This window comes from Bradyrhizobium erythrophlei, assembly GCF_042430365.1.
GTDB classification, from domain to species: domain Bacteria; phylum Pseudomonadota; class Alphaproteobacteria; order Rhizobiales; family Xanthobacteraceae; genus Bradyrhizobium; species Bradyrhizobium erythrophlei.
Genome location: NZ_JBHMET010000039.1, coordinates 112,755 through 159,032, shown reverse-complemented (window position 1 = coordinate 159,032; position 46,278 = coordinate 112,755). Strand labels below are relative to the sequence as shown.

47 protein-coding genes, 1 other RNA gene and 1 pseudogene (1 of these 49 cut by a window edge) are annotated in these 46,278 nt (G+C 65.5%); 19 read left to right on the top strand and 30 right to left on the bottom strand.

Annotated features, from left to right (window positions below; genetic code table 11):
* Positions 1 to 211: 211 nt before the first annotated feature.
* The gene (locus tag ACFFWD_RS06885) at positions 212 to 1,456 is read left to right on the top strand and encodes an MFS transporter (RefSeq protein ID WP_376962765.1); all 1,245 of its coding nucleotides are present in this window, start codon (positions 212 to 214) and stop codon (positions 1,454 to 1,456) included.
* Positions 1,457 to 1,628: 172 nt separating this feature from the next.
* Positions 1,629 to 2,885, top strand: a complete 1,257-nt coding sequence (locus ACFFWD_RS06880) for an MFS transporter (protein WP_376962763.1) — start codon at positions 1,629 to 1,631, stop codon at positions 2,883 to 2,885.
* A 36-nt stretch (positions 2,886 to 2,921) separates the two neighbouring features.
* Here ACFFWD_RS06880 and ACFFWD_RS06875 read toward each other — a convergent pair whose 3' ends face one another.
* Positions 2,922 to 3,356: a helix-turn-helix domain-containing protein gene (locus tag ACFFWD_RS06875; protein ID WP_376962761.1), complete on the bottom strand. Its 435-nt coding sequence runs from the start codon at positions 3,354 to 3,356 to the stop codon at positions 2,922 to 2,924.
* Between the two features lie 101 nt (positions 3,357 to 3,457).
* On the opposite strand from ACFFWD_RS06875, the gene ACFFWD_RS06870 reads away from it, so the two are divergent.
* The gene (locus ACFFWD_RS06870; RefSeq protein WP_376962759.1) at positions 3,458 to 4,321 is read left to right on the top strand and encodes a methyltransferase domain-containing protein; all 864 of its coding nucleotides are present in this window, start codon (positions 3,458 to 3,460) and stop codon (positions 4,319 to 4,321) included.
* Entirely contained in the window at positions 4,314 to 4,814 is a 501-nt protein-coding gene (locus tag ACFFWD_RS06865; RefSeq protein WP_376962757.1) for a DUF2938 domain-containing protein, read from the top strand. Before ACFFWD_RS06870 ends, ACFFWD_RS06865 begins: the two co-directional genes overlap by 8 nt.
* 85 nt (positions 4,815 to 4,899) lie before the next feature.
* Here ACFFWD_RS06865 and ACFFWD_RS06860 read toward each other — a convergent pair whose 3' ends face one another.
* Together ACFFWD_RS06860 and ACFFWD_RS06855 are read right to left on the bottom strand one after the other, a co-directional pair.
* Entirely contained in the window at positions 4,900 to 5,394 is a 495-nt protein-coding gene (locus ACFFWD_RS06860; RefSeq protein WP_376962755.1) for a VOC family protein, read from the bottom strand.
* A 142-nt stretch (positions 5,395 to 5,536) separates the two neighbouring features.
* Positions 5,537 to 6,071: pseudogene (locus tag ACFFWD_RS06855) on the bottom strand (carboxymuconolactone decarboxylase family protein).
* 168 nt (positions 6,072 to 6,239) lie between these two features.
* On the opposite strand from ACFFWD_RS06855, the gene ACFFWD_RS06850 reads away from it, so the two are divergent.
* Positions 6,240 to 7,424 (top strand): acyl-CoA dehydrogenase family protein, encoded by a 1,185-nt coding sequence (locus ACFFWD_RS06850; protein WP_376962753.1) that lies wholly within the window; start codon positions 6,240 to 6,242, stop codon positions 7,422 to 7,424.
* A gap of 146 nt (positions 7,425 to 7,570) precedes the next feature.
* A complete protein-coding gene (locus ACFFWD_RS06845) occupies positions 7,571 to 8,710 on the top strand; it encodes an acyl-CoA dehydrogenase family protein (protein WP_376962751.1) in 1,140 nt (379 codons plus the stop codon).
* A gap of 253 nt (positions 8,711 to 8,963) precedes the next feature.
* Here ACFFWD_RS06845 and ACFFWD_RS06840 read toward each other — a convergent pair whose 3' ends face one another.
* From ACFFWD_RS06840 to ACFFWD_RS06795, 10 genes are all read right to left on the bottom strand, one after another.
* Positions 8,964 to 10,001 (bottom strand): amino acid ABC transporter substrate-binding protein, encoded by a 1,038-nt coding sequence (locus ACFFWD_RS06840; RefSeq protein ID WP_376962749.1) that lies wholly within the window; start codon positions 9,999 to 10,001, stop codon positions 8,964 to 8,966.
* Positions 10,002 to 10,052: 51 nt separating this feature from the next.
* Positions 10,053 to 10,646 (bottom strand): L,D-transpeptidase, encoded by a 594-nt coding sequence (locus ACFFWD_RS06835; RefSeq protein ID WP_376962747.1) that lies wholly within the window; start codon positions 10,644 to 10,646, stop codon positions 10,053 to 10,055.
* Positions 10,647 to 10,814: 168 nt separating this feature from the next.
* The gene (locus ACFFWD_RS06830) at positions 10,815 to 10,943 is read right to left on the bottom strand and encodes a DUF2474 domain-containing protein (protein ID WP_376962746.1); all 129 of its coding nucleotides are present in this window, start codon (positions 10,941 to 10,943) and stop codon (positions 10,815 to 10,817) included.
* Positions 10,943 to 11,956: a cytochrome d ubiquinol oxidase subunit II gene (gene cydB / locus ACFFWD_RS06825; RefSeq protein WP_376962744.1), complete on the bottom strand. Its 1,014-nt coding sequence runs from the start codon at positions 11,954 to 11,956 to the stop codon at positions 10,943 to 10,945. Before cydB ends, ACFFWD_RS06830 begins: the two co-directional genes overlap by 1 nt.
* Positions 11,953 to 13,359, bottom strand: coding sequence for a cytochrome ubiquinol oxidase subunit I (locus ACFFWD_RS06820; RefSeq protein WP_376962742.1), 1,407 nt, complete (start codon positions 13,357 to 13,359; stop codon positions 11,953 to 11,955). The genes cydB and ACFFWD_RS06820 overlap by 4 nt, the downstream gene beginning before the upstream one ends.
* Positions 13,360 to 13,532: 173 nt before the next feature.
* Positions 13,533 to 14,117 carry a thioredoxin family protein gene (locus tag ACFFWD_RS06815; RefSeq protein WP_376962740.1) on the bottom strand — a complete coding sequence of 195 codons (585 nt, stop codon included), beginning with the start codon at positions 14,115 to 14,117 and terminating at the stop codon, positions 13,533 to 13,535.
* Positions 14,118 to 14,135: 18 nt separating this feature from the next.
* Positions 14,136 to 14,831, bottom strand: coding sequence for a cytochrome c biogenesis CcdA family protein (locus tag ACFFWD_RS06810; protein WP_376962738.1), 696 nt, complete (start codon positions 14,829 to 14,831; stop codon positions 14,136 to 14,138).
* A gap of 270 nt (positions 14,832 to 15,101) precedes the next feature.
* Positions 15,102 to 15,305 carry a hypothetical protein gene (locus tag ACFFWD_RS06805; RefSeq protein ID WP_376962736.1) on the bottom strand — a complete coding sequence of 68 codons (204 nt, stop codon included), beginning with the start codon at positions 15,303 to 15,305 and terminating at the stop codon, positions 15,102 to 15,104.
* A 170-nt stretch (positions 15,306 to 15,475) separates the two neighbouring features.
* Positions 15,476 to 16,087: a sigma-70 family RNA polymerase sigma factor gene (locus tag ACFFWD_RS06800; RefSeq protein WP_376962734.1), complete on the bottom strand. Its 612-nt coding sequence runs from the start codon at positions 16,085 to 16,087 to the stop codon at positions 15,476 to 15,478.
* A gap of 244 nt (positions 16,088 to 16,331) precedes the next feature.
* On the bottom strand, positions 16,332 to 17,399 hold the full coding sequence (locus ACFFWD_RS06795) for an acyltransferase family protein (RefSeq protein WP_376962732.1): 1,068 nt from the start codon (positions 17,397 to 17,399) through the stop codon (positions 16,332 to 16,334).
* A 176-nt stretch (positions 17,400 to 17,575) separates the two neighbouring features.
* Here ACFFWD_RS06795 and ACFFWD_RS06790 point away from each other — a divergent pair, with 176 nt between their 5' ends.
* From ACFFWD_RS06790 to ACFFWD_RS06770, 5 genes are all read left to right on the top strand, one after another.
* A complete protein-coding gene (locus ACFFWD_RS06790; protein WP_376962730.1) occupies positions 17,576 to 18,892 on the top strand; it encodes a UDP-glucose dehydrogenase family protein in 1,317 nt (438 codons plus the stop codon).
* Positions 18,893 to 19,006: 114 nt separating this feature from the next.
* On the top strand, positions 19,007 to 21,478 hold the full coding sequence (gene hrpB, locus ACFFWD_RS06785; RefSeq protein ID WP_376962728.1) for an ATP-dependent helicase HrpB: 2,472 nt from the start codon (positions 19,007 to 19,009) through the stop codon (positions 21,476 to 21,478).
* A gap of 81 nt (positions 21,479 to 21,559) precedes the next feature.
* On the top strand, positions 21,560 to 23,011 hold the full coding sequence (locus ACFFWD_RS06780; RefSeq protein WP_376962726.1) for an NCS1 family nucleobase:cation symporter-1: 1,452 nt from the start codon (positions 21,560 to 21,562) through the stop codon (positions 23,009 to 23,011).
* 186 nt (positions 23,012 to 23,197) lie between these two features.
* A complete protein-coding gene (locus ACFFWD_RS06775) occupies positions 23,198 to 23,710 on the top strand; it encodes a TIGR02281 family clan AA aspartic protease (protein WP_376962724.1) in 513 nt (170 codons plus the stop codon).
* Positions 23,711 to 23,864: 154 nt separating this feature from the next.
* On the top strand, positions 23,865 to 25,364 hold the full coding sequence (locus ACFFWD_RS06770) for a phosphomannomutase/phosphoglucomutase (RefSeq protein ID WP_376962722.1): 1,500 nt from the start codon (positions 23,865 to 23,867) through the stop codon (positions 25,362 to 25,364).
* A 139-nt stretch (positions 25,365 to 25,503) separates the two neighbouring features.
* On the opposite strand, the gene ACFFWD_RS06765 is transcribed toward ACFFWD_RS06770, so the two are convergent.
* The 6 genes from ACFFWD_RS06765 to ACFFWD_RS06740 all read right to left on the bottom strand — a co-directional run bounded on the left by ACFFWD_RS06765 (position 25,504) and on the right by ACFFWD_RS06740 (position 30,389).
* A complete protein-coding gene (locus tag ACFFWD_RS06765; RefSeq protein WP_376962720.1) occupies positions 25,504 to 26,970 on the bottom strand; it encodes a methyl-accepting chemotaxis protein in 1,467 nt (488 codons plus the stop codon).
* A 23-nt stretch (positions 26,971 to 26,993) separates the two neighbouring features.
* The gene (locus ACFFWD_RS06760) at positions 26,994 to 27,344 is read right to left on the bottom strand and encodes a hypothetical protein (RefSeq protein WP_376962718.1); all 351 of its coding nucleotides are present in this window, start codon (positions 27,342 to 27,344) and stop codon (positions 26,994 to 26,996) included.
* A gap of 75 nt (positions 27,345 to 27,419) precedes the next feature.
* On the bottom strand, positions 27,420 to 27,917 hold the full coding sequence (locus tag ACFFWD_RS06755) for an Lrp/AsnC family transcriptional regulator (protein ID WP_376962717.1): 498 nt from the start codon (positions 27,915 to 27,917) through the stop codon (positions 27,420 to 27,422).
* Positions 27,918 to 27,985: 68 nt separating this feature from the next.
* A complete protein-coding gene (locus ACFFWD_RS06750) occupies positions 27,986 to 28,942 on the bottom strand; it encodes a sugar kinase (protein ID WP_376962715.1) in 957 nt (318 codons plus the stop codon).
* A gap of 70 nt (positions 28,943 to 29,012) precedes the next feature.
* Complete coding sequence (gene nudC, locus ACFFWD_RS06745) at positions 29,013 to 29,963, bottom strand: NAD(+) diphosphatase (protein ID WP_376962713.1); 951 nt, start codon at positions 29,961 to 29,963, stop codon at positions 29,013 to 29,015.
* Positions 29,964 to 29,969: 6 nt separating this feature from the next.
* Entirely contained in the window at positions 29,970 to 30,389 is a 420-nt protein-coding gene (locus tag ACFFWD_RS06740) for an HIT domain-containing protein (RefSeq protein WP_376962775.1), read from the bottom strand.
* Between the two features lie 98 nt (positions 30,390 to 30,487).
* Between ACFFWD_RS06740 and ffs the strand changes: the two genes are divergently transcribed.
* From ffs to ACFFWD_RS06715, 5 genes are all read left to right on the top strand, one after another.
* Positions 30,488 to 30,584: signal recognition particle sRNA small type (gene ffs, locus ACFFWD_RS06735), an RNA gene on the top strand.
* A 110-nt stretch (positions 30,585 to 30,694) separates the two neighbouring features.
* Positions 30,695 to 32,536: a DNA polymerase III subunit gamma/tau gene (locus tag ACFFWD_RS06730; RefSeq protein WP_376962711.1), complete on the top strand. Its 1,842-nt coding sequence runs from the start codon at positions 30,695 to 30,697 to the stop codon at positions 32,534 to 32,536.
* 21 nt (positions 32,537 to 32,557) lie between these two features.
* Positions 32,558 to 32,878 carry a YbaB/EbfC family nucleoid-associated protein gene (locus ACFFWD_RS06725; RefSeq protein ID WP_376962709.1) on the top strand — a complete coding sequence of 107 codons (321 nt, stop codon included), beginning with the start codon at positions 32,558 to 32,560 and terminating at the stop codon, positions 32,876 to 32,878.
* On the top strand, positions 32,879 to 33,484 hold the full coding sequence (gene recR / locus ACFFWD_RS06720; RefSeq protein WP_376962707.1) for a recombination mediator RecR: 606 nt from the start codon (positions 32,879 to 32,881) through the stop codon (positions 33,482 to 33,484).
* A 146-nt stretch (positions 33,485 to 33,630) separates the two neighbouring features.
* Positions 33,631 to 34,056 (top strand): hypothetical protein, encoded by a 426-nt coding sequence (locus ACFFWD_RS06715; protein WP_376962705.1) that lies wholly within the window; start codon positions 33,631 to 33,633, stop codon positions 34,054 to 34,056.
* Positions 34,057 to 34,165: 109 nt separating this feature from the next.
* On the opposite strand, the gene ACFFWD_RS06710 is transcribed toward ACFFWD_RS06715, so the two are convergent.
* Together ACFFWD_RS06710 and ACFFWD_RS06705 are read right to left on the bottom strand one after the other, a co-directional pair.
* A complete protein-coding gene (locus ACFFWD_RS06710; RefSeq protein ID WP_376962703.1) occupies positions 34,166 to 35,542 on the bottom strand; it encodes an AmpG family muropeptide MFS transporter in 1,377 nt (458 codons plus the stop codon).
* A gap of 99 nt (positions 35,543 to 35,641) precedes the next feature.
* The gene (locus tag ACFFWD_RS06705) at positions 35,642 to 36,850 is read right to left on the bottom strand and encodes a DNA recombination protein RmuC (protein ID WP_376962701.1); all 1,209 of its coding nucleotides are present in this window, start codon (positions 36,848 to 36,850) and stop codon (positions 35,642 to 35,644) included.
* Between the two features lie 170 nt (positions 36,851 to 37,020).
* Between ACFFWD_RS06705 and def the strand changes: the two genes are divergently transcribed.
* The 3 genes from def (at position 37,021) to truA (ending at position 39,360) form a co-directional block, all read left to right on the top strand.
* Positions 37,021 to 37,548, top strand: a complete 528-nt coding sequence (def, locus tag ACFFWD_RS06700; RefSeq protein WP_376962699.1) for a peptide deformylase — start codon at positions 37,021 to 37,023, stop codon at positions 37,546 to 37,548.
* Between the two features lie 139 nt (positions 37,549 to 37,687).
* Positions 37,688 to 38,623: a methionyl-tRNA formyltransferase gene (gene fmt / locus ACFFWD_RS06695; protein ID WP_376962697.1), complete on the top strand. Its 936-nt coding sequence runs from the start codon at positions 37,688 to 37,690 to the stop codon at positions 38,621 to 38,623.
* Positions 38,623 to 39,360 (top strand): tRNA pseudouridine(38-40) synthase TruA, encoded by a 738-nt coding sequence (truA, locus tag ACFFWD_RS06690; RefSeq protein ID WP_376962695.1) that lies wholly within the window; start codon positions 38,623 to 38,625, stop codon positions 39,358 to 39,360. The genes fmt and truA overlap by 1 nt, the downstream gene beginning before the upstream one ends.
* 51 nt (positions 39,361 to 39,411) lie before the next feature.
* Here truA and dapE read toward each other — a convergent pair whose 3' ends face one another.
* From dapE to argB, 9 genes are all read right to left on the bottom strand, one after another.
* Positions 39,412 to 40,578: a succinyl-diaminopimelate desuccinylase gene (gene dapE, locus ACFFWD_RS06685; RefSeq protein ID WP_376962693.1), complete on the bottom strand. Its 1,167-nt coding sequence runs from the start codon at positions 40,576 to 40,578 to the stop codon at positions 39,412 to 39,414.
* Positions 40,575 to 41,231, bottom strand: a complete 657-nt coding sequence (locus ACFFWD_RS06680; RefSeq protein ID WP_376962691.1) for a DUF805 domain-containing protein — start codon at positions 41,229 to 41,231, stop codon at positions 40,575 to 40,577. Before ACFFWD_RS06680 ends, dapE begins: the two co-directional genes overlap by 4 nt.
* A gap of 234 nt (positions 41,232 to 41,465) precedes the next feature.
* The gene (dapD, locus tag ACFFWD_RS06675) at positions 41,466 to 42,311 is read right to left on the bottom strand and encodes a 2,3,4,5-tetrahydropyridine-2,6-dicarboxylate N-succinyltransferase (RefSeq protein WP_376962689.1); all 846 of its coding nucleotides are present in this window, start codon (positions 42,309 to 42,311) and stop codon (positions 41,466 to 41,468) included.
* Between the two features lie 126 nt (positions 42,312 to 42,437).
* Positions 42,438 to 42,893, bottom strand: a complete 456-nt coding sequence (locus ACFFWD_RS06670) for a DUF302 domain-containing protein (protein WP_376962687.1) — start codon at positions 42,891 to 42,893, stop codon at positions 42,438 to 42,440.
* A gap of 4 nt (positions 42,894 to 42,897) precedes the next feature.
* Positions 42,898 to 43,254, bottom strand: a complete 357-nt coding sequence (locus tag ACFFWD_RS06665) for a carboxymuconolactone decarboxylase family protein (RefSeq protein ID WP_376962773.1) — start codon at positions 43,252 to 43,254, stop codon at positions 42,898 to 42,900.
* A 110-nt stretch (positions 43,255 to 43,364) separates the two neighbouring features.
* The gene (locus ACFFWD_RS06660) at positions 43,365 to 44,270 is read right to left on the bottom strand and encodes a LysR family transcriptional regulator (RefSeq protein ID WP_376962686.1); all 906 of its coding nucleotides are present in this window, start codon (positions 44,268 to 44,270) and stop codon (positions 43,365 to 43,367) included.
* A 26-nt stretch (positions 44,271 to 44,296) separates the two neighbouring features.
* Positions 44,297 to 44,989 (bottom strand): pyrimidine 5'-nucleotidase, encoded by a 693-nt coding sequence (locus ACFFWD_RS06655; protein WP_376962684.1) that lies wholly within the window; start codon positions 44,987 to 44,989, stop codon positions 44,297 to 44,299.
* 190 nt (positions 44,990 to 45,179) lie between these two features.
* Positions 45,180 to 46,166, bottom strand: a complete 987-nt coding sequence (locus tag ACFFWD_RS06650) for a DUF1036 domain-containing protein (protein ID WP_376962771.1) — start codon at positions 46,164 to 46,166, stop codon at positions 45,180 to 45,182.
* Between the two features lie 86 nt (positions 46,167 to 46,252).
* Positions 46,253 to 46,278 carry the 3' portion of an acetylglutamate kinase gene (gene argB / locus ACFFWD_RS06645; RefSeq protein ID WP_376962682.1) on the bottom strand. It continues 868 nt past the right edge of the window, so only the last 26 of its 894 coding nucleotides appear in the window; its start codon lies beyond the right edge, outside the window; the stop codon is at positions 46,253 to 46,255.

Genomic DNA, 46,278 nt, shown 5'->3' with positions numbered 1-46,278 from the left:
TGATCTCAGCTCCAGCCGCCGCGCCAGCGTTTCTACACGGCCTGTTTCGCCAGGACGACGATCGGAAAGTGAGCAGCAAACCAAACCCAGCCCACCGTGCGCCGCTCGCATAGCCTTCGTCCGTTTGCGCTAGTTGATCGACCCACCCAGCCTCTCCATAGTGCGGCCGCAACAGGGGGCTCCCGCCGGGGCCTTGCGGGCGGGAGTGCCGATGACTGAGGTGACAGCATCCGAAGAGATCGCCGACGACGCGCGGGCGCGCGGCAATGTGCTGCGGCTTGCCGCGGCTCAGGCGCTGACGGGCGCCAATTCGGCGGTGATCTTTGCGACCGGCTCGATCGTCGGTGCGACGCTGGCGCCCGATATCTCGCTCGCCACCGTGCCGCTGTCGATGTATGTGCTCGGCCTTGCCGCCGGCACGCTGCCGACCGGCGCGATCTCGCGCGCCTATGGCCGGCGGGTCGCCTTCATCATCGGCACCTTCTGCGGCACGCTGACCGGCGCGCTCGGCGCATGGGCGATCCTGCATTCATCGTTCTGGCTGTTCTGCGGCGCGACCTTCCTCGGCGGCCTCTATGGCGCGGTGGCGCAGTCCTACCGCTTCGCCGCCGCCGACGGCGCCAGCGCCGTGTTCCGGCCCAAGGCGGTGTCGTGGGTGATGGCGGGTGGCGTGTTCGCCGGCGTGCTCGGACCGCAGCTCGTGCAATGGACCATGGACGTGTGGTCGCCCTATCTGTTCGCCTTCTCCTTCGTGGTGCAGGCGCTGGTTGCGCTGGTCGCGATGGCCGTGCTGTCCGGCGTCGATGCGCCGAAGCCCGCGGCGGCCGACCTGCATGGCGGACGTCCCTTGCTCGAGATCGCGAAGCAGCCCCGCTTCATCGCCGCGGCGCTGTGCGGGGTCATCGCCTATCCGATGATGAACCTGGTGATGACCTCGGCGCCGCTCGCCATGAAGATGTGCGGCCTTTCGGTCAGCGATTCCAATTTCGGAATTCAGTGGCACATCGTGGCGATGTACGGGCCGAGCTTCTTCACGGGCTCGCTGATCGCGCGTTTCGGCGCGCCCGTCATCGTCGCGCTCGGGCTCGCGCTCGAGGCGGTGGCTGCGATGATCGGACTGTCCGGCCTATCAGCGCCGCACTTCTGGGCGACGCTGATCGTGCTCGGCGTGGGCTGGAATTTCGGCTTCGTCGGCGCCTCCGCGTTGGTCTTGGAAACGCACCGGCCGCAGGAGCGCAACAAGGTGCAGGCCTTCAACGATTTCCTTGTGTTCGGCATGATGGCGATCGGCTCGTTCTCCTCGGGCCAGTTGCTCGCCAATTACGGCTGGAACGCCGTCAACATGGTGGTGTTCCCGCCGGTGCTGCTCGGCCTTGTCGTGCTGGCGCTCGCCTCATTTGCGAAACGGCGGGCGAAGCTGCGGGAGGTCGACGAGTTTCCGGAGCCGAGCATCTAGCCATGATCCGAAAAAGTGCGCCGCGGTTTTTCGACAAGATCATGCCCATAAGGGTCACTTGCTGCCAACTGCTGACACTTCGATCGGCGTCGAAATGATCGCCTTGCACGGCAATTTACATCGTCAGGACAGACGATTCCTGTCATGACGATGTGAAGAGCAAGAGCAACGAATGGACGCATCCTCATACCCCACGCGCGACGAGAGCTCGCTCCGTTACGACGGCTGGCGCATCGTCGTCGTCTGCTTCCTGCTCGCGACCTTCGGCTGGGGGCTCGGCTTCTACGGGCAAAGCGTCTATGTCGCCGAGCTGCAACGGCTGCGCGGCTGGCCGGCGTCGCTGATCTCGTCGGGCACCACCTTCTTCTATCTGTTCGGCGCCGCGCTTGTCGCTTTCGTCAGCGAGGCGATCCGGGCGTTCGGTCCGCGCAACTGCCTGATCGCGGGCACTCTCGCGATGGCTGCGGCTGCGGTTGCGATCGGCGAGGTGCGCGAGCCCTGGCAGCTCTATCTTGCCAATGCGGTGCTCGCGTTCGGCTGGGCCGGCACCAGCCTCAGCATCATCACCAACACGCTCGGGCTGTGGTTCGACAAGAAGCGCGGCATGGCGATCAGCCTGGCACTGAACGGCGCCAGCTTCGGCGGCATCGCCGGCGTGCCGCTGCTGGTGGCGGGTATCGGCTATTTCGGCTTTTCGGGCGCGATGATCGCCGCCGCCGTGCTGACGGTCGTGGTGATGCTCCCGGTGATCCTGATCTTCGTCGGCCGGCCGCCGGCCCATCTGCATCACGTGACCGCGGCGGCCGCGGATGCACCGTCGGCGACACAAACCCGCGCGCGGGCGCTGCGCGACATAGGCTTTCTCTCGATCTCGATCGCGTTCGCGCTGGTGCTGTTCGCCCAGGTCGGCTTCATCGTCCATCTGATTGCGTTCCTGGATCAGGTGATCGGCCGCGAGCGCGCGACGGCGGCGATGGCGGCCTTGACGGCGATGGCCGTGATCGGCCGCGTCCTGTTCTCGTTCGTGATCGACCGGTTCAACCAGCGACTGGCGTCGGCGCTGTCCTTTGTCAGCCAGGCGATCGCGCTGGTCGTCATCATCAATCTGCGGAGCGACGTCGCGCTGATCGCGGCCTGCGCGCTGTTCGGCTTCTCGGTCGGCAATGTGATCACGCTGCCGTCGCTGATCGTGCAGCGCGAGTTCGCTCCCACCGCATTCGGCGTCTTGATCAGCCTGATCACGGCGATCAACCAGATCACCTATGCCTTCGGCCCCGGCGTGATCGGACTATTGCGCGACGCCTCCGGCAGCTACACGCTGCCGTTCTATGGCTGCATCGGCCTCGAGCTGATTGCCGCGGTGACGATCATGATGAGGGGAAGTAGCCCGGATGGAGCGAAGCGCAATCCGGGGACCTTGCCCGGATGACCCGGATTTCGCTGCGCTCCATCCGGGCTACGATCGCTACTTGCGCCGCGACAGCCGCACCGGCTTCGTCGCGCCGACCTTGCCTGATGCGGCTGCGCGCAGCAGGCGGCGGAAGGTGGGGCATTCCATGTGGCTCGGCGCGGGGCAGGCGGCGGCGTGGCGCAGGCCGTCGCGCATGGCGTTGAGCTTGCGGATCGTCCGGTCGAGCTCGTCGGCCTTGGCCGCCAGCATGTGGCGATCGATCCGCGGTCGGCCGTCGGGCGCGAACATGCGCGCGATCTCGTCGAGCGAGAAACCGGCGGCGCGCCCGAGCGCGATCAGCGCCAGCCGCTCCAGCACGGCCGGATCGAACAGGCGGCGCAGGCCGCGCCTTCCGTGCGAGGCGATCAGCCCCTTCTCCTCATAGAAGCGCAACGTCGAGGCGCGAACGCCAGACAGTTGTGCCACCTCCGCGATGTCGATGTCCTTCACGGGCCTTAACCTCAAGTTGATTTGAACTGGCAGAGTGTCGCCATCGACGTCGCCAAGGCAAGTAGCAAGACGGTCGGCGACGCAAGCAAAAGGATAGGATGATGGGCATCACGTCGACGGCAGATGACGAGCAGGCCAGACTCTGGAACGGCCCCGCTGGACGCGGCTGGGTCGAGGCACGGGACGTGCTCGAAGAGATCTTCAGGCCGTTCGAGGATCGGCTCGTCCGGGCCGTCTCGGGTGCTTCGGCGTGCCACGTGCTCGATGTCGGCTGCGGCACCGGCGGGACGACGTTTGCCGTCGCACAAGCATTGGGTCCGAGCGGGCACTGCACCGGCATCGACATTTCCGAGCCGATGATCGCGACTGCGCGCGCCCGCGCGGCGCGGAACGACGTTCCGGCGAGCTTCATCTGCGCCGATGCACAGACTTATGTCTTCGCGCCCGCGAGCTTCGACATGATCATCTCGCGCCTTGGCGTGATGTTCTTTGCCGATCCGGTGCGCGCCTTCGCGAACCTGCGCCACGCGGCTCGGCCGGGCGGCGCGCTCCGCTTCATCGCGTGGCGAGGTGTTGCGGAGAACCCGTTCATGACAACGGCGGAGCGCGCGGCGGCGCCGCTGCTGCCGAACCTTCCCGCACGTCGCCCCGACGGTCCGGGGCAGTTCGCCTTCGCGGATCGGCAGCGGGTTGCGGCGCTCCTCGAGGCGAGCGGCTGGAGCGCAATCGAGATCCAGCCGATCGACTTCGCCTGCAGCTTTCCGAAAGCCGAACTGGTCCGTTACCTGAGCTGGCTCGGGCCGGTCGGCGTGATCCTGCAGGGGATGGACGAGCCGGCGCGTCTGCGGGTGGTCGAGACCATCAGCGCCGCCTTCGCCCCCTATCTGCACGGCGAGGAGGTTCGTTTCACCGCGGCCTGCTGGATGGTCGCTGCACAAGCGCCGATGGAGGCTGCGTATGGTTGACGTAACGGACTATCTGACGTCGGCGGTCCTGGTCGGGACGGTGGCAACGGTCGTGATGGACGTCTGGGCGATGATCCGGTTGCGCCTGCTTGGCGTCCCGGCGCTGGACTACGCATTCGTCGGCCGCTGGCTCGGCCACCTCCCGCGGGGGCGCCTGCGCCACGATCGCATCGCCGCCTCGCCGCCGGTTCCTGGCGAGCGGCTGATCGGCTGGACCGCGCACTACCTGATCGGCATCGGCTTCGCCGGCCTGTTGATCGCGATGTTCGGCCTCGACTGGGTACATAATCCGACGATTGGTCCGGCGCTGCTGGTCGGGATCGGCAGCGTCGCCGCGCCGTTTCTGGTGATGCAGCCCGCAATGGGCGCAGGCCTCGCCGCGAGCCGCACGCCCAATCCCGCGGCCGCGCGGCTCCATAGCCTCGTGACGCATGCTGTGTTTGGCTTCGGGCTCTATGCCGGGGGCATAGCCATCAGTCTGCTAAGACTGTAGCCCGGATGGAGCGAAGCGAAATCCGGGGACCGTCTCAACGGATGCGGGGTCCCGGATTGCGCTTCGCTCCATCCGGGCTACGGATCTATGTCGCCCGCTGCTTCAGCAGATCCTCGAGATCGAGCCGGCGCGTGAACATCGCGAGCTTGCCGTCCGCGCTGCGCGGCCATTCGGCTTCGGGGCGGTCCCAGTAGAGCTCGACGCCGTTCTCGTCGGGATCGCGCAGATACAGCGCCTGGCTGACGCCGTGGTCGCTGGCGCCGTCGAGCGGGATGCCGGCCGACAGCACGCGGTGTAGCGCGTCGGCGAGCGCTGGGCGGGTCGGATAGAGGATCGCGGTGTGGTACAGGCCGGTGGTGCCGGGCGGCGGCGGATGGCCGCCCTTGCTCTCCCAGGTGTTGAGGCCGATGTGGTGGTGATAGCCGCCGGCCGAGATGAAGGCCGCGTCCGCGCCCAGGCGTTGCTGCAGCTCGAAGCCGAGCACGCCGCAATAGAATCCGAGCGCGCGTTCGAGATCGGCGACTTTGAGATGGACATGCCCGATCCGCGTGCCAGCGATGATGGGAGGATTTTGCGACATGTCATGGCTCCGTTTGCGTCAGCGCCTCGCCGGTTGGCGGCGAGGTCTCCCATCATATAGGCGCGAATGCGCCGACAGCGGAGCGGCCGATCCTGAAATCCAGGGTTTCCGGAACTGCCCTCCGCCGGCAGCAGGGGCAGGCCTATGCCAGCTCCGACAACTCGCCGCCGGGCAGTTCGAACTCAAACGTGTTCAGCGTCATCGACACCATCGTATAGTAGCCGCACAGGCCGATGATCTCGACGACGCCGCGCAGGGTCAAAAGTTCGACCGCCTCGTCATACAGTGCCTTGGCGAGGCCGTGGCCCTTATGCAGCGACTTGGCGACCTCGTAGATCATCTTGGCCTTGGGATCGTCGAAGGTCGGAATGCGGCGCACGCGGATGTCCTCGATGATCCTGGGATCGAGGCCGCCCTTCAGCGCGAGGCGCTTGTGCGCATACCATTCGTAATGCGCGGTCCAGTGCCGCGCCGTGACGAGGATCGCGATCTCCGAGAGCTTGGGTGGAAAGATGGTGTCGAAGCGCAGCACCTCGCCGAGCCGCGTGGCATGCCGCGCCATCTCCGGGCTGTTCAGCCAGGCCATCATCGGCGCCGCGCTTGCCGGCGATCGACTCGTCGTAGGTTTGTTTTTGGGCAGGGTTCATTTCGCCAGGCGAAAGCAGCTTCAGCCGCATGTCCGTTTCCTCTTGTTTTTCAAGCGTTACCCCGAACCGCGCATACACCCGATCGCGCGAGGTGACCACCGACGCCAGAGCATGGCGCGGTCGCAAGACATATTGAATTCCACTGGAGCGGAGAGCTAAGGTCGTTTTCAATTCGTCGATTTTGACCGGAAACGCACAATGGCTGACCTCGAAAAATTCCGCAATGAAACCCGCGCCTGGCTGGAGCAGAATTGCCCGCCCGAGATGCGCAAGCCGATGACATCAGAGAGCGACACGTTCTGGGGCGGCCGCAACGCGAAGTTCTCTTCCGACGCGCAGCGCGTCTGGTTCGAGCGGATGCGCGACAAGGGCTGGACCGTGCCGCATTGGCCGAAGGAATATGGCGGCGGCGGCCTCGACGGCGAAGAAGCCAAGATCGTGCGCCAGGAAATGGCCGCGATCGGCGCGCGCCAGCCGCTCACCTCGTTCGGCATCTCGATGCTCGGGCCGGCGCTGTTGAAATATGGCACCGAGGAGCAGAAGAAGGAGCATCTGCCGAAGATCACCGCAGGGCTGATCCGGTGGTGCCAGGGCTATTCCGAGCCGAATGCCGGCTCCGACCTCGCCTCGCTGCAGACCCGCGCCGAAAGCGACGGCGACCACTACGTCATCAACGGCCAGAAGATCTGGACGTCTTACGCCAACCATGCCGACTGGATCTTCTGTCTGGTCCGCACCGATCCGGCGGCGAAGAAGCACGACGGCATCAGCTTCATTCTCTTCGACATGACGTCGAAGGGCGTATCCACGAAACCGATCCTTCTGATCTCCGGTTATTCGCCGTTCTGCGAAACCTTCTTCGACAATGTGCGCGTGCCGAAGTCGCATGTCGTGGGCACCGTCAATCGCGGCTGGGATGTCGCGAAATATCTGCTGCAGCATGAGCGCGCGATGATCTCGGGGATGGGCGAGCGCGGCGTCGGCCGTCCGCTCGGCCAGATCGCCGCCGATTCCGTCGGCGCCGACGAACAGGGCCGGCTCGACGACGCCCAGCTGCGTGGCCAGATCGCGACCTTCGAGGTCGATGAGGCGGCGCTCGCCGCCGCGGCCGAGCGCGCGGTCGACCTCGCCAAGGCCGGCCAGTCGCATCCGGCGTTCTCCTCGGCGATGAAATATTACGGCACCGAGCTCAACAAGCGCCGCTACGAGATCCTGATGTCGGCCGGCGGCATCGACGCGCTGGAGTGGGAGAGCGAGCGCTCGAAAGGCGGCGCGCGGCCGCGCGCCTGGCTGCGCACCAAGGCGAACTCGATCGAGGGCGGCACCAGCGAGGTGATGCTCGGCATCGTCGCCAAGCGCATCCTCGACCTGCCGGGGGCGTGAAGCTCCGCCGTCATGGCCGGGCTTGACCCGGCCATCCACGTCTTTGCTGCGGCAGACTCAAGACGTGGATGCCCGGCCCAAGGCCGGGCATGACGACAGTTTGGAATTCAACTGAACGATCAACATCAAAGTTACCGGATCCATCAATGGCCCTCGTCCTCACCGAAGAACAATCCATGCTGCGCGACAGTGCGCGCGGCCTCATCAGCGACAAGGCGCCGGTGTCGCATCTGCGCGCGTTGCGCGACAGCAAGGACGCCACCGGCTTCTCGCGCGAGCTCTGGGCAACCTTCGCCGAAATGGGCTTCTCCGGCCTCCTGGTGCCGGAGCAATTCGGCGGCAGCGGGCTCGGCTGCGTCGAGGCCGGCATCGTCATGGAGGAGATCGGCCGCACCTTGATGCCGTCGCCGTTCCTCGCGACGTCGGTGCTCGCGGCCTCGGCGCTGTCGCGCGGCGGCAGTGCGGCGCAGAAGGCCCAGCATCTGCCCAAGATCGCCAATGGCTCGCTGCTCGCAGCGCTCGCGATCGACGAGGGCGCCAAGCATCGCCCGTTGCAGACGAAGTTGCAGGCGACCCGCTCCGGCAACGGCTTCAAGCTCTCCGGCGACAAGGCGTTCGTGGTCGATGGCCACACCGCCGATCTCCTGATCGTCGCGGCGCGCACGGCGGGTGCAGCCGGCGACAAGAACGGCCTGACGCTGTTCCTGGTTGATCCGAAGTCGAAGGGGCTCGCGGTCGAGCGCACCGCGATGGTCGATTCGCACAACGCGGCGCGGATCGTATTCGACAATGTCGAGGTCAACGCCGACAGCGTGCTTGGCGAAGTCGACCAGGGCCATGGGCTGCTCGAGAGCGTGCTCAACATCGGCCGCGGCGCGGTCGCGAGCGAAATGGTCGGCCTAAGTGAAGAGGTGTTCGGCCGCACCGTGACCTATCTGAAGGAGCGCAAGCAGTTCGGCAAGCCGATCGGCGAATTCCAGGCGTTGCAGCACCGCGCCGCCCAGCTCTATATCGACATCGAGATCACGCGCGCGGCCGTCCTGAAGGCCTTGCAGGCGCTCGACACCGACGTCGAGAAGGCGGGCAGCGCGGTGGCGGTGGCAAAGGCGCGCGCCGGCACCACCGCGACGCTGGCCGTGCAGGAAGGCGTGCAGATGCACGGCGGCATGGGCATGACCGACCAGTTCGACATCGGCTTCTTCATGAAGCGCGCCCGCGTCTGCCAGGAGCTGTTCGGCGACAGCAACTTCCATGCAGATCAGTTGGCACGCGGGAAGGGGTATTGAGCAGGGAGCGGCGTCGCCGTGTGACACCCTGTCATCGCCCGGCTCGACCGGGCCACCCAGTATTCCAGAGACAGTCGTGCTTGAGCGGAGAGGCCGCAGCGTACTGGATCACCCGCTTTCGCGGGTGACGACAGTGTCACGCATGGATGTAGCTCCCGTCATTGCGAGCGAAGCAAAGCAATCCATCTCGCCGCTTGCCGGGCATGGATTGCTTCGTCGCCATCGCTCCTCGCAATGACGGCGGAGAGTGCCGTCACCGGATCGGCGGCGCGTACTGGATGCCGCCGGCGCTCCAGAGCTGGTTCATGCCGCGCGGGATCTTGAGCTTCGAGCCGCTGCCGACATTGCGGTCGTAGATCTCGCCGTAATTGCCGACATGCTTGATGATGCGCACCGCCCAGTCCTTGGTCAGGCCGAGATCCTCGCCATAGGCGCCGTCAGTGCCGACGAGGCGCATCACCTCGGGCTTCTTCGACTTCAGCGCCTCGTCGATGTTCTTCGAGGTGATGCCGAGCTCCTCGGCGTTGATCATGGCGTAGAGCGTCCACTTCACGATCATCATCCAGTCGTCGTCGCGTAGCCGGACCACCGGCGCGAGCGGCTCCTTGGAAATGATATCGGCCAGGATGACGTGGTCGTTCGGCTTTGAGAGGTTGAGTCTCAGCGCATAGAGCTGCGAGGCGTCGGCGGTCAGCGTGTCGCACTGGCCGGAATCGTAGGCCTTCACGACCTCCTCCAGCTTGCCGAACTTCATCTCCGTGTACTTCATGTTGTTGGCACGGAAATAGTCGGCGAGGTTGAGCGCCGTCGTGGTCTCGGCCTGGACGCAGACCTTGCTGCCGTCGAGGTCGAGCGCGGAGTCGATCTTGCGCGCGCGGGGCAGCATGAAGCCCTGGCCGTCATAATAGGCGACGGCCGGGAAATAGAGGTCGTAGTTGGTCTCGCGCGACATGCTCCAGGTGGAGTTGCGCGAGAGGATGTCGACCTTGCGGTTCTGCAGCTCCTTGAAGCGCTCGCTGGCGTCGAGCGGCACGAACTTCGCCTTCGACGGGTCGTCGAAGATCGCCGCCGCCACCGCGCGGCAGAAATCGACGTCGAAGCCGGTCCAGTTGCCCTTGTCGTCCGGGTTCGAGAAGCCCGGCAGGCCCTTGTTGACGCCGCACATCACCTCGCCGCGGCGGATGGTGCGCTTCAGCGTGCGCGTGTCGTAACGTTCATAGGTGATGGCGGCGGCAGCAACCAGCACGGCGACCGCGAGCCCGATGGTCAGGCCGCCTCGAAATGTGCGCATGGATTTTCTCTCGCGAATGATCGGGAAAAGGGATCGAAAGCGGGGTGAGGGTTACAGTTCGGGCTTCTGCCGGACGATCACCTTGGTGCCGACGGGCACGCGCTCGTAAAGATCGGCGACATCGTTGTTGACCAGGCGGAAGCAGCCGGAGGAGACGGCGGTGCCGATCGTGTCGGGCCGGTTGGTGCCGTGGATGCGGTAGACCGTGGTGCCGAGATACATGGCGCGGGCGCCGAGCGGGTTACCGGGGCCGCCGGCCATGAAGCGCGGCAGATAAGGTTGGCGCGCGATCATCTCCGGCGGCGGCGTCCAGTCCGGCCATTCGGCCTTTCGGGTGATGTTCAACAGGCCCTGCCACTGAAAACCTTCGCGGCCGACGCCGATGCCGTAGCGGATCGCGCGGCCATTGCCCTGGACGAGATAAAGATGGCGCTCGGCGGTGGCGACGATGATGGTGCCCGGCGCCTCGTTGGTGCGGTAATAGACGACCTGCTTCTGCCATTCCGGATCGAGCTCGTAGGCGTCGTCAGCGATCAGGCCGGGCTCGTCGGCATCGGGGCGCTTCTGCGCGAAGCTTTGCGATGTCGACAGCACGAAGACAACAGCGGCGATCAACATCCAAACCAGGTGACGAAGGTTCGTCATGCAAAGCTCTCCTTGTTGGCGCGGGGCCAAGTGGTTGCTCCACCCAAATGCGCAAGCATCAAATCTCAGTGACAGCTTGATGGCAAGTTTAGGGCAGCGCGGCTGATACCTCGCTGTAATGCCTCTGTTTTTCGTGGCACGGGAGCCGCGCCGGCCGCGCAACCTGGCCTATTTCGGCGCGATCCAGAGTCGGAGGGCGAAGGAAATCAGCGCCACCGTGCCGACGCCGCTGAGCCAGAGCGCTGCGAACCACAACAGGCGCTGCCCAAGCGGAGGTGGGCTGGGATCGGCCGGCATCAGTGATATCCGCTCTCGGGCCGCACCTTGCCGCGGAACACCCAATAGGCCCAGGCGGTGTAGCCGAGGATCAGCGGGATCAGCACCGACACCCCGAACAACATGAAGATCTGGCTGTTCTCCGGCGCGGCCGCCTGCCAGATCGTGATGCTCTGCGGCACGATGAACGGATACATGCTGATGCCGAGCCCGGCATAGGACAGCGCGAACAGCACGAGCGACAGGAAGAACGGCTGGTAGTCGTACTTGTTGGCAAGCGCGCGGAGCAGCAGTGCCGTGACCGCGGCGACCGCGATCGGCACCGGTGCGGTCAGGATGATGTTGGGCCAGGCGAACCAGCGCTGCGTGTACTGCACATGCAGGAACGGCGTCGCGATGCTGACGAGGCCGATCGCCCCTAACATCGCGATCAGCAGCACCCAGCTCAGGTGATAGGCGCGGTCGCGCAAGGCCCCCTCGGTCTTCATCACGAGCCAAGTCGCCCCAAGCAGCGCGTAGCCGATCACGAGCGATATGCCGGTCAGGATGCTGAACGGCGTCAGCCAGTCCCACCAGCCGCCGCCGTAATGGCGTCCCTCGACATGGATGCCCTGCAGGATCGCGCCGAGCGCGATTCCCTGCGCCAGGGTGGCGAGCAGCGAGCCGCCGGCAAAGGCGAGATCCCAGCGGTTGCGGTGGGCTTGCGTGGTGCGCCAGCGGAATTCGAAGGCGACGCCGCGGAACACGAGACCAAGCAGCATCGCGATCATCGGGGTGTAGAGCGCCGGCATCAGCACCGAATAGGCCAGCGGGAACGCCGCCATCATGCCGCCGCCGCCGAGCACCAGCCAGGTCTCGTTGCCGTCCCAGACCGGCGCCACGCTGTTCATGATGACGTCGCGATCGGCCTTGTTCGGGAACAGCGGAAACAGGATGCCGAGGCCGAGGTCGAAGCCGTCCATCACGACATAGACGAACACGGCAAAGGCGATGATGAAGGCCCATATGGTGGCAAGGTCGATGGCAAGGCTCATCGTGCGCCCTCCACGGCTGCACCCGCAGCCGGCGTGATGCCGGCGGCGCGCGCGGGCGCGTCGTGCGACGGCCCCTCTTCGCCCTGGTGCGGCGGCTGCGCCATCAGCCGCAGCAGGTAGATCACGCCGGCACTGAACACGGCGAAATAGACGATGATGAAGGCGACCAGCGACGAGCCGACCGCAGGTGCCGCGAGCGGCGAAGCGGCATCGGCGGTCCGCAGCAGGCCGTAGACGGTGAACGGCTGCCGCCCGGTTTCGGTCGTGATCCAGCCCGCCAGCACGGCGATGAAGCCGGCCGGGCCCATCAGCATCGCGAAGCGATGCAGCAGGGGCGACTGATACAACTCGCCGCGTAACCGCATCGCGAGGCTGAACAGGCCGAGCCCCATCATCAGGAAGCCGAGGCCGACCATCACGCGGAAGGACCAGAAGGTGATCGGCACCGGCGGCCAATTCTCCCGCGGCACGGTGTCGAGGCCGGCGAGCGGTGCATCCAGCGAATGCTTCAGGATCAGCGACGACAGCTTCGGCACTTCGATCGCGAACTTCACCTTCGCGTCGGCCTGATCGGGCCAGCCGAACAGGATCAGCGGCGCGCCGTCCTTGTGGCTCTGGTAGTGGCCTTCCATCGCCATCACCTTGGCCGGCTGATGCTCGAGCGTGTTGAGGCCGTGCTGGTCGCCGGCCAGGATCTGGATCGGCGCCACCAGGGTCGCCATCCACATCGCCATCGAGAACATCACGCGGGGACCGGCGAGATGCTGGTCGCGCAGCAGATGGTAGGCGCCGACCGCGCCGACCACGAGCGCGGTGGTCAGATACGCCGCCAGCACCATGTGCACGAGGCGATAGGGGAACGATGGATTGAAGATCAGCTTCAGCCAGTCGGCGGCGATGAATTGCCCGTCGGCATTGACGGCGTGGCCGGCCGGCGTCTGCATCCAGGAATTGGCCGACAGGATCCAGAACGCCGAGATCAGCGTGCCGATCGCGACCATCAAGGTCGCCAGGAAATGCAGCCTGGGGCCGACGCGCTTGAGGCCGAACAGCATGACGCCGAGGAAGCCGGCCTCGAGGAAGAACGCGGTCAGCACCTCATAGGCCATCAAGGGGCCGATCACGGGGCCGGTCTTGTCGGCGAAGGCCGACCAGTTGGTGCCGAACTGGTAGGACATCACGATGCCCGACACCACGCCCATGCCGAAGGCGACCGCGAAGATCTTCAGCCAGTAATTGAACAGGTTGATGTAGCCCTCGCGCCCGGTCGCAAGCCATAGCGCTTCGAGCACCGCGAGGTAGCTCGCAAGTCCGATCGAGAACGCGGGGAACACGATGTGGAACGACATCGTGAAAGCAAATTGCGCGCGGGCGAGCGCGACCGCATCCCAGCCTTCGAGCATAACGCACCGTCCATCGTCGACCCGGCGTCACCTTACCACGCCGGAGCCGACGACAAACAGGGCGGATTGTCCACCGATCACAATGCGATTGGGTGCAATCGCATTGTGATCTCATCTCATTGTTTGAGCATGATCTTTACGGAAAACCGGTCTCCACTTTTCCGGATCATGCTCTAGCTATTGACGTTGAGCAGCTTTGCGATGGTGCGGTCGATCTCTCCGTACTGCCCCTCGCCGTCGTGCTGGAATACGATCTTGCCGTTCTGGTCGATGATGTATTGCGCCGGCCAATATTGATTGCGATAGGCGTTCCAGGTCTGCGAATTGTTGTCCTGCGCCACCGGATAGGTGATGCCGTGCCGTTTCAACGCGGCCTGGACGTTGGATGCGGAGTGCTCGAACGGGAATTCCGGCGTATGGACGCCGACCACGACGAGGCCGCGATCTTTGTACTTTGCGTAGAGCGCCGTCACGTACGGCAGCGTGTTGACGCAGTTGACGCAGCCATAGGTCCAGAAATCCACCAGCACGACCTTGCCGCGCAGATCGGCGAGCTTCAGCGGCTGCGAGTTGAACCAGTTGTTGATGCCGACGAAGTCGGGCGCGGTTTGGCTCGTCGTGGCTGCGGCCATCCGGATCGGGGCCGTTGGGACCGGCCGCGCCGGCGCATCGGCCTCTGAACAGAGGCCGGGAATGACGGCGCCACCCAGGCCAAGGCCTGCCACCAGAGCGGATACAGTCAGCATACGCAGGGTCATTGATGTCTCCTTCGCGATTTACAGGCCGATCTGGCCGTTGGGATAAAAGCGGGTCAGCCACGCCACGATCAGCGTGTCGTATTGCAGGTAGGAGAGCGCGGCGAAGGCGATGATCACCATGCCGAAGCCCTGCTGCAGGCGCGGCGCAATCCGCGCGACGCTGCGCACGCGGGTGGTGACGGCTTGGCCGCCATAGGCGATCGCCAGCATCGGGATCGCCGCGCCGATCGCGTAGGTGACGAGCTGTAGGCTCGCCCAAGCGGTGTCCTTCGAGGTTGCGACAATGGTCAGGATCGAGCCGAGCACGGGCCCGGCACAGGGCGTCCACACCAGGCCCAGCGTGCTGCCCAGCACGAAACCGCCGAACAGTCCTTGCGACGGCATGGCGTGACCGACGCCGCCCGTGGTGCTGGCGATCCGGCTCGACAGCGATTCGAATAATGCGGGCCAGATCATCAACAGCCCGAAGCCGGCGAGCAGCCCGGCTGCCCCGGTCCGCAGCACGTTCGGGTCGAAGTCAAAGGCGCGCGTGATCGCGCTCAGCAGCAACGCCACGAGAGAAAATGACATCACGAAGCCGAGCGCGATCATCGCGGGCCGCGCCTTGCCGGTCCGGCCTATCGATACCCCGAGCAGGATTGGCAGCATCGGCAGGGTGCAAGGCGCGGCGACGGTGACGACACCGGCGAGCAGCGCAAGGGCAAGACTCAGCATCGTGATCCGTCCATCAGAACTCCCGGCGCGCCATGGGGCCGCGCCGGGACGCCTGATGTTCTTCGCGAGGATGGCCTGTGCCGTTACGGCTGCCTGATGGCTATAGCCGTCACGTCTGTGTGACAGGAACCGCGTCCGGATTCACGAAGCCGCGTCGCTTCCTCAAGTGCCAGGACACGTGTCGCTTGAAGGGGGACCAAAGCAGAGCGACCCGGCTGGGGGGCATCCCAGCCGGGTCGTTGGAGGTACACTTGGGAGGTTAGAACGGGTTCAGCGGGACTTTATTCCGCCGGTGGGGGAGATCACGCAGACCTCCGAGGATTTCATGGCGCTGCAATCCACCACCTGCTCGCGGACCAGCATCACGCCGTCGCGCTGGGCAGCGCGGGGGGCGACGGTCTGGGCCGACAGCGAGGCCAAGGTGGAGACCGCACCGAGCGGGATAATGAAGGTGCGAAGGGAAGGCTTCAGCATGTCCACTCTCCTGTCCGGTTGGCGTTGCGTCGTTGGTAGTGGGTATAGGGGCCGAGTTTTTCAGGGTGATGTCGTCGATTGTTTCAATTGTTTCGTGGCCGGATTTTTTTGATTTCGAAGGCAATCACTGAAACTCTGTATCCTATCTAATATATTGAATTTGTTGCATTTTATGCCGCGACGCTATCCACGCCAGCAACCCTCAGGAGGTCGGCCAACTGCTTGCGGGCATAGAACATCCGGGTCTTCACCGTGCTCTGCGGGATGCCGATGATTTGCCCGGCCTCCTCGACCGACTTCTCATGGTAATAGACGAGATTGATGATCTCACGGTGCGCCGGCGACAGCTTGGCCACGCAGGCGCGCAGGATTTCGCTGGTTGTGGCGCGGTCCAGCGAGGCTTCCGGCGTATCGGCGCCGTCGGCGATCTCCAGCACGTCCTCCTGGTCGATATCCTCATGCTTGCGCTGGCGCAGCGCGGTCAGGGCCTTGAAACGGGCGATCGACAACAGCCAGGTCGACACCTGCGAGCGGCCCTCGAACTGGGCCGCGGTCCGCCAGACGTCCAGGAACACCTGGCTCACCAGGTCTTCCGCCATCGTGGTGTCGCGCACCATGCGCAGCACGAAGCGGTAAACCCGGACGTTATGACGGGAGTAAAGCACGTGCATCGCGGTCCGGCCGCCCTTGGCGATACTTGCGAGCAGCATCTCATCCGAGGTCGCGCGAGCCGCAGCAATGTGCTTCTTGGCTGCGTTGTTGATGGCGATGACGTTCGTCATGACAGACTCCCAATTCGCCGTTCGGCGGCGGTTCGTTGGGAGAATTGTTAGTTAGCCCCGGTTTCCGGATGTCTGCGCGAAAAGCGGAAAATGGTTTCGTGCGCAGGAGAATTGTTTCGTCGCGGGCCTTGCGACGAAACATTCGGGGTCAAAAAGCCAATCATTTCAATATGCGGAAAATTCGACGGGCCGGAATCGACGGTCTGGGAACGAATCCGACTCCAACGTCTTGGAGAGATCGGCCTTATTCTGCCGCCTGCAGGGTGGGGGCGGCCTTTTTGGGCGCGATCCAGAACGCGTCGGGCCGCTCGAACAGGAAATTGGCCCGCGCCGCCAGCGCCAGCCGCCAGATCAGGAGCGAACCGGCAACGCCGACCACCGTCACAACAAGCGAGATCAGGCCGATGTCGTGGATCACTCCGCTGCGCAGCAGGATGGTCCGCGTCGCGGCCATCGGCAGGAAGAAGGCGAGATAGATGACGATCGAATGCTCGCCGCAGAAGCGCAGGACGTTGAGCCAATGCGCCCGCGCCAAGAGCGTGCCGATCACGATGATCGCGCTGGCGCCGGCAAGCCCGAGTGCCAGCGAGACCAGCGGCCATTCGCTGGCGCCGGATGCGACCAGGCCGCCATTGACCAGCGCCCACAGCACAAGGCCGATCAGCGCCAGCGCGGGCTGCGCACGTGCGCGGTCCGACAGCGCGAACACATAATCGGCGAGGATGTAGCCGGTGTAAAAATAGACGAAGCGCGCACAGAACTCGTCGATCACGGTCCAGCCGGTTGCGAGGTGCGTCATCTCGAGCGCTGCGGCGAGCAGCCAGATGACGAACGGATGAACGTTGCGCGTCAGTTTCGTGACGACGAAGAAGATCGGCAGCAGATAGATGAACCACAGCGTGCCGAACGGTTCGATGAAGGATTCAAGATACATCAGGCCGACCTGACTCCAGCCCGATTCCGCGGCCAGCGACGGCGCCTTGAAGCCGAACTGGATCGTCACCCACAGCACGTAGAAATAGGCAAAGTGCATCACCTTGCGGTCGAGATAGGTGCGCCAGTCGCGATCGATCACGACTGAGAGGAAAAGCCCGGAAATCAGGAAGAAATCCGGCATCCGGAACGGTTTTGCGAAGGCGACGAAGACGTGCATGAAGCCGGTCTGATCGGCGGCCTTCTCCACGCCCAGCACTGAATGCATCATCACGACCATGACGATGCAGATGCCCTTGGCATAGTCGACCCAGTCGACGCGGCTGTGCGCGGCCTTGGCGGAACGATCTGTCGCAGCAGGTGTGCCGTTTGCGGTCATCTTTGTCCTGTTTCGGCTGTGGCGGCCGCATCATCGGCCCGAACCGTTTCTTTCTCCTTTATTCATACAAATGACATGCCGGGGTACCGCGCAATTCCACGTTTCCCTCGGCCGGCAAATGTTCTAAGAGGCGCTCGAATCCAAGCGGTCGTTAACCATAGGAAGCGGGTTGTTCCATGCGCATCGCCATGATTGGCACGGGTTATGTGGGGCTGGTGTCGGGCGCCTGCTTTGCGGATTTCGGTCACCAGGTGACCTGCGTGGACAAGGATGCGGGCAAGATCGCGGCGCTGCACCGCGGTGAGATCCCGATCTACGAGCCCGGTCTCGATGCGCTGGTGGCCGAGAATGTGAAGGCCAAGCGGCTCGAATTCACCACCGATCTCGCAGCACCTGTTGCCGAGGCCGACGCCGTCTTCATCGCGGTCGGTACGCCGTCGCGGCGCGGCGACGGCCACGCCGACCTCACCTATGTCTATGGTGCTGCCCGCGAGATCGCCGCCGCGCTGAAGGGCTTCACCGTCGTCATCACCAAATCGACCGTGCCGGTCGGCACCGGCGACGAGGTCGAGCGGCTGATCCGCGAGGCTAATCCGCAAGCCGACGTCGTGGTCGCCTCCAATCCGGAATTCCTGCGCGAGGGCGCCGCGATCCGCGACTTCAAATTCCCCGACCGCGTCGTGGTCGGCACCTCGGACGAACGAGGTCGCAAGGTGCTCGGCGACATCTACCGGCCGCTGTCGCTGAACCAGGCACCGGTGATGTACACGGAGCGGGCCACGGCGGAACTGATCAAATACGCCGCGAACGCGTTCCTCGCGACCAAGATCACCTTCATCAACGAGATCGCCGATCTCTCCGAAAAGGTCGGCGCCAATGTGCAGGAAGTGGCGCGCGGCATCGGCCTCGATAACCGCATCGGCACCAAGTTCCTGCATGCGGGGCCGGGTTTCGGCGGCTCCTGCTTCCCCAAGGACACCCGCGCGCTGATCAAGATAGCGCAGGACCACGACGTCCAGTTGCGCATCGTCGAGGCGGTGCTCGGCGTCAACGACAACCGCAAGCGAGCGATGGCGCGCAAGGTCGCCAACCTCGTCGGCGGCAGCCTGCGCGGCAAGACGATCGCCGTGCTCGGTCTGACCTTCAAGCCCGATACCGACGACATGCGCGAGGCGCCGTCGATCCCGCTCGTGACCGGCCTGCTCGACATGGGCGCGAAGGTGCGCGCGCACGATCCGGCCGGCATGGAGCAGGCGCGCAGCGAACTGCCGCAGATCGAATATTGCGATGATCCCTATGCGTGCGCCAAGGGCGCCGACGCGATGGTGCTGGTGACCGAGTGGGTGCAGTACCGCGCGCTCGACCTCGATCGCATCAAGGCCGAGATGGCGCAGCCGGTCGTGGTCGACCTGCGCAACATCTACCGCCCCGAGGACATGGCCGCCCACGGCTTTGCCTATGACAGCATCGGCCGCCCGCCGTCACGGGCGTAATGCTATTTCCGTCATGGCCGGGCTTGTCCCGGCCATCCACGTCTTGTTTCCTGTTGCACCTGAAAGACGTGGATGCCCGGGGCAAGCCCGGGCATGACGACGTGGTGAGAGTCATTGCCCCGCCAATTCGATAGTCCGCTCCCGATCGATGCCGTGCTCGACGAGCTCGATCGCACGCTCATCGACAATAACGCCGCGGTGCTGGTCGCGCCGCCCGGCGCCGGCAAGACCACGCGGGTGCCGCTCGCGCTGCTCGATGCGCCCTGGGCAAAGGATAAGAAGATCATCGTGCTCGAGCCGCGCCGCATCGCCGCGCGCGCCAGTGCGGAGCGGATGGCGAAGACGCTTGGCGAGCGCGCCGGCGAGACCGTCGGCTATCGCGTCCGCTTCGGCTCGAAGGTGTCGCGCGCGACGCGGATCGAGGTCGTCACCGAGGGCATTTTCTCGCGGCAGATCCTCGATGATCCCGAGCTCAACGGCGTCGCCGCGGTGCTGTTCGACGAATTCCACGAGCGTTCGCTCGACGCCGATCTCGGGCTTGCGCTGGCGCGCGACGCGCAGACCGGCCTGCGCGAGGACCTGCGTATCCTCGTGATGTCGGCAACGCTCGACGGCGCGCGCGTTGCAAGGCTGCTCGGCGACGCGCCGGTGGTGGCGAGCGAGGGCCGGGCGTTTCCGGTCGAGACCCGTTATGTCGGTCGCAAGGTCGACGCGCCGCTGGAGCGACAGATGGCCGACACCATCGTAACAGCGCTGCGCGCCGACGCCGGCTCGGTGCTGGCGTTCCTGCCGGGCGCGGCCGAAATCCGCCGCACCGAGACCTTCCTCTCCGAGCGCGTGCAGGATGCCTCGGTCGAGATCGTGCCGCTGTTCGGCGCGCTCGACGCCAGCGTGCAGGACCGTGCGATCGCGCCGGCGCCGAAGGGCATGCGCAAGGTGGTGCTGGCGACCTCGATCGCGGAGACCTCGCTGACCATCGAGGGGGTGCGTATCGTTGTGGATTCCGGTCTCGCACGAGTGCCGCGCTATGAGCCCGATATCGCGCTGACCCGGCTGGAGACGGTGCGCGCCTCGCGCGCGGCGGTCGATCAGCGGCGCGGCCGGGCCGGCCGCATCGAGCCCGGGGTCTGCTACCGGCTGTGGGACGAACCGCAGACCGCATCGCTTCCGGCCTACACCGCGCCAGAAATCCTGTCCGCCGACCTGTCGTCGCTGGTGCTCGACCTCGCGCAATGGGGCGTCAGCGATCCCTCCGGGCTCGCTTTCCTCGATCCGCCGCCGGCGCCGGCGTGGAAGGAGGCGAAGTCGCTGCTCAACGAGCTCGCGGCGCTCGACGGCGACGGCCGCATCACCGAAGAGGGCAAAAGCCTGCGCGCGCTGGCGCTGCCGCCGCGGCTGGCGCGCATGATCGTGGACTCCGGGCGCTTCGGAGCGGCCGGCGAGGCGGCCGAGATCGCCGCCATCCTGACCGAGCGCGGGCTCGGCGGCGACAGCGTCGATCTCGACCACCGGCTCGATCAGTTCCGCCGCGACCGTTCGCAGCGGGCGTCTAGCGCGCGCAGCATGGCGCAGCGCTGGGCCTCGCAGGTCGAGGACGCTGCTGGGCGTGAGCAAACAGACATTTCCACCGGCGTCATGCTGGCCTTTGCCTTTCCGGACCGCGTCGCGAAGAACCGCGGCAATGGCAGTTTCGTGCTCGCCAACGGCCGTGGCGCGGCCGTCGAGCAGACCTCGGCGCTGGCGCGCGCGCCTTACATCGCGGTCGCCGAGCTGACCGGCACCGCCGCCAGCGGCCGCATCCTCCTGGCGGCGCCGATCACGCAGGAGGAGATCGAACAACGCTTTGCCGACCAGATCGAGGCGGTGGAAGAGGTCGCGTTCGATCGCGGCGCGATGGCGCTGCGCGCCCGGCGCAGGCGCTCGCTGCACGCGATCACGCTGTCGGAGGCGCCGATGTCGCTGTCGCCGTCGGCCGAAACGGCGCGCATCTTCGCTGACGGCTTGATCGCCGCGGGCCTCGACCGGTTGCCCTGGTCGAAGCATTCCAAGCAATGGCGTGACCGCGTCATGTTCCTGCGCAGGGCCGAGGGCGAGAGCTGGCCCGATCTGTCCGACGCCGCGCTTGCCGCGGGGGCCGATGACTGGCTGGTGTCCGCGCTCTACGACAAGACCACGCTGAAGGACCTGTCCGCCGGCGACCTGTCGGACGCTCTGATGGCGCTATTGCCGTGGGACTTGCGCGCCCGGCTCGATCGCGAAGCCCCCACCCATTTCGAGGCGCCGACCGGCACCCAGCTTGCGATCGACTACGAGGCCGAGCAGGGGCCGACCATTGCCGTCCGCCTGCAGGAATTGTTCGGACTGAACACCCATCCCTCGATCGCGAAGGGCGCGGTGCCGTTGGTTTTGGAACTGCTGTCGCCGGCGCAGCGGCCGGTGCAGGTGACGCGCGATCTGCCGGGCTTCTGGCGCGGCAGCTACGCTGCCGTGCGCTCCGATTTGCGCGGCCGCTATCCGCGCCACCCCTGGCCGGAGGATCCCGCCAGCGCGATGCCGACAAGACGGGTGAAACCGCGCGGCACTTGAGCCATGACGCTGGCGAGCGTCCTCAAACAGTGGTTAGATTTACGCGTCGGGATCACGGGCTCGCACTTTGGGGAGGCCGCCTTGGAGATCAAGAACGCGTCGCCGTCGCTCTACAACGCGGATCTGGCGCCGGCACCGGTGCGCAATTGGGGTGCCTTCAGCATCTTCAACGTCTGGACGTCTGACGTCCACAGCCTCTGGGGATACTATCTCGCGGCCAGCCTGTTCCTGCTCTGCGGCAGCTTCGTCAATTTCATCCTGGCGATCGGGATCGGCTCGCTGGTGATCTTTGTCCTGATGAGCCTGATCGGCAATGCCGGGGTCAGGACCGGCGTGCCCTACCCGGTGCTTGCGCGTGCGTCATTCGGCGTCTGGGGCGCCAACATCCCGGCGCTGGTGCGCGCGATCGTCGCCTGCTTCTGGTACGGCGCGCAGACCGCGGCCGCCTCTGGCGCGATCGTCGCGCTGCTTACCCGCATGGACGTCTTCAAATCGTTCCACCAGTCGACCCATGTGCTCGGCCATTCCGGCCTCGAGGTGATCTGCTTTGTCGTGATCTGGGCGCTGCAGCTCCTGATCATCCAGCGCGGCATGGAGACGGTGCGCCGCTTCCAGGACTGGGCCGGTCCCGCGGTGTGGCTGATGATGCTGATCCTCGCGGTCTATCTCTGTATCAAGGCGGGCGGCATCTCGCTCACCGCGCCGATCCCGCAGGAGGTGCTTTTGGAGAAGACCAAGGATGCCGGCGTGCCGGGCGAGCCCGGAACGTTTGCCGCGCTGTGCGCGGTCGCCGCGACTTGGATCACCTACTTTGCCGCGCTGTACCTGAACTTCTGCGACTTCTCGCGCTATGCGCCCGATACCGCGGCGCTGCGCAAGGGCAACATCTGGGGGCTGCCGGTCAATCTGATCCTGTTCTCGCTGGTAGCCGGCGTGACCACGATCGCGGCGTTCAACGTCTATCACGAGGTGCTGCTGCATCCCGACCAGATCTCGGCTAAGTTCGACTCTTGGTTCCTGGCGGTGCTGGCGGCGATCACCTTTGCGGTGGCAACGCTCGGTATCAACGTGGTCGCCAATTTCGTCTCGCCGGCGTTCGATTTCTCGAACGTGTTCCCGCGCCACATCGACTTCAAGAAGGGCGGCTATATCGCGGCGCTGATTGCGCTCGTGCTCTATCCCTTCGCCCCCTGGGAAGGCAGCGCCGCTTCGTTCGTCGGGCTGATCGGCGCGACCATGGGGCCGATCTTCGGCATCATGATGGTCGACTATTATCTGATCGCGAAGGGCAGGGTGAACGTGCCGGCGCTCTACCAGGAGCACGGCGAGTACCGCTTCCAGAACGGCTGGAACGCCAGCGCGCTGATCGCCGCTGCCGTCGGCGCGCTGTTCTCGTCGATCCTGCCGAACTTCACCTCGATCCTGCCGGCCTGGTGGGCGGTCTATGGCTGGTTCTTCGGCGTCGCGATCGCGGGCGCGGTGAACTACGTGCTGCGTTCGGCGATGCCGAGCCCGGTCGCGAAGACGGTCTGAGGCGCTAGACCCTGACGAGAACCGGGTGAAGCGAGGAGGCCGACGCCGGAATCGGCCGTCTCTGCACACGCATTAACCGATCGCTCATCCTTTTCGCCAAAATTGCGGGGCCCTGCCCGGGGCGTCGCTCGCCGCGGGACGGCCGGCGTGGTCAAATTGCGTTTTCGGTTTTCCGAGTATGGTGTCATGCGTAACCTGATGATTTTCGCGGCCATCATGATCGGGCTGGGCACGTTCATGGCTCAGATGGCCAGCAAGATGACGCCCGCCTCCGCCACGACGGCGCAGAAAAGCGCGCCGGCTGCCGTGACCGCCGCCGAAGCCGGCGGCCGCACGCTGAGCATCCCCCGCGACGCCCGCGGCCACTTCGCGACCGACGGCCGTATCGACGGCCAGCGCCTCGACTTCATGGTCGACACCGGCGCATCGCTGGTCGCGCTGAACGAGAAATCCGCCGCGCGCTTCGGCCTGCGTCCGACGCCGGGCGACTACACCTCGCGCGTGACCACCGCGAACGGCACCATCAAGGCGGCGCGCGCACGCATTGCGATGATCGACCTCGGCGGTCTCGTCGTGCGCGACGTCGACGCCATGGTGCTGCCGGACGACGCGCTGTCGGAGAACCTGCTCGGCCTGTCGTTCCTCTCGAAGCTGAAGCGTTTCGAATACGCCAACGGCAGGCTCGTGCTCGAGCAATAGCATCGCCCCATCGTCGGGTTCGTGGCGGTGACCTGGCCGCCGCCAATTCTGCCGCAATTATCGGCCACCAGCCCTTACTCTCATCTTTCGCCGAAGCCTTGCATTCGCTAAGGCTGCGGCGATGCTCATCTGCACTCGACGATAAGGCCGTTCAATGTTTCCCAAGCCGAAATCCGCGCTGGTTCCGAATACCTATGCCTTCGAATCCGAGCCGATGGTGAAGCCGACCGGGTTTCGCGAATATGACGCGCGCTGGCTGTTCAACAAGGAAATCAACCTGATGGGCGTGCAGGCGCTGGGCATGGGGCTCGGCGCGCTGATCGCCGAACTCGGCGTCCGCCAAGAGATCGTCACCGGTCACGATTTCCGCGGCTATTCGGCCTCGATCAAATATGCGCTGATCTCGGGCCTGATCGCGTCCGGTTGCAAGGTGCATGACATCGGGCTTGCCGTCACGCCGATGTCATACTTCGCGCAGTTCGATCTCGATGTGCCGTGTGTCGCGATGGTCACGGCGTCGCATAACGACAATGGCTGGACCGGCGTGAAGATGGGCGCCAACCGTCCACTCACCTTCGGCCCCGATGAGATGACGCGACTGAAAGAGATCGTGCTGAATGCCGAATTCAAGAACAAGGTCGGCGGCTCCTATCAGTTCCACGAGAATTATCCGGCGCGCTACATCGCCGATCTCACCAACAGGCCGAAGCTGAAGCGCAAGCTGAAGGTGGTCGCGGCCTGCGGCAACGGCACCGCGGGCGCATTCGCGCCCCAGGTGCTGGAGGCGATCGGCTGCGAGGTGATCCCGCTCGACACCGAGCTCGATCACACCTTTCCGAAGTACAATCCGAATCCCGAAGACATGGAGATGCTGCACGCGATCCGCGATGCAGTGCTGGCGCACAAGGCCGATGTCGGCCTCGGCTTCGACGGCGACGGCGACCGCTGCGGCGTGGTCGACAATACCGGCGAGGAGATCTTTGCCGACAAGGTCGGCGTGATGCTGGCGCGCGACATGTCGGCGATCCACAGGGACGCACAGTTCGTGGTCGACGTGAAGTCGACCGGCCTGTTCGTCACCGACCCCGTGCTGCAAAAGCAGGGCGCGAAGACGGTCTACTGGAAGACCGGCCATTCCTACATGAAGCGGCGTACCAACGAGCTCGGCGCGCTCGCCGGCTTCGAGAAGTCCGGCCATTTCTTCTTCAACAAGCCGTTCGGCCGCGGCTATGACGATGGCCTCGTCTCGGCGATCGCGATCTGCGAGATGCTCGACCGCGCGCCTGGCAAGGCGATGGCCGATCTGAAGGACGCGCTACCGAAGACCTGGTCGTCGCCGACCATGTCGCCGCATTGCGCCGATGAAGCGAAATACGTCGTCGTCGACGCCGTGGTGAAGCATTTTGAAGCGCTGCAGAAGAAGGATGCAAAGATCGGCGGCCAGGCGATCCGCGATCTCGTCACCGTCAACGGCGTGCGCGTCACGGTGGAGGACGGCAGCTGGGGCCTGGTGCGCGCCTCGTCAAACAAGCCGGAGCTGGTGGTCGTGGTCGAAAGCCCGGTCAGCGAGCAGCGCATGCGCGACATGTTCGAGGCGATGGATTCCGTGCTGCGCACGCATCCCGAGGTCGGCGAGTACAATCAAAAGATCTGAATGGAATAAGCCGCCGCACCCTCTGATGTCATACCCCGCGCATGCGGGGAATCCAGTACGCCGCGGCCCGTCAGATGAAATTCAAACGTCTCTGGAATACTGATCGCCCGCCTTCGCGGGCGATGACAGTTGAGTAGGCTCACGCGGCCTGCAGCGAGCCGAGGAAGCTCTCGACTTCGGACTTCAGCCCCTCGGATTGCGCGGACAGGGCGTTCGCCGCGTCGAGCAGTTGCGCGCTTGCCTTGCCGGCTTCCTCGGACGACCGGCTGACGCTGAGAATGTTCGCGTTGACGTCGCGGGTTCGATCTGCGGCCTGTTGCAGATTGCCGGCAATCTCCCGCGTCGCCGCGCCCTGCTCGTCGACGGCAGCGGCGATCTCGCCGGAGATGCCGTCGATCTCGGCGATCGTGCCGCCGATCGCCGCGATCGCGCTGACGGCTTCGCCGGTGGCGCTTTGGATGTGCTGGATCTGCGCTGAAATTTCCTCGGTCGCCTTGGCGGTCTGATTGGCCAGCGCCTTGACCTCGCTCGCGACCACGGCGAATCCCCTGCCGTGCTCGCCGGCACGTGCCGCCTCGATCGCCGCATTCAGGGCCAACAGATTGGTCTGGCTCGCGATCTTCTGGATCAGCGTCACCACCTCGCCGATCTTCTGGGTGCCGGCGGCGAGACCTTCGACGACGGCGTTCGTGCGTCGCGCTTCGTCGGCGGCCTTGGCGGCGATCCGCGCCGAGCGTGTCACCTGCTCGGCGATGCTGTTGATGGAGGCGGTGAGTTCCTCGGTCGCGGATGCGACCGTCTCGACATTGGTTGACGCTTGCGTCGAAGCGGCCGCGGCCTCTGCGGTCTGCCGCGTGGTTTCTGCGTTGCTGTGGCTCATCGATGCCGAAAGGCCCTGCATCTTGCCGGCCGCGACCGCCACGGCCTCGACGACGTCGCTGATCTTGCGCTCGAAGCCCGCGGCGAGCGTGCGCCTTGACGCATCGCGCGCCTGCTTGGCCTGTTCGGCCGCGGCGCGGTCGGCATTGGCGCGCGCTTCGGCGGCGCTTGCGGCCTTGGCTTCCGCCGTCTTCTGCGCGGCAGCCGCGAACAGACGCGACAACGTGTGCGCGACCCAGATCAGGATACCCGCTTCGATCAGCAGGATGACAGCGTGCAGCACGACGCGGCCGAGGTCGGCGCCGCCGGGATACACCGCGGCGGGAAGCAGGAAATTCAGCGTCAGATGATGCAGCGCGACCGCCACCGTACCGGCGAGGATCGGCCGGTAATCGCAATAGGCGACCAGGAAGGCCAGCGCCGCGAAGAAGTACATGTGCATGTCGACCTGCCAGGGATGGCCGGCGCACTGGTAGACGAACATCGAGACGCCGCCCATCAGGGCGACGGCAAAGACGAGGCGGGTGGAAAGTCCATTGCCCGTCATGCGCCACGACAGCGTCGCGGAGAGCGCCATCGCGATCGTGAAGGCGGCAGGCAGCAGCCAGTCGGCGCCGCGCATCACGCCGATGATGACGGCGACAGGAACGTGCAACCAGAGCACCACGAGCAGAATTCTGCTGGCGGTGTCGCGCAGGCTTGTCAGTTCACCAGCTTCCGAGGTCATTCCCATTCCCCAGATCGTCTGCCTCAAGGATCGCTTGTCCCGATGCAGGCGGCGACCGCCCGCGGATCGATGGTCAGCCAGGCGCCTGCTTGACGTAGTCGCTTCAGCCCGTCCGCGTCATCGGGCCGTACCACGACAAGCGAGGGAACAGCCGTCAGCCGGACGATGTTGGCGTTGGCGGATGCCGCGGCCAGGAGCGCTTGCCTTGCGCTCCACCATGGTGGGAAGACGACGGCCACGACGTCGGTGTCGGCACGCACGCGCAGCGACAGCGCTGCGATCGCGATCCAGCTTGCGATCAGCAATGCCGCCGCGTTCAGCCATGCCGGCGATCGCGTTGGTGGGAGGTTTCCCGGCCCCATGATGAGCATCATGGTACATCCACGGGATGAACCGCGCGTAAATGTTCAGCCTAAGGTAGCGTTATGAGGTCATCACATGGGGTGATGTCATGCCGCCGGCACCGGCAACGCGGTCACCGACTTGATCTTCTCCATCGCGAAGCGCGAGGTGACGTTCTTCAGCGGCACGGCACTGATCAGCTTCTTGTAGAAGATATCATAGCTCGCCATGTCGGCGACCACGACGCGCAGCATGTAGTCGACGTCGCCGGCCATCCGGTAGAACTCCATCACCTCAGGCATGGCGCTGACGGCGTCGGCGAATTTGCGCAGCCAGGCGTCGGAATGGTCGTTGCTCTCGACCGAGACGAACACGGAAATTCCGAGCCCGATCTTGTTTTGGTCGACCAGCGCGACCCGGCGCAGGATCACGCCGTCGGCCTCCAGCCGCTGGATGCGCTTCCAGCACGGCGTCGACGACAGCCCGACCCGGTCGCCGATCTCGGCGACGGACAGGGAAGCGTCCTCCTGCAGCACGGTCAGGATCTTGCGGTCGATGGCGTCAAGGCGGCGGTTGTCGTGGATTTGGACTGCGACGTCGCTCATAGAAGAAAGTTCCATATGAAGGGTTGGTATCCCTCATATATAGAAAAATCTTCTCGCGCAAGCGGTTGCTAGCTGCTCCGGGCCGGCTGCGGATCGGCGTGCTGGTCCAAAAACTCTTCAACTTCAGGACGTTGCGGTGCGGCATAAGCACCCCCGAAGCGGGTGCATTTCAGCGCTGCGGCGGCTGAGGCAAAACGTAGCGCCTGCCGCAGTTCCTGCTTCTCGGTGATGGCGAGTGCAAACGCACCATGGAAAACGTCGCCGGCGCCGAGCGTGTCCACGGTATGGACCGGGAAGGCCGGGGTCTCCTCCAGCTCGCCCTTCTCGTTGAGCCAGATCGTGCCCTTCGGCCCACGCGTCCCTGCCAGGAAGGACGGGGTGAGCTTGGCAAGCTTCTGCAGCGCCTGGCCGTCATCGGTGACGTCGGCGGTCTCTTGCAACGGCTCGCTGGAGAACACGAGGTGGGAGGAGGCGGTCAAAAGCCCTTCGCGCATCGACATCGCGCGGTCGACATCGACGACCACGGGAATGCCGCGCCTGACCGCCTCGGCACACAGCTCGGTGCAGAACGGCGCGCAACGGCTCTCGGTCAGGATCGCCGCGCAGTCCTCGAGCAGCAGATCGGTCGGCGGCAGTTTGACCTTCCACAAATCCGGATCGCGGAACGTGACAATGGTCCGCTCGCCGCTTTCGTCGATCATGATGGCCGAGATCGGGGTGACGAGGCCCGGCATATGGATGAGGTGGTTGGTCTCGATGCCTTCCTGCCCGAGCTTGTCGAAGATATAGCGGCTCGAGGTTTCCCCGGCGTCACCCATCGGCCCGCAGATCGAGGCGCGTCCGCCCAGCCGCGCGATGCCGATGGCCGCGTTCAGCGCATTGCCGCCACAGATCTCGTCGACATGGGTGGCATTCTCCTTGGAGCCGCGCGCCGGAACATTGACGCGGAAGGTCAGGTCGCGCACCGGAAGGCCGATGCAGAGGATGCGGGGCGGGGTCTTCGGTGCACCGGTTTGAAAATTCATGCGGGGATCCGTTGCGCTGTCTGCCAGAACCTGTGTTCCGATTTAATCGGCAGAGCCATGTCCGGTTCCGCTATTTTCCGGAGGCGTCTCCATGATGCACCCATCGCCCGAGCAGATGATGGGCAATCGCGAACGGATGCGGCCCGGCGAGTCCCTCGGGGTGCTGCCGCTTCAGCATCAGCGTCGCCGCTTCGCGGTCGAACCAGCGGGCATCCTCGAGTTCGGCGCGGTCGACCACGATCTCCTCGTTGGTGGCGCGCGCCGTGCAGCCGATCATCAGCGATGACGGATAGGGCCAGGGCTGCGTCATGTAGTAGTTGACGTCGGTGCAGCGGATTCCGGATTCCTCGAAAATCTCGCGCCGCACCGCATCCTCGATGGTCTCCGCCGCCTCGACGAAGCCCGCGAGGCAGGAATACATGCCGGGCGGGAACTGCTTTTGCCGGCCGAGCAGCACCTTGTCGCCGTGGGTGACCAGCATGATCACGACCGGGTCGGTGCGCGGAAAGTGCTCGGCCTTGCAGCTCGGGCATTCGCGCTTCCAGCCGCCCTCCCTCATCGCGGTGCGTGCGCCGCAATTCGCGCAGAAACCGTGGCGCTGATGCCAGGTCACCATCGACTTTGCCATCGCGATCGCTGAAAGCTGCTCGGGCGGCACCACGCCCTGCATCGCCATGCCGCGCAATTCGGTCACGGTGACATCGCTGCGGCCGACCAGCTGCTCGGCGGCCTGAGGGGCGATGCCCATGCCGAAGACCGGCGCGCCGTCGCGCAAGCCTAAGAAGATCGTGCCGGGATTGGCGCCGAAGCCACGTGCCTCGTCGAGCGAGAGCAGCGCGCGGGCGCCGCCGTCCTCCTGCTTCACCACCAGCGAGTCGCGATAGATCACGTAGGCGCGGGCCTCGCGGTGACCTTCGAGGGCGAACAGCTTCTCGTCATTGGTGCGCAAATGCGCCGCGCGATCCAGGATGTGCGTGACGAAGGCCGGCTTCCCGAGCGGAAATGAATCGAATGCGGACATCTATGTTCAACCCAACCAGATCTTGCGGCGAAGCGCGCTGATGAAATTCTGCACTTCCTCGACGTCATGCGCCAGCGGCGGCATCACGCCCCAAACGGGACGCGGCCATGCAGCGTCGCTGGTCCGGCGGGCGATGACGTGGACGTGAAGCTGCGGGACCAGGTTGCCGAGGGCGGCGATATTGAGCTTGTCGCACTTGGTGATGTCTTTCAGGGCCCGGGCGACGCGGGACACCTCCGTCATCAGCTGCGCCTGCTCGACCTCGTCGAGGTCGATGATCTCGACCGCGCCGTCGCGCCGCGGCACCAGCAAAAGCCAGGGATAGTGCGCGTCCTTGATGACCAGCACCTTGCACAGCGGCAGGTCGCCGATGTCGATGGTGTCTTTCTTGAGCTGCGAATGCAGCGTCCAATTGGAGGCGGGCATGAGGGGCAAATAATGCCTTTCCATGTTCCCTTACAAGTCCCAGAAACCCCCTGTCAGGCCGCTTGCTTTCCGGCCCTTTTGGCCCCAAATAGGGACCGGGAGATTGGCGGTGGACGAGCCACTCGCCAACCGGGTCAGGTCCGGAAGGAAGCAGCCCTAACGAGGTCCGGATCGGGTCGCTCGTCAGTCTCCTACTCGTTTTTCCGAGCGAATCGCGTTGGAATGGCGGTCCCCGCGCCCGGCGCTTGATTTCGGCTCCTATCCGCACGCCGGCTGCCAAGAGAGATCAAGTTGCGGATCGACGCATGAACGACGCTGGCGCCCCTTCCCATCAGCCCGACGGCGCAAACCAGGGCGGGCTCGACCTTGGCGGGGTGCCGGATACGGCCAAGCCCTACCGCGTCCTTGCCCGCAAATACCGCCCCTCCAACTTCGAGGATTTGATCGGCCAGGAGGCCATGGTGCGCACCGTCTCGAATGCGTTCGAGACCGGGCGGATACCGCAGGCCTGGATCCTGACCGGCGTGCGCGGGGTCGGCAAGACCACGACCGCGCGCATCCTGGCGCGCGCCCTGAACTACGAGAAGCCGGACGGCTCGGTGCCGGGGCCGACCATCCACATGCCCGATCTCGGCGTGCACTGCCAGGCGATCATGGAAAGCCGGCACATGGATGTGCTGGAGATGGATGCCGCCTCCCACACCGGCGTCGACGATGTCCGCCAGATCAATGACAGCGTGCGCTACGCGCCGGCGAGCGCGCGCTACAAGGTCTACATCATCGACGAAGTCCACATGCTGTCGACCGCGGCCTTCAACGCGTTCCTGAAGACGCTGGAGGAGCCGCCGGAACACGCCAAGTTCGTGTTCGCCACCACCGAAATCCGCAAAGTCCCTGTCACGGTGCTGTCGCGCTGCCAGCGCTTCGATCTTCGCCGCGTGGAAGCCGACGTGCTGATGAAGCACCTCGGCAACATCGCCGCGAAAGAGGGCGTCGAGGTCGAGCCCGAGGCGCTCGGCATCATCGCCCGCGCCGCCGAAGGCTCGGTGCGCGATTCGCTGTCGCTGTTCGACCAGGCGATCGCGCATGCCGCGGGCTTGGTGAAGGCCGACGCGGTGCGGCAGATGCTCGGGCTCGCCGACCGCACCCGCGTCATCGATCTCTTCGATTCGCTGGCGCGCGGCGACATCGCCAGCGCCTTCGCCGAGTTCCGCGCGCAATACGACGTCGGTGCCGACCCGGTCGTAGTGCTGTCCGATCTCGCCGAGTTCGTCAATTTCGTCACCCGCGTGAAGGCGGTGCCCGCGACCGCGGACAATGTCGCGTTCGGCGAGACCGAGCGCGTGCGCGCGCGCGACTTCGCGGCGAAGCTGTCGTTTCGCGTGCTGTCACGGATGTGGCAGATGCTGTTCAAGGGCATCACCGAGGTGCAGATCGCGACGCGGCCCGCCGCGGCGGCGGAAATGGTGCTGGTGCGGATCGCCTATGTCGCCGACCTGCCGACGCCGGACGAGGTGATCCGGATGATCGAGCAGAATGGCGGCGGTGCCGCGCCGGCGGTGTCGGGCAGCGCCGCGCCGTCGCGCGGTGCGCCGAATTCGACCATGTCGGCGATGCCCGCAATGCCGGTCCGTGCGCCGCAGGCCGGTCCGCGCGCCGACCTCGCCATGCGGCCGCAAATGGCGGCGGCCGCCACCGACGCCAGCGCCGCGCCGGCGTTGCGGATCACGAGCTTTCCGCAGTTGATCGCGCTCGCCGGCGAGAAGCGCGATCTCATGACCAAGGGCGCGCTGGAGGCCGACGTGCGGCTGGTCCGCATCGAGGACGGCCAGCTCGAGATCGCGCTGGAGCCGAAGGCCTCGCGCGGCCTCGTCACCGATCTCTCGCGCAAGCTCGAGATGTGGACAGGGCGGCGCTGGACCGTCATCATCTCCAACGAAGCCGGCCAGCCCACGGTGCGGTCGCAGAACGAGTTGGCGCGCAGCGAGCACCAGCGTGCCGCCGAAGCCGATCCGCGCGTACAGGAGGTGCTGGCGCGCTTTCCCGGCACACGGGTTGTTGAGGTTCGCCGCCTTGCCGTCGAGCCGCCGGAGGCCGATGCTACGGGCGAAGACCCCATCGAGAGTTCTGACAGCGACGACGATTGATCTGGTTACGGGGACGCACACATGGCTGATTTTCTCGGCATGATGAAACAGGCAGCGCAGCTACAATCAAAGATGCAGGCGATGCAGGAAGAGCTCGGCCATGTCGAGGTCGAGGGCATCTCCGGCGGCGGCCTCGTCGCGGTGCGCATGACCGCGAAGATGGAAGTGAAGGGCGTCAAGATCGACCCGTCGCTGATGAAGCCGGAGGAGCGCGAAGTGCTGGAGGATCTACTGGTCACCGCGCATGGCGACGCGCGGCGCAAGGCGGAAGCTGCGATGCAGGAGAAGATGGCGGCGCTGACGGGCGGGCTCGGCCTGCCGCCGGGACTTGGTCTCACCTAAATGGCTGCAAGCGTTGCCGGCCCCGAGATTGAACGCCTGATCCAGTTGCTGGCGCGGCTGCCGGGCTTGGGCCCGCGCTCGGCGCGGCGCGCGGCGCTGCACCTGATCAAGAAGCGCGAAGCCTTGATGACGCCGCTGACGTCGGCGCTGCAGGTCGCGATCGAGAAAATCCAGGTCTGCAAGGCCTGCGGCAATATCGATACGCAAAATCCCTGCACGGTGTGCACCGATCCGCGCCGGGATCCCTCGATCATCGTGGTGGTCGCCGACGTCGCCGATCTCTGGGCGCTGGAACGCGCCAACGCGACCAACGGCCGTTACCATGTGCTCGGCGCAACGCTGTCGCCGCTCGACGGCGTCGGCCCGCAGGATCTCACCATCGATCAGCTGGTGGCGCGGGCGCATGCGCCTGAGGTCACCGAGATCATCCTCGCGCTCAATGCCACCGTCGACGGCCAGACCACGGCGCATTACATCACCGACCTCCTGTCGGAAGCCAATGTGCGGGTGACGCGGCTGGCGCATGGCGTGCCTGTCGGCGGCGAGCTTGATTATCTCGACGAAGGTACGCTATCGGCTGCCATGCGACAGCGGACGCTGTTCTAGGGCACGATCCGGAACCCGGACGGCCATGACCCCAAAGGCGGCCCCGAGGGCTCCGAAAAGGTCTTGCTAACACAATATGATAGGGTGGGCGGCGATTCGGGGACGGCGATCGCGCTCTGAACACTTCTGGTACGGAACCATTCGACATGACGAAACACCGATTCGGCGTACGCTTGGGCTTTGCGATTCTGGCGGCGGCACTGGCCGCGCCGTGCGCGATGGCGCAGCAGGCCGAGCCGTCGTCCAAGCCGGGCAAGCCGATCAATGCCGGCGACGTGCTGTCAGGGGAACTGAACGCCATGCGCGTCCGCGACGGCAAGAAGGGCAAGAAGGTTGCGACCTACCAGCTCACCAGCGAGCCGCGCCGCCTGCCGCCGCCGAACGGCCTCTGCAACCTCGAGACCGGCCCCGAAACCTTCCAGCTCGTCACCACCAGCGACGCTCAGGCCACGCAGCTCAAGAACCTTGTCGGCAAGGAAATCTCGGTGAAGGTCGACGAGGTCGCCTGCGCCCAGGATGTCGGCCAGATGAGCGAAGCCATCATCACCAAGTGGAGCGTGGTGACGAAGTAGCGAACCGTTGCTTGTAGCCCGGATGGAGCGAAGCGAAATCCGGGACAGTCGCGCAGCTGAGATATCTTCCCGGATTACTCTTCGCTTCATCCGGGCTACGGAACACGAGTTAGACCTTCACCGGTCCGATCTCGTCAAAATGACCGCGCCGCTGCAGCCAGCCGAGCAGGATCAGGCTCGGGATCGCGACCACAACGCAGATCACGAAGAACACCGGCCAACCTACCGCCTTCGCCACATAGCCCGCGCCCGATGACAGATAGGTGCGGCCGACGGCTGCAAGCGCGGTCAGCAGTGCATATTGGGTCGCGGTGTGCAGCGGGTTGCGGCACAGCGCCGAGAGATAGGCGACGAAGATCACGGTACCGATCGCGCTGGTGAAGTTCTCGCAGGTGATCGCGAGCGCCAGCGCCCACTGATTGACGCCGACCAGCGCCAGCCACGAGAACGACAAATTGGCGATCGCTTGCAGCACGCCGCCGATCCACAGGCTGGTCGCGAGCGAATAGCGCCGCGCGACGAAGCCGCCGGCAAAGCCGCCGATCAGGGTCGCGGCGAGCCCGACGCCCTTCACGATCGCCGCGTAGTCGACCTTGGAAAAGCCGATGTCGATCACGAACGGCGCGGTCATGGTGCCGGAAAACGCATCGGTGAACTTGAACAGCACCACGAAGGCGAGTGCGGCGAACGCATCCTTGCGGTTCAGAAATTCGGAGAATGCGCCAAGCGCGGCGTGAAGCACCCGTTCGGCCGCATTCCGCGCATGTGTCGCCGCCTCGGCCCCCTTCGATTGGGGCGGCTCGGTCGCGGCAAGCGCGGTGATGGTGCCGATCAGGATCAGCGCGGCCATCACCACATAGCCCCACATCCACGCCGATCCGCGGGCGAGGCCGGCCGATTCGAAGCCGCTGACGATGAACAGCGCGCCGGCGGTCGAGACCAGCATGCCGATGCGATAGGCGGCGACATAGGACGCCATGCCGGCGGCCTGCTCGCTCTCAGGCAGGCTCTCGACGCGGAAGGCGTCGACCACGATGTCCTGCGTCGACGAGGTCGTTGCGACGAGGAGCGCGGCGAAGGCGGCGTATCCCGGCGACCGAGCCGGGTCGGCCAGCGCCAGCACGAGGATCGCCGCGATCAAGAGGAGCTGCGAGAACACCAGCCAGCCACGGCGGCGCCCGCACGCCTGCGTGAACAGCGGCACATGTAACGCGTCGACCAGCGGCGCCCAGAGGAATTTCAGCGTGTAGGGCGTGCCGATCAGCGCCAGCAGCCCGATGGCGCCGAGATCAACTCCGGACTCCCGCATCCAGATCTGCAGGGTCGAGCCCGACAGCGCCAGCGGCAGGCCTGACGAGAAGCCAAGCAGCATCACGATCAGCACGCGCGGCTGCAGATAGACCGCAAGACTGTCGCGCCAGGAGGCGGACAGCGGTGCCGGTACCCTGTTGGCAGACCCGTTTGACGTGGCTTCAGGTGTGGTCATTCGTGAGTTGGTAGCAGATTCGGCCACAAAAAGACTCCCATCGCCCGGCTTTCAAGCCGGGCGATGACAGCGATTATGTGGCGAAATCAGCGCCTGAGACTACTCCCCCGCCTGCAGCTTGCGGGGGGCGGGGAACAGTTCGGGTGTCGTGCTCTTGACGAAGCGGGGAACTTCGACCGGAGCGTCGGACTTGCTGAAGTCGAGTTCCTCGATGCGGCCGGCGCGTTTCTCGATCTTGTCGGCGGAGATCAGGATCTGCCTGACGTCCTCGTTCACCTGGCCGAAATGGTTCTGCAGCTTGAGCACGCGGTCGCGCAGCCGCCCGAGATCGTCGCCGAGATGCATCACCTCGTTGCGGATCTGGTCGGCGGCGTCGCGGATGCGGGCGTCTTTGAGGATCTGCTGCATCACCTGGATCGCCAGCATCAACAGCGACGGCGACACCAGCACGACGCGGGCGCGATAGGCTTTCTGGATCACGTCGTCAAAGCCGTCATGGATTTCGGCATAGACCGATTCCGACGGCACGAACATCAGCGCGGTGTCCTGGGTCTCACCAGTGATCAGATATTTTTCGGCAATGTCGCTGACATGCTTCAGCACGTCGGCGCGCAGCCGCTGGCTGGCGAAGCGGCGTTCCTCGTCGCTGCGCGCATCATGCAGCGCGGTCATCGCCTCCAGCGGAAACTTCGCGTCGATGCAGAGCGGGCGCTGGTCGGGAAGGAAGACCACGCAGTCCGGTCGCTTGCCCGTCGTGAGCGTATACTGGAACTCGTAGGACCCCTTCGGCATCCCGTCCTGGACGATCGCCTCCATCCGCGCCTGGCCGAACGCGCCGCGCGATTGCTTGTTGGCAAGCACGTCGCGCAGCGTCGTCACCTGGGTGGTGAGGTCGGTGAGGTTCTTGTGCGCGTGATCGATGATGCCGAGCCGCTCGTGCAGCGCGCGCAGCGAGTCCATCGTGTTCCGCGTCGATTGCTCCATCGACCGGCCGACGCGGTGGGTCACCGAATCGAGCCGCTCGTTGACGGCGCGCGCCATCTCGACCTGGCGGCCGGCCAGCGCCTGCGCCATGGCATCGACGCGCCCCGAGGCCTCGCTCTGGGCGCGCAGCATGTCGGCGAGCCGTTCCTCAAGCTCGTCGGCGCGGATGGTCTGGGCCATGGCGAGTTCCGCGCCACGCCGGCTCGCCCGCGCGATCACGATCGCGATCACCAGCAGCAGGATGAGCGCGAGCGCGCCGAAGGCGATCAGCGCGTCGGAAACACGGAACGGCAGCTCGCCGAGCATGAAAAGAATCTCATTCATGCCGGCCTTTGTAGCCGATTCGCCGTCAGGCGCGAACGAAGAGGGAACATTTATGGCTAACCCGAGGTAAATTTTCGTGGTTAACGGGACGTCAAGAAACGTGGTTAACGCCGGCTTAACCGGTTCCGGTCCGCATTGACCCCCGGAGGTCCACGGCTTAAATCGCGCGCATGGCCATCAGAGAAATCATCATCCTGCCGGACAAGCAGTTGCGGCTGGTGTCGAAGCCTGTCGAGAAGGTGACGCCGGAGATCCGCAAGCTTGCCGACGACATGTTCGAGACCATGTATGACGCGCCCGGCATCGGGCTCGCGGCGATCCAGATCGCGCAGCCGCTGCGGCTGATCACCATGGACCTCGCCAAGCCCGACGAGAACGGCGAGACCACGCGGCAGCCGCGCGTGTTCATCAACCCGGAGATCATCTCGCATTCGGAAGAGACGTCGGTCTACGAAGAGGGCTGCCTCTCGATCCCCGAATATTACGAGGAGGTCGAGCGCCCGGCGCGGGTGCGCGTGCGCTATCTCGACCTCGACGGCAAGCTGCATGAAGAGGATGCCGATGGGCTCTACGCCACCTGCATCCAGCACGAGATCGATCACCTCAACGGCGTGCTGTTCGTGGACTATCTGTCGAAGCTGAAGCGCGACCGCGTGTTCAAGAAATTCGAGAAGGCCGCCAAGCGCGCGGCGGAGTAGCCGTTGCCGCTTCCCCAGACGCGTCATGGCCGGGCTTGACCCGGCCATCCACGTCTTGCTTCGCTGGTACCAAAGACGTGGATGCCCGGGTCAAGTCCGGGCATGACGGAGAACTCCAACTCCTGCCGAGCCCGACCTCATGCCTCTCCGTCTGATCTTCATGGGCACGCCCGATTTCGCGGTGCCGACGCTTCTGGAGCTCGTGGCCCACGGCCATGAGGTCGTGGCCGTCTACACCCGCGCGCCGAAGCCGGGCGGACGGCGTGGCCTGCAATTGCAGCCGACGCCGGTCGAGCAGGAAGCGCGGCGGCTCGGCATTCCCGTGCTGACGCCGAAGACGCTGAAAACGCCGGAAGCGCTCGACGAACTTCGCGCGCACGAGGCGGATGCCGCCGTCGTCGTCGCCTATGGCATGATCCTGCCGCAGGCAATCCTCGATGCGCCGAAGCTCGGCTGCTTCAACCTGCATGCTTCGCTGCTGCCGCGCTGGCGCGGCGCGGCTCCGATCAACCGCGCCATCATGGCGGGCGATGCCGAGAGCGGCGTGATGGTGATGAAGATGGACGTCGGCCTCGATACCGGCGACGTCGCGATGGTCGAACGGCTCGCGATCTCGGACAATATGACGGCATCCGACCTGCACGATGCGCTGGCGCCGCTTGGCGCCGACCTGATGGTGCGCGCGATGGGTGCGCTGGAGCGCGGCGGATTGCAGCTCAAAAGGCAGAGCGAGGACGGCGTCACCTACGCCGCCAAGATCGAGAAGGCCGAGGCACGGATCGACTGGAGCAAGCCGGCGCATGCGGTGCTGCGCCACATCCATGGGCTCTCGCCGTTCCCCGGCGCCTGGTGCGAACTCGCCGGCGAGGGTGAGCCGGTGCGCCTGAAGATCCTGCGCTGTGAGCTTGCCAAGGGCGCAGGCGCGCCGGGCGACGTGCTCGACGACAATTTCGCGATCGCCTGCGGCGAGGGCGCGATCCGGATCCTCGAATTGCAGCGCGCCGGCAAGGCGCCGATGAAGGCGGCGGATTTCCTGCGCGGCACGCCGCTAAAGCCGCCTGCACGACTCGCCTGATGCCCCGCTACAAGCTCACCATCGAATATGACGGCACGCCGTTCTCCGGCTGGCAGATCCAGGACACCGCGCCGACCGTGCAGGGTGCGCTGGAAGCCGCGGTCAAGGCGATCTGCGGCGAGGACGTTCGCGTCCATGGCGCGGGCCGCACCGATGCCGGCGTGCACGCGCGGGGCCAGGTCGCGCATTGCGACATCGCGAAGCATTTTCCGCGGGGCCGCTTGCGCGACGGGCTGAACGCACATCTGCGCCCGAATCCGATCGGCGTGCTCGCCGCTGATATCGTGCCTGATGATTTCGAGGCGCGCTTCTCGGCTGTGAAGCGGCACTATCTCTATCGCATCGTCAACACGCGCGCGAACCTCGCGCTCGACATCGGGCGCGTCTGGCGGGTACCGCGCGCGCTCGATGCGGGCGCGATGCATGCGGCCGCGCAGCGGCTGCTCGGCAAGCACGATTTCACGACCTTCCGCGATACCGAGTGCCAGGCGAAGTCGCCGGAGAAGACGCTCGACCAGCTCGATGTCACGCGCGACGGCGATGCCGTGAACATCGTGACCTCGGCGCGCTCGTTCCTGCACAGCCAGGTGCGCTCGATGGTGGGCTCGCTGGTCTGGGTCGGCGAGGGCCGCTGGAGCGCTGACGATCTCGCCGCCGCGCTCGCCGCCCGCAACCGCGCCGCCTGCGGCCCGGTCGCGCCGCCGGAAGGGCTGTATCTGATGCGGGTGGATTATTGACGCCTCAGTCCACCGTCATACCCCGCGCAGGCGGACGATGATCACCGAACACTACCCGAAATACCGGTCTAGCACGCCGCGATAGATCTTCGTCAGCTTCTCGAGGTCGGACACCGGCGTGCGCTCGTCGACCTGATGCATGGTCTGGCCGACCAGGCCGAACTCGATCACCGGGCAATAGGTCGAGATGAAGCGTGCGTCCGACGTGCCGCCCGAGGTCGAGAGCTCCGGCCTGCGGCCGGTCACCTCCTCGATTGCCGAGACGGCGAGGTCGGTGAACGGGCCCGGCTTGGTGACGAACACGTTGGAGTTCGACGGCTCCCAGACGATGCGGGCGCGGATGCGGTTGCCGCAGGCTGTTGCGAGGCGCGCGTCGACGAGCTGCCGCAGGCTCTCCTGGGTGTGGTTGTCGTTGTAGCGGATGTTGAATTTTGCCCGCGCTTGGCCGGGGATCACGTTGCTCGCGGTGTTGCCGACGTCGACCGAGGTGAATTCGAGGTTACTGGCCTGGAATTGCGCGCTGCCATGATCGAGCGGCTCATCGCTCAGCGCTGTGATCAGCCGCGAGATGTCGGGCACCGGGTTCGATGCGCGGTGCGGGTAGGCGACGTGGCCCTGCACGCCATCGACATAGAGCGTACCGGATTGCGAGCCGCGGCGCCCGATCTTGATCATGTCGCCGAGCACCTCGACATTCGAGGGCTCGCCCAGCACGCAATGATCAAACCTCTCGCCGCGCTCGGCGCACCATTTCAGGAGCTTGATGGTGCCGTTGACGGAGATGTCTTCCTCGTCGCCGGTGATCAGGAACGAGATCGATCCCTTGCCGTCCTTTTGCGGCTTGCCGCCATTGTCCTTCAGATATTGCAGCACCGCGGCGACGCTGCAGGCGATGCCGCCCTTCATGTCGACCGCGCCGCGGCCATAGAGATAGCCGTCCTTCACCTCGCCGGAGAACGCGCCCAGCGTCCAGGCCGTTTCATCGCCTGCTGGCACCACATCGGTATGTCCGGCGAAGGTGATGTGCCGCGCATCACTGCCGATGCGGGCATAGAGGTTATCGATATCGGCGGTGCCGGGCTCGGAGAACGTCACGCGATGGACGTCGAAGCCGGCTTCCTTCAGCAGGTTTTCGAGCACGCCGAGTGCGCCGGCGTCGGCGGGCGTTACCGACGGGCAGCGGACGAGATCGCGGGTGATGGAAACGGCATCGGTCATGCCCCTCGCTTAACATGCATGCCCGGCGGCGGGCTAGCGCTGTGCGGCACCATTTCGATCTCGCGCTCCTGGTCCCAGCCCTGCGTGGAGCGCGGCCTGACGTCGCGGTCGCTGCGCGGGCGCATCTGGTGCTTGCCGAGCGGATTGGGCCCGAACAGGTTGCTTGCGCGGCTGCCTTTGAGGCAGGCCAGTTCGACAAAGGCCCAGATCGGCAGCACGGCCGCGGCAAGGGCGAACGGGAGCACGACGTAGGAATCGGGAAGCCGGCCCTGGAAATGGCTGTAGAGGCCGGGATAGACAAAGAACGGCACCATCCACCATCCGCTCCTGTGACGGTCGTGCAGCCGCTTGATCGAGGTCGCGAGGAAGATCCAGAGCAGGACCGGCGTTCCAATCACCTGAACGAAGATCGGGATAATGTCCGCGCGCGTCGGCATGTGGAACGTCGCGGGGTCCAGGAGGGCGAAGATCGCATCGGTGCCGAAATGGATCGAGGCGGGGGCCGGCAGGTAGCCGTTCGCCATCAGCAGCAGGCAGAGATAGACGATCCATCCGATCAGGAGCATCCAGCCGGCGAGGACGAGCGCCGATAGCCAGTATTTGGCTCGGTTGATCCGGCCCTTGAAGCCGAACAGATACCAGGTCCAGTCCATGCGCGACCTCCGGGCGGCCGGTGCCATCAGGAGATTGGTCGTTCTGGAGGCGCGGTGGGTTCGATTCCTAGTTCCGTCATCCCCGCGCAACGGCTTTGCCGTTGTCGCTGGAGGAGCGCGCTCTTGCGCGCGTCTCGAAGGATGCACGGCCGAGAGCCGGGCCGTCGTGCTTCGAGACGGCCGCTTTCGCGGCCTCCTCAGCATGACGGGAATTAGGGGCTCGGTGGAGGCGGATCAGTCCCGCAGCAGCTCGTTGATGCTGGTCTTGGCGCGGGTGCGCTCGTCGACGCGCTTGACGATCACGGCGCAGGCGGTGTTCGGGCCAGGCTGGCCGTTCTTCAGCGGCTTGCCGGGCAGCGTGCCGGGCACGACGACGGAATATTCCGGGACCTCGCCGATGAAGGTCTCACCGGTCTCGCGGTCGACGATCTTGGTTGAAGCGCCGAGGAACACGCCCATCGCCAGCACCGCGCCCTTGCGCACGATCACGCCCTCGGCGACCTCCGAGCGCGCGCCGATAAAGCAATCGTCCTCGACGATCACGGGCTCGGCCTGCAGCGGCTCCAGCACGCCGCCGATGCCGACGCCGCCGGAGATGTGCACGCGCTTGCCGATCTGGGCGCAGGAGCCGACGGTCGACCAGGTATCGATCATGGTCGCTTCATCGACATAGGCGCCGAGATTGACGAAGGAGGGCATCAGCACGACGTTCTTGGCGATGAAGGCCGAGCGGCGGACGATCGCGCCGGGCACCGCGCGAAAGCCGGCATCGCGGAAACGGTTCTCGCCCCAGCCCTCGAACTTGGAGGGCACCTTGTCCCACCACGACGCCTTGCCCGGGCCGCCGGGAATCTGGCCCATGTCGTTGAGACGGAACGACAGCAGCACTGCCTTCTTCAGCCACTGATTGACCTTCCACTTGCCGCTCGCCTCGCGCTCGGCGACGCGCGCTTCGCCCTTGTCGAGCAGCTCGAGTGCATGATCGACGGCCTCGCGGACCTCGCCCTTGGTCGATGTCGAAATGCCGTCGCGAGCGTCGAAGGCGGCGTTGACGGTGGATTCGAGGGCGGACAGGGACATTTGGCGATCCTTGGGCAGAATTTGCGGGGGATTTGGATCGCTTTTTCGGGATTTGGGGCGGGAGAGTCAAGAACGCTGTCGGCCATGTCCCGGGGCGTTTGGATGCGCCCGGGACATGGCGGACTGTTATTTTGACGGGGCCTTCGGATCGATGCTGGCGGCGATATCCTCACAGATGCCGGCGAGCTCGTTGCCGAGCTCGGTCAGATCGGGCGAGCCGTAGCGCGCGAACGCCTGGCGCGGGTCGATCCATCGCAGCTCGGTCTTGCCGTCGGGAAAGCCGATCACGGCGAATTTCAGCGGCGCCTCCAGCAGCGCCGCGGTGTCCGCGGCCAACAGGCGCGACATCAGCCGCGGATGGAAGAACAGCACCTGGCGCGCGGGACCGATCGCGTAACCGCCGCGATTGAGCAGCATCTGCGGGTTGATCTCGTGCAGCACCCAGAGATCGGCGGCAGCGATGGCCTGCTTCAGGCGGACCACCACATCCTCTGTCGTCAGCGATGTGGTGACCGACCGTTGAAAGGAGGCCGCGGCCGGGCCGCACGCGGAGAACGCAACGGGCTGCAATGTATCCGTCATCGGATCAGCCTTCGCTCGGCTTCGGCGCCCGGCTCGCATCGAACGCCTCGAGCGTTCGCGCGGAGTAGACCAGCGACGCGCCGGCGCCGATCGCGATCGCAACACCGAGCGCCTCCGCCAGCTCCTCGCGGCTTGCACCGTGACGCGCCGCAGCGTCCGCATGAACCGCGATACAGCCGTCACAGCGGGCGGTTACGGCGGCGGCCAGCGCGATCAACTCGCGCGTCTTGTCGTCGAGCTGGCCGGTTTGACTGCCTGCCGCGCTCAGTCCGCGATAGCCCTTCAATGTCTCGGGGCTCAGCGTGCCGATGTCGCCGATCCGTGCCAAGGGGTCGTTCCGGTAGGCCTTCCAATCCATCATCATCGTCTTTCTCCTCGAACAGCGTGGGTCGTTCGGGGTCGAGATAGATGCGCTGATGTCGCCAAGCCATCGGCTACCGGCGTATGCCCCCCATACGGCGAGCCTAAGCGTCAGGCGAAGGGATGAAATTCGCCGACGATGAAGTCGACCAGGTTGCGGACGCGCGGGAGCTTGCCGCTGTCGCGATGAAATCCGAGCCACACTTCGCGGCTCGGGACCGGTGTCGGCGTCTCGATCGCGCGAAGCCCGGGATAGGCCGAGGCAAGGTGAATAGGGAGGCACACCAGGCCCATGCCGGCGGCGGCCGCCGCCGCCTGGCCGTCGCGGCTGTTGCTGCGGAATCCGATATGCGTCTGGGGCAGGTGGCGCCGCAACCACTTGGTCTCCGCAACGCCGTCGGCGAGCGCCGCATTCATGGTGATCAGCGCAGCCCCCGCGCCGCCGCGCGAAAAATCAGGCTTCCCCTTTGCCTTGAGGTAGGCCGCGGCGGCGTAAAGGGCGAACGGGATGTTGCCGATCTTGCGCTGCATCAGGCCGTCCTGCTGGAAGCGGCCGAAGCGCAAGGCGACGTCGACCTCGCGCCGCGTCAGGCTCAGCGCCTCGGCGTCTGTGACAAGCTCGATCGTGACGGCCGGGTGAACCGCGCAGAACTTCGCCAGCAGCGGCGACAGCACCCGTGCTCCCAGCCATTCGGCCGAGGTCACGCGGACGGTTCCGGTGAGACCGGCGCTGCTGCCGACCGCGATCCGCTGCGCGGCGAGCGCCGCGTCTTCCATCCTTTCGGCATGATCGAGAATCTGCCGTCCGGTTTCGGTGAGCGCGAGGCCGGATGGCAGGCGCTGGAACAGGACCGCGCCAAGCTTCTTTTCGAACTGCTCGAGCCGTCGGCTCATCGTCGGCTGCGTCGTGCCGAGCTTCCGCGCCGCCGCCGACAGGCTCTTCTCGCGAACCAGGCTCAGGAAATAGCGCAGATCGTCCCATTCGATCGCGGGCAAATCTGTGGGCGTTTGCGGCACGGTCGCTCCTGCGTCGCGGCGAGGGCTCAGCCAGTGGCGAGCTTCTGCAAGAACCCCGTCAGATCATCAGTGACATGATCGACGTAAGCGGCGTCGCGGCCTTCCAGCTCCCAGTCCTCGCGCACCACCTCCTGGCTGCCGTCGGGCACGACAAGCACGGTGGTCATGCCGAGCTGATGCGGCACCACCAGGTTGCGCGCGAGGTCTTCGAACATCGTGGCCCTGGTCGGGTCGACGTCGTGCAGCGTCAAGAACTTCTGGTAGGTCTGCGGCGCCGGCTTCGGCTCGAGATCGGCGGCGATGATGTCGAACACCCCTTCGAAGTGTTCACCGATGCCGAGCCGGCCGAGCACGGCATCGACATGGTCGGTCGAGCCGTTGGTCAGGATCAGCTTGCGCCCCGGGAGCCGTGCAATCGCCGCCCCCATCGCCGGGTTCGGCTCGAGCGGCGAGTGGTCGATCTTGTGCACATAGGCGAGGTAGTCGTCGGCACGCACGCCGTGCTCGGTCATCATGCCGCGCATGGTGGTGCCGTAGCGCAGGTAATAGTCCTTCTGGATCCGCCGCGCTTCCTCCGGCGAGACCTTCAGCCAGCTGCTGACGAACTCGCCGATCCGCGCATCGACCTGCTGCCACAGATTGACGTGGTGCGGGTACAGCGTGTTGTCGAGGTCGAACACCCAGGTGTCGACATGATCGAAGCTGCGGGGAGTTTTCATGGCGCCTCTCCACCCGTCTGCGCAAGTGTCACCGGCCCCTCCGCCGTCGTCCTGGCGAAAGCCAGGACCCATACCGCGGAATCTATCAATGAGGCACGATCGTCGTCGTTCTTCGCCAAACGCAACCCTGTGGCTATGGGTCCTGGCTTTCGCCAGGACGACAGTGATGTATGTGGCGCCGCTCTCGTCATCACGGCACCGCAAAGCGCAGCGTTTTGCCGCCGCTGGTCATGTCGACCGGCGCGAAGCCGATCGCGGCGAGGCCGCGGGTGGCGCAGTCGCCCTGGTCGTTGATCTCGAACTTGCTCTCGCGGGTGCAAAGCTGGGTCGCGCCGCCCCAGTTCAGCGGCTTGTCCTTGATCTTGATGGTGCGATTGTCGCCATCGACCGCCTCCGCAAAGGAGAAGATCTGCTTTGGCTGCCCCGCGACGTCGGGATGCAGGCACTTGCCGGGGTCGATGCGGTACCAGCCGCGGCTGGTCACCGACTTGCCGTCGTCGGTTGCGACCGCGGCCATGACCTTATGCGGCGTGTCGTTGCACCAGGTGATCCCCGACGAGGACGGCTTCTGCACGGCGTCGACCATGGTGGCGAAGAAATTCGGCGACTGCATCGCGTCGTTCGAAAGCCCGCGGCTCTTGAGGAACGCCGACAGCGCGGCCTGCGTCTTCGGCCCGTCGACGCCGTCGATCGGCGCGGCATCGTAGCCGGCGATCACCAGCAGGCGCTGGATGCCGGCGAACCGCGCCTGCTCGTCGTCATATTCCGAATCCTCGGCGAGATAGGCGACGAGGTTGCCGTCGTCGGTCTGGGTCGGTGTGATCTGGGTGAACTGCGCCGGTGCCTGGCCGGAGCGGCACTGGCGCGCCGCCGCGATCACGAAATTCTCCTCCGCGACGCAGAGCGTGTCGGTGCCGCTCTGCGGGATCGGCGATGAGCCGTAGACGCTGAGCGCGTGCGCGTTCAGCAGCACGCGATCGGCGGTCAGCGCGCCCTGCACGACCACGCGGCAGGTGGCGGGATCGATCCTGAACCAGCCGCGCGTCGCGGTCGCGGCCTTGTCGTCGATGCCGATCGCGGCCTGGACGACATAGCTCATGCGATTGCAGATCTTCAGATCGGCGTGGGCCGGCGCCGACGAGAACAGCACCGACACACTGGCCGCCGGCAGCGCCATCAGGAGCCGCACCAGCGGCGGTCTGCGGGGCCCTCTGGCCCAGAGCCTGGCGATGACGGCCTTCATTCGCGCTGCCGCGTCTCGCATCACTTGTGGATCAGCGTGCCCGTGC

What these genes read in the sequence shown, in the direction of transcription:
- ACFFWD_RS06845 (WP_376962751.1), top strand. Translation starts at nt 7,571, where the DNA reads ATGGCCCTCGTCCTCACCGAAGAACAATCCATGCTGCGCGACAGTGCG.
- fmt (WP_376962697.1), top strand. Translation starts at nt 37,688, where the DNA reads ATGCCTCTCCGTCTGATCTTCATGGGCACGCCCGATTTCGCGGTGCCG.
- ACFFWD_RS06820 (WP_376962742.1), bottom strand. Translation starts at nt 13,359, where the DNA reads ATGCTCGAAGGCTGGGATGCGGTCGCGCTCGCCCGCGCGCAATTTGCT.
- ACFFWD_RS06680 (WP_376962691.1), bottom strand. Translation starts at nt 41,231, where the DNA reads ATGGACTGGACCTGGTATCTGTTCGGCTTCAAGGGCCGGATCAACCGA.
- ACFFWD_RS06830 (WP_376962746.1), bottom strand. Translation starts at nt 10,943, where the DNA reads ATGCCGGCCGATCCCAGCCCACCTCCGCTTGGGCAGCGCCTGTTGTGG.
- ACFFWD_RS06725 (WP_376962709.1), top strand. Translation starts at nt 32,558, where the DNA reads ATGGCTGATTTTCTCGGCATGATGAAACAGGCAGCGCAGCTACAATCA.
- ACFFWD_RS06760 (WP_376962718.1), bottom strand. Translation starts at nt 27,344, where the DNA reads ATGATGCTCATCATGGGGCCGGGAAACCTCCCACCAACGCGATCGCCG.
- recR (WP_376962707.1), top strand. Translation starts at nt 32,879, where the DNA reads ATGGCTGCAAGCGTTGCCGGCCCCGAGATTGAACGCCTGATCCAGTTG.
- ACFFWD_RS06670 (WP_376962687.1), bottom strand. Translation starts at nt 42,893, where the DNA reads ATGACGGATACATTGCAGCCCGTTGCGTTCTCCGCGTGCGGCCCGGCC.
- ACFFWD_RS06665 (WP_376962773.1), bottom strand. Translation starts at nt 43,254, where the DNA reads ATGATGGATTGGAAGGCCTACCGGAACGACCCCTTGGCACGGATCGGC.
- ACFFWD_RS06870 (WP_376962759.1), top strand. Translation starts at nt 3,458, where the DNA reads ATGGGCATCACGTCGACGGCAGATGACGAGCAGGCCAGACTCTGGAAC.
- ACFFWD_RS06835 (WP_376962747.1), bottom strand. Translation starts at nt 10,646, where the DNA reads ATGACGAACCTTCGTCACCTGGTTTGGATGTTGATCGCCGCTGTTGTC.
- dapD (WP_376962689.1), bottom strand. Translation starts at nt 42,311, where the DNA reads ATGTCCCTGTCCGCCCTCGAATCCACCGTCAACGCCGCCTTCGACGCT.
- truA (WP_376962695.1), top strand. Translation starts at nt 38,623, where the DNA reads ATGCCCCGCTACAAGCTCACCATCGAATATGACGGCACGCCGTTCTCC.
- dapE (WP_376962693.1), bottom strand. Translation starts at nt 40,578, where the DNA reads ATGACCGATGCCGTTTCCATCACCCGCGATCTCGTCCGCTGCCCGTCG.
- ACFFWD_RS06885 (WP_376962765.1), top strand. Translation starts at nt 212, where the DNA reads ATGACTGAGGTGACAGCATCCGAAGAGATCGCCGACGACGCGCGGGCG.
- ACFFWD_RS06860 (WP_376962755.1), bottom strand. Translation starts at nt 5,394, where the DNA reads ATGTCGCAAAATCCTCCCATCATCGCTGGCACGCGGATCGGGCATGTC.
- ACFFWD_RS06705 (WP_376962701.1), bottom strand. Translation starts at nt 36,850, where the DNA reads ATGAATGAGATTCTTTTCATGCTCGGCGAGCTGCCGTTCCGTGTTTCC.
- ACFFWD_RS06650 (WP_376962771.1), bottom strand. Translation starts at nt 46,166, where the DNA reads ATGGCGCTGCCGGCGGCCAGTGTGTCGGTGCTGTTCTCGTCGGCGCCG.
- ACFFWD_RS06795 (WP_376962732.1), bottom strand. Translation starts at nt 17,399, where the DNA reads ATGACCGCAAACGGCACACCTGCTGCGACAGATCGTTCCGCCAAGGCC.
- ACFFWD_RS06840 (WP_376962749.1), bottom strand. Translation starts at nt 10,001, where the DNA reads ATGCGCACATTTCGAGGCGGCCTGACCATCGGGCTCGCGGTCGCCGTG.
- ACFFWD_RS06770 (WP_376962722.1), top strand. Translation starts at nt 23,865, where the DNA reads ATGTTTCCCAAGCCGAAATCCGCGCTGGTTCCGAATACCTATGCCTTC.
- nudC (WP_376962713.1), bottom strand. Translation starts at nt 29,963, where the DNA reads ATGTCCGCATTCGATTCATTTCCGCTCGGGAAGCCGGCCTTCGTCACG.
- ACFFWD_RS06775 (WP_376962724.1), top strand. Translation starts at nt 23,198, where the DNA reads ATGCGTAACCTGATGATTTTCGCGGCCATCATGATCGGGCTGGGCACG.
- ACFFWD_RS06730 (WP_376962711.1), top strand. Translation starts at nt 30,695, where the DNA reads ATGAACGACGCTGGCGCCCCTTCCCATCAGCCCGACGGCGCAAACCAG.
- ACFFWD_RS06750 (WP_376962715.1), bottom strand. Translation starts at nt 28,942, where the DNA reads ATGAATTTTCAAACCGGTGCACCGAAGACCCCGCCCCGCATCCTCTGC.
- ACFFWD_RS06880 (WP_376962763.1), top strand. Translation starts at nt 1,629, where the DNA reads ATGGACGCATCCTCATACCCCACGCGCGACGAGAGCTCGCTCCGTTAC.
- cydB (WP_376962744.1), bottom strand. Translation starts at nt 11,956, where the DNA reads ATGAGCCTTGCCATCGACCTTGCCACCATATGGGCCTTCATCATCGCC.
- ACFFWD_RS06850 (WP_376962753.1), top strand. Translation starts at nt 6,240, where the DNA reads ATGGCTGACCTCGAAAAATTCCGCAATGAAACCCGCGCCTGGCTGGAG.
- ACFFWD_RS06655 (WP_376962684.1), bottom strand. Translation starts at nt 44,989, where the DNA reads ATGAAAACTCCCCGCAGCTTCGATCATGTCGACACCTGGGTGTTCGAC.
- ACFFWD_RS06755 (WP_376962717.1), bottom strand. Translation starts at nt 27,917, where the DNA reads ATGAGCGACGTCGCAGTCCAAATCCACGACAACCGCCGCCTTGACGCC.
- ACFFWD_RS06805 (WP_376962736.1), bottom strand. Translation starts at nt 15,305, where the DNA reads ATGCTGAAGCCTTCCCTTCGCACCTTCATTATCCCGCTCGGTGCGGTC.
- ACFFWD_RS06810 (WP_376962738.1), bottom strand. Translation starts at nt 14,831, where the DNA reads ATGCTGAGTCTTGCCCTTGCGCTGCTCGCCGGTGTCGTCACCGTCGCC.
- def (WP_376962699.1), top strand. Translation starts at nt 37,021, where the DNA reads ATGGCCATCAGAGAAATCATCATCCTGCCGGACAAGCAGTTGCGGCTG.
- ACFFWD_RS06815 (WP_376962740.1), bottom strand. Translation starts at nt 14,117, where the DNA reads ATGACCCTGCGTATGCTGACTGTATCCGCTCTGGTGGCAGGCCTTGGC.
- ACFFWD_RS06765 (WP_376962720.1), bottom strand. Translation starts at nt 26,970, where the DNA reads ATGACCTCGGAAGCTGGTGAACTGACAAGCCTGCGCGACACCGCCAGC.
- ACFFWD_RS06710 (WP_376962703.1), bottom strand. Translation starts at nt 35,542, where the DNA reads ATGACCACACCTGAAGCCACGTCAAACGGGTCTGCCAACAGGGTACCG.
- ACFFWD_RS06715 (WP_376962705.1), top strand. Translation starts at nt 33,631, where the DNA reads ATGACGAAACACCGATTCGGCGTACGCTTGGGCTTTGCGATTCTGGCG.
- ACFFWD_RS06790 (WP_376962730.1), top strand. Translation starts at nt 17,576, where the DNA reads ATGCGCATCGCCATGATTGGCACGGGTTATGTGGGGCTGGTGTCGGGC.
- ACFFWD_RS06800 (WP_376962734.1), bottom strand. Translation starts at nt 16,087, where the DNA reads ATGACGAACGTCATCGCCATCAACAACGCAGCCAAGAAGCACATTGCT.
- ACFFWD_RS06740 (WP_376962775.1), bottom strand. Translation starts at nt 30,389, where the DNA reads ATGCCCGCCTCCAATTGGACGCTGCATTCGCAGCTCAAGAAAGACACC.
- ACFFWD_RS06865 (WP_376962757.1), top strand. Translation starts at nt 4,314, where the DNA reads ATGGTTGACGTAACGGACTATCTGACGTCGGCGGTCCTGGTCGGGACG.